Here is a 57,671-nt window from a genome sequence, read left to right on the forward strand (position 1 = left end):
TTCTCTAATGAAACCTTATTGCTGTTGCAAGAAGGGGATTGGCTGAAGGCGATTTTGAATGTGGTGTTGAACCTAAGTTTATGTTTGTTTATGGTTTATTTAGGTCAGCAACTGGTTTTTTCTCGCATTTAACTATTAAGAATATATCACATGTTAGATCCTAAATTTTTGCGCAACGAATTAGCAGTTACCGCGGAGCGATTGGCCACTCGTGGTTTTATTTTAGATGTCGCTCATCTTACTCAATTAGAAGAAAAACGTAAGTCGCTGCAAGTGGCTACTGAAGAGCTGCAAGCGTCGCGTAATGCCATCTCCAAATCTATCGGCCAAGCCAAAGCCCGTGGTGAAGATGTGGAAGCAATCATGGCACAGGTGGGTGATTTAGGCTCACAATTAGATGCTAAAAAATTGGAACTGGCAGCCGTATTAGAAGAAGTTAATACAATAGCCATGTCTATGCCAAACTTGCCAGATCAATCTGCCCCCATTGGTGCCGATGAGACTGAAAACGTCGAAGTTCGCCGTTGGGGCACCCCACGTAGTTTTGATTTCCCTATCAAAGATCATATTGACTTGGGTGAAGGCTTAAACGGTTTAGATTTTAAAAGCGCGGTTAAGATCACAGGCTCTCGTTTTATTGTTATGAAAGGTCAAATCGCCCGATTAAACCGTGCCCTAGGCCAGTTTATGTTGGATCTGCATACCACTGAGCATGGTTATACCGAAGCTTATGTGCCGTTACTGGTGAATGAGGCCAGTTTACTCGGCACTGGCCAATTGCCGAAATTTGGTGAAGATTTATTCCACACTAAACCAGCAACCGAAGAAGGCCAAGGGTTAAGTTTGATCCCAACAGCAGAAGTGCCGCTGACTAACTTAGTGCGTGATAGCATAGTCGATGAAGACGAGCTACCGATTAAGTTAACGGCTCACACTGCCTGTTTCCGTAGTGAAGCAGGATCCTACGGTAAAGATACCCGAGGTCTTATTCGTCAGCACCAATTCGATAAAGTTGAGCTAGTTCAATTGGTCAAACCGGAAGACTCAATGGCAGCGCTCGAAACGCTGACAAACCATGCAGAAACCGTACTGCAACGTTTAGGCCTGCCATATCGTACTGTGGTGTTATGCACAGGTGATATGGGGTTTGGCTCGAGCAAGACCTATGACATTGAAGTTTGGTTACCAGCACAAAATACTTACCGTGAGATTTCTTCTTGCTCGAACATGAAGGATTTCCAAGCCCGCCGTATGCAGGCGCGTTACCGTGTGAAAGCTGATAATAAACCCGCTTTATTACACACATTGAACGGTTCAGGTTTGGCTGTTGGCCGTACCTTAGTGGCGATTTTAGAAAACTATCAAAATGCAAATGGCAGCGTCACTATACCGGAAGCACTACGTCCTTATATGGGTGGTTTAACTCAAATCGGTTAAGGAATATCGCCCAACGCTATGGATAAAAGTCAACGTTATCTTCGTTGGCTTTCCTATACAGCAATTATCGCTGTATTTTGTGCAGTGATGTTGGCGACTATAGGTAAGGCCATCTGGGTTATATTGGAAAACGTCAAATAACCCTACCAACTTTTTTCAAGTAAAAAGAAAGGCATGTTTCCAAGGGAACATGCCTTTTTGTTTGCACCTTTGCTACGTTGAGTCTCAGATACTTGATACCAATGGCACTAAATACATTTAGCCGGTTTAGGCAAACCTGCGATCTTAGTCGCTTGCTTAGCTGGCCCAATCGGAAACAGGGTATACAAGTACTTTGAATTGCCTTTGTCTGGTCCCAAGGCTTGACCTATGGCTTTAACTAACACCCTAATTGCAGGGCTCGTTTTATACTCTAAATAAAAATCTCGAACGAAGTTAATCACTTCCCAATGTGCTGGAGTCAACTCGAGTTGCTCTTCTTTAGCCAGCAGCAAAGCCAACTCAGGTTGCCAATCGTTAAGATCATTTAAATAACCTTGATGGTCACGGGCGATTTCTGCGCCATTAAATTGCAATGGATTTACCACGTTATCACCTTGTCATGCAGTAATGCTTGAGCAACAAACTCGTTATAATCAATAAGACACACATTGCTTAGACGCTCCGTTAGCCCACGTGCGATGACATCGTCTTTTAACACCATAAGCTTAAAGGGTGATAATGCCATTGCCCATTGACGTAATAGCAGGGCGTTAACGCCATCACTAGACAGTAAGATAGCGTCTTCCTTACAGGCATAACGCAAGCAAAGTTTGAGGGCATTATCTCGGTTAGGGGATGTTTGAATATGATGTAAAATCATTAGAATACTAAGACCTCATCTACCGATTTTAAGTGGGCCGAAATAGCTTCATCGTTAACAACAGTGACTGGGATCGACAGTAATCCATGACTTAATCCATATTCAGCTAAGGATTGCTTACACACAAAAACCGATTCGATATCGTAAAGCGGTAATGCCTTAAAGGTCGAAATATAATCTTTACCACCAATGAGTTCTGGTTGCTGATCCTTCAATAGATGCAAAACGCCTTCATCGACAAAGACTAAACTGACCTCTTGTTCAAAACTGGCACTGAGCAGCGCAAGATCTAATCCTTCGCGGCCTTTTACCGTTCCCTGAGGGGCGCTTCGGAATAGAATACATAATTTTTTCATAGGATTTCCGAGGGTTAAAAGCTAATCAAGCGGTCAGCAGATTCAATACTGGTAATGAGCTCGCCTAAGCCCCCCATGATAAAGGATTGACTGACATTCCAATGGTTAAGCGCATTCTCATTAGCATCTTGCTCACTAACAATACCGCGACGAAGTGCAGCAGACACACAATTAACTAAAGGCACTCGATGTTGCACCGCCAGTTGTTGCCAATGTTCTACGACATCATACTCATCGGATGCTGGCAAACTAAAATCTGTGGAGTTATAAACTCCATCTTGATAAAAAAACACACAAACTACTTGATGGCCGCCCATTAATGCGGCTTGGGTAAAGCGTAGGGCATTCACACTTGCCGATGTGCCATAGGCAGGCCCGTTCACTTGGATAATAAATTTGCTCATTAATAATAAAAATGGCCCTAAAAGTAGGGCCATTCTAACGTAAGTTAATCCAAAAGGGGATCAGTCATCGTTGCCTATGCCCATCAGGTGCAAAATAGCAATAAAGAGGTTTAAAAAATCCAAATATAAGGAGATAGTTGCACGAATATAGTTGGTTTCGCCACCATTAACGATACGGCTAGTATCAAACAGGATGAATCCGGTCATTAACAAAGCGAGGCCCGCATTAATCGCCATAAAGGCAACGCTGTTACCCACGAAAATATTGATCACCGCTGCAGCAATCACAACAATCAAACCTGCAAACAGAAAACCTCGTAGGAATGAAAAATCTTTCTTAGTGGTTAACGCATAAGCTGATAAAGCAACAAAAATGACTGAGGTTAAACCTAGTGCTTGCATGATCAACTGTGGACCATTTGCCATACCTGCATAGTGGTTAAGCATATAACCAAGAGATGCGCCTTCCATGCCCGTAAAAGCAAACACCCAGAAGATACCCGCAGCAGATTCGGCTTTACGTAATGTCACAAAAAGCAGCACTAGGCCACCAACTGATAAGCCAATGGACATTAATGGGCTGATATTGAGCGCCATGGCCAATCCTGCACATAGTGCTGAAAAGGCGAGTGTCATCGATAACAGCATATAAGTGTTTCTAAGAAGTTTGTTCACTTCCAGTGTTGACGTACTCGCTGAGTACAGAGTTTCTTGAGTCATATTGGTCTCCGTTGACACATTTCCAAACTGATCACTTTGATTTTTGACGGAAGCTTTAGTTCCCGTAAAACACCTACACTAATGGAGCTTGTACAATAATACCCTACTTAAGGTACAGGTAAAAGCACACTCGGCTGAATAACAAATTGTTAATATTCATTTTATTTTAAAAACTAATATTCAAGGCCTAGTGATTCGAAATGAATGACAGCGCATCGCTGAGTAAACCAAGTTAAAACTAGGTTAATGCTTTATAAAACTAGGCCAACCACTCTCGATGGAGCTTGTCTGTATCCCCTAAATAATCAAGCACCCAAGTAAGGGCAGGTGACATTTTGTCTGCATTCCATGCAAGACAGCAAGGACTTGTAAGTTTTGGGTTTTCTAACTGCTTCTCGACTAAAGCCCCCGCTTTAATAAACACACTGGCTAAATGTACTGGCATATAACCCACACCTAAACCTTCTCGGAAACAATTGATTGCTCGAATCCAATCGGGTACAACAAGCCTACGTTGATTATCAAGCAGCCAGGTCATGCGTTTGGGTATTTCTCGCGAGGTATCCTCCAGACAAATCGAAGGAAAAGGGCGTAACTCATCATCCGTTAATGGGCGTTCAATATGCGCCAATGGATGGTTTTTACTCACTAAAAATGCCCATTTAATATCACCCATATCTTTATATTGGTACACTCCGCCAACGGGAATTGCTGTTGTGGCGCCAATAGCAATATCACTGCGACCAGTGGCGAGCGCTTCCCATACGCCATTAAAGACTTCAATACGAATAATCAATTCAATATCATGAAAATGACGATAGAAATCAGCGATAAGCACACTGATCCTGTCTGCACGAACGATATTATCTAAAGCGATAGATAGAGTAGGTTGCCAGCCATTAGCAACCCGTTGGGTACCACGTTTCATTTCATCCATTTGTGTGAGTATATATCTAGCTTGCTTCACAAAATGTTCACCCGCGGGGGTTAAGGTGACACTTCGATGATGACGCTCAAATAAAATAACACCCAACTCTTCTTCAATCTGTTTGATCGCATAGCTCACCGCTGAAGGAACTTTGTGTAGCCGGTGAGCCGCTGCGGTGAAACTCCCAACACGAGCAACTATATCAATGAGTTCTAACGCTTGTTCCGAGAGCATAGTTGATATCCATTCCAATGAAAATAATTGATGACATATTTCAAAAATAAACGTTTCCAATGAATTTAACAAGTCTTTAGACTGCGCGCCTTAGTCTATTTGACATGATTATTTTATGAAAACGTCTAGTAACACCCTTGTAAATCTGAAGTTATTTGTATTCTTAAGCTACTTAGCACTCTTGAGTATGCTTGGTTTTATTGCAACTGACATGTACCTCCCTGCATTCAAAGCAATTGAAAGCTCCTTAAATAGCACCCCATCACAGGTCGCAATGTCACTTACCTGTTTCCTTGCGGGTCTTGCTCTTGGTCAATTGCTCTACGGCCCATTGGTCAACAAAATCGGTAAACGTTATGCGCTGGTATTTGGATTAGTTATTTTTGCTATTGCGAGTTTATTTATTGCCAATAGCGATTCAATCTTAATGCTCAATATTGCTCGATTCTTCCAAGCCATTGGTGCTTGCAGTGCAGGGGTGATCTGGCAAGCCATTGTTGTTGAAAAATATGATGCTAAAAAGGCGCAAGGCATATTTAGCAATATTATGCCTCTGGTTGCGCTTTCTCCTGCATTAGCTCCAATCCTTGGCGCTTATCTTCTGAATGAATTAGGCTGGCGTGCAATATTTATCTCATTGTGCATTATCGCTTTTCTACTGATATTGATGACATTCTACTTTGTTCCGGGAAAGTCACAGCATAAGCACACTGAGCATATTGCTGTATCTTATTGGCAAATGTTGAAAAATACCCGCTATTTAGGCAATGTTGTGATCTTCGGCGCTTGTTCAGCGGCATTTTTTGCTTACTTAACCGTGTGGCCGATAGTAATGGAGCAACATGGCTATCAAGCAACTGAAATTGGTTTAAGCTTTATTCCTCAAACGATTATGTTCATCGTAGGGGGCTACGCAAGTAAGTTACTGATAAAATGCATAGGCTCCAATAATACATTGAATGTTCTATTATCTATTTTTGCTGCTTGTGTTGTTTCGATTGCGATGTTTACCCTAGTTTTCCCTGCTATGACAATTTTTCCATTGTTGGCATCATTTTCGATTTTAGCGGCCGCAAACGGCGCAATCTATCCGATAGTCGTTAATAATGCGCTACAGCAATTTAAACAAAATGTCGCAAAAGCCGCAGGGCTACAAAATTTTTTGCAGATCACTATTGCATTTGGGGCATCGAGTTTAGTGGCTATATGGGCAAACTTAGGGGAAATTGCAATAGGTTGGGGCATTCTTACTTGCGCAGTTGTGGTTGTTTTGGGTTACGTACTTAAGAGCAAGCAGCAGTGGGGTGATTTTGCCGTTGATTTTACAACTCCCGACCCTGCACGTATTGGAATCAACCACAGAAATGGAGGAAAATAAAACAGATTGATTGTTATACAAACATTTAGCACGTCATTATCAGTAAGTACTTTACAGACAATAAACTAACTTATATTATGCGCCTCGTTCGGAGGGGTGGCAGAGTGGTTTAATGCACCGGTCTTGAAAACCGGCGTGGGTTTATAGCCCACCCAGGGTTCAAATCCCTGCTCCTCCGCCATATTAAAAACAAAAAAGCCGTTGATAATCAACGGCTTTTTTGTTTTTGGCGTTTAAGAAGCTCTCCATTAAGATTGACTCAGACAACGTATCCTTACCGAGCCCCAATAACGTGTATTTCACACGTATCTGTTCGACCAAATCATTACGTGAATTGGCTATCCATTTGATATCAAAATTGCAGTGCGTGCTAGGATAAATGAGCGTTTGCATCGATTGCCACTGACGTTGTATAAGAAACAATTACCTAGCAAAAGCAAATTCCTATCGCATAAACATACCGAATAACAGGGAAGTGGCAGTGACTAAATCCAACACACAATATCGGTAGCTAATAAATTAGCTGTACTTAATAGCACGCGTTGTGCTCTAGATATTCAGGTTGATTCGAATCAGGAATTGTCAGAATACGCCCAGAACCATTCCAGCCATTTTCTTTGGCTTGCGCAGCAAGAAACTCAAGGTCGAGAAAAACATCGTCAAAACTAAACTCTTGGTCCTCAATGTGGCAAGTAAAGCGTGACTCTTTAATATCCCATGACACTCGACAAACTGGCTTTGGTGCAACTGATAAACTAAGCCCTTCAAATGGAGCAAAAGGTAGCTGAATGTCTTTATAAAAAGAGACCAAATTAAATAATGCAAATGTCGACGAAGCGAGAATTCACATTGCCCATAGACATCGTTAAGCATGCCTTAATGCCGATAAGTGACGTTATCGGCATCTCCAAGCCCTTCCACACAAAACTGCGCACAATGTATATTATGTTAAATCCAATAAATAAGGATTAGGCTGTCTATTAAAAATTTGTTTTAAAAGGTGTTTTGCTAACCTAACCTACTATCTCAAAACTTTACTTTATCTGCCAAAATGATCGAATTTTAGGGTCGAGTAATACTGGCTATGGTTTCTATCAATAGCGTTTTATGTGTCCTATTCGGCAATTACACTTAAAAATGTCAGATTGATTTGGTGTTAATGCGATTCTCAACTTGAGCACAATCCAGATTTACACATTGATCGCAAACAATTCTTTTTTTGCAACAAATAAGGCAAAGTTGCCATACTTTCTGCTTAGATTGATTATCTAGGCATGAAAAGTCTGCAGCACACACGTAGCCATCACGGATCAGTTGCGCAAGTTTTCTCTCAGAGATTGATAAATTGATACGTTCAGCCATTTGCTCTTTTCCGTTCTGTGTTTCCATTAACTGAATAGAATACACAAATGAGAATAGTTATCAACTTCATACTCTCATCTTGTCATGTAACCCACTTTCTGCATTATTTTTATCTCGACTTTAAAGGCTTCTACTACACTCTTACTGTGTGTTGTATTTTCATATGATAGAGGTGTCAAATGCTGATTGATCTTGCAAAGAAAAACCCTCTTTTTTCCGGTAAAAAATCGGTAGAAACCGCAGAATGTGGTCCTCCGTGGAAGGTACTTGTCGTCGATGATGAGCCAGATGTTCATACTGTGACTAAACTCGCTCTATCTCGCTTTAGACTCGATGGCCGTGCACTCGCTTTTATCAATGCGTACAGCGGAGAACAAGCTAAGGAGTTACTCAAACAAGAACAAGATGTTGCAATAGCTTTTATCGATGTAGTAATGGAAAGTGATCATGCAGGATTAGAGCTCATAAAATGGATCCGTGAGGAATTATGCAATAAAACTATTCGTTTAGTCTTACGAACAGGACAACCAGGGCAAGCTCCGGAAGAAGATGTGATAGTCAATTATGATATCAATGATTATAAAGCGAAATCGGAACTTGACTCCCGTAAGCTTATGACCAGTGTATACTCTGCCCTGCGTTCTTATCGCGATATTATGGAGATTGAACAAGCAAGGCGTGCTCAGTTAAATCATCGTATGGGATTAGAGCGTGTACTTGAAGCCACTGCGGGGTTATTTGAATTAAGAACATTACATAGGTTTGCTGATGGCCTGCTGACTCAAGTCGCCACACTTCTCAACTTAGATAATGAAACCTTACTTTTGACCTGCAATTCGATGGATGCAATTAGTGGTCATGTGGATAGTGCTGAAATTGAAATTCTGGCGGGTACGGGACAATTCGCCAATAGTTCATCTAAGACTGTACTCCCAGAACATATAGATAAACTCCTACGTAGCGCTCTGACACAGAAGCGCTGTCTCTATGAAGATAACTATTTTGTGGGTTATTTCCCCACAAAAAATGGCCTTATCAACCTCCTCTATATGGATGGTATTGACAAAATCGATGATCTTGATAAAAAGCTTATCGATATTTTTGCCATCAATGTTGGGGTCGCATTTGAAAATCTATTACTTAATCAAGAGGTTGAAGATACTCAATCTGAGCTGATCCTCCGCTTAGGGGATGTAGTAGAAAGTCGTTCTAAAGAAGCGGCAAATCATGTTAAACGTATGGCCGAATATTGTTCTCAACTGGCTTTACTGGCGGGATTAAGTGAATACGATGCAGATTTATTACGCAGGGCATCACCGATGCATGATATAGGTAAAATCGCTATTCCAGATGCCGTATTACTTAAACCTGGTAAGTTAAACGACGATGAATGGCAAATCATGCGTCAACACCCCAGTATTGGCCATCAAATCCTTGCTAATTCTGAACGTCCCATACTCAATGCAGCTTCCATTATCGCACTTCAACACCATGAAAAATATGATGGTTCAGGCTATCCATCTAACCTTAAGCAAGATGAAATTCATATTTTTGCGCGCATCGTTGCCATTGCTGATGTGTTTGATGCACTATCCCATACCCGTTGCTATAAATCAGCATGGCCATTAGAAGAAGTATTAACTGAAATGCGTAAAGGTGCGGGTAAGCATTTTGACCCTAATCTACTCGAACTTTTTATCCAGAATATTGAGATTTTTATTCAAGTGAAAGAAAACTGGAAGGATCTTTAAGATCGAACATTTCTACAGTTTGCATTAAGGGCAAACATTATTCTTTTTCTATGATTAGTTCATTTATTCAATGTTGTTATCTGCGAGAAAATCAAAGATCACGGTTTGAGGTTTTCCATTGAGAGTAAAGCTTACAAATCCACGCCAGACCATATAGCCACTACTGCAAGAACCGTAGACCATTTGACCTATATAATTCATTTCATCCACTTGACGCACATTAACAGGAATAATCCCCATAAACATATCTCTTCCCTCTAAGCGCATTTGTACATTACTTATTGGCGATGAAGATAATAGCTTCAATATCAATGGTTTTTCACTCGGGGCATGACTCGGAGTCATGGTGAAGCGCAGTTCAATCTCAGCAACAGTTTTTACACATTCACCTTGAGAAAATACACATAGTGATGGATCGGGACGTTGTTTTCCTTCGACTTGCTCGACATTTTCTTCACAAGCAGTGAGATTGAGCAAGAATGCCATGACTAAAAATAGTAGGAAGTGACGCATAAGCACAAAAATTAACCTTATGATGCAATGTGTTAACATTCTATGGCGTAGGTTGATCTAGATCAACTTTCAGCCGCCCTTCTTTGGTATCTTTTTTGACATTGCTCAAGTATCATTGCGAAACCTCGTATTTGAGCACAAATATGAAGGATAACGCATTGACATAACTTGATTACCCTAATAGGGAGTCGAATTTGTGTCAATTTATAACAGGTAAAGCTCGTCTTTACTAAAAGTAAAAGTAATAAGCAGTGGAAGCATTATGATGAACCATTCCCAGCCAACAGGCGCTGATTACAATTACACCATTGTTCGCCAATTTGCCTTAACCACAGTTTTGTGGGGTATTGTTGGTATGACAGTCGGTGTATTAATTGCGGCTCAGTTAATCTGGCCTCAGCTGAACTTTGACACACCTTGGTTAACGTACAGTCGCTTGCGACCATTACATACCAATGCGGTGATCTTCGCGTTCGGTACATCAGCCCTCTTTGCAACATCCTATTATGTCGTACAACGCACCTGTCAAACCCGACTATTTGCACCTAAATTAGCTGCATTTACGTTTTGGGGATGGCAAGCCATCATTCTGTCAGCAGCCATTTCTTTACCTATGGGCTTTACCCAAGGCAAAGAATATGCTGAATTGGAATGGCCAATTGATATCGCTATCACTATTGTGTGGGTTTCCTATGCCATAGTGTTTTTTGGCACTATCGTCAAACGTACTACCTCGCATATCTATGTTGCGAACTGGTTCTTTGGCGCCTTCATTATTACCGTAGCAGTACTCCACATAGTTAACTCTATGGCAGTACCTGTGAGTCTATTCAAGTCGTACTCTATGTATAGCGGAGCAGTCGACGCTATGGTGCAATGGTGGTATGGCCATAACGCGGTAGGCTTCCTATTAACAGCAGGCTTCTTAGGGATGATGTACTATTTCGTACCTAAGCAAGCAGGTCGTCCAGTATATTCCTATCGCCTTTCAATTGTTCACTTCTGGGCTTTGATTGCATTGTACATTTGGGCTGGCCCTCACCACTTACATTACACTGCTTTGCCAGACTGGACTCAGTCTTTAGGTATGGTGATGTCACTGATCCTATTCGCACCTTCTTGGGGCGGTATGATCAACGGTATCATGACCCTATCAGGTGCTTGGCATAAACTGCGTACTGACCCAATATTGCGTTTCCTCGTTGTTTCTCTGTCTTTCTACGGTATGTCTACCTTCGAAGGCCCGATGATGGCGATCAAAACGGTTAACGCTTTATCTCACTACACAGATTGGACTGTAGGACACGTTCACTCCGGCGCGCTAGGCTGGGTTGCAATGGTCTCTATTGGCTCGTTGTATCATTTGATCCCTGTATTATTCGGTCATGGCCGTATGTATAGCATCAAACTTATTAACGTCCATTTCTGGTTAGCGACAATTGGTACTGTGCTTTACATCGTGTCTATGTGGATTTCAGGTGTGATGCAAGGTCTAATGTGGCGTGCAGTTAACGCTGATGGAACTTTGACTTACAGCTTTGTTGAAAGTCTTGAAGCTTCATATCCTTTCTACTTCGTACGTTTCATCGGTGGTTGTTTCTTCTTAACCGGTATGCTCATCATGGCATATAACGTTGTTCGTACTGTGAAAGCCTCAAAAGATTCGTTGCCAGCACTGGCTGAACCGACGGCGGCTTAAGGAGCAAACTGATGAAATTTAATCATGAGATAGTTGAAAAAAACATCGGTTTGTTAGCGATTTTTACCGTTATCGCTATCAGCTTTGGTAGTCTTGTTGAAATTACTCCGCTGATTTTCCAAAAAGACACGACTGAGCCTGTTGAAGGATTAAAACCCTACACTGCCCTGCAAATTGAAGGCCGTGACATTTATGTTCGTGAAGGTTGCTACAACTGCCACAGCCAAATGATCCGTCCTTTACGCGCAGAGACTGAGCGTTATGGCCACTACTCTGTCGCAGGTGAGTCGGTATGGGATCATCCTTTCCAATGGGGTTCTAAGCGGACAGGTCCTGATCTTGCTCGTGTGGGTGGTCGTTATAGTGATAAATGGCATGAAGTTCACTTAATCGATCCACGTGCTGTAGTTCCTCAATCGAATATGCCCGCCTTTCCTTGGTTAGCCGAAAATAAGTTAGACGGCAAACTGACAGGCGACAAGATGACTATTCTTCGTAACATGCATAAAGGCGGTTACAAAGGTAATGATCTTTATACCGATGAAGAAATTGCAGGGGCACAAAAGGCTGTTGAAGGTAAGACAGAAATGGAAGCCTTGATTGCATATCTTCAGTCTTTGGGTCACGCACTCAAATAAGGAGGCAAATATGGATTACGGCACATTGCAAGGCATTTTAACGATCATTGTGATGCTGACCTTCGTCGGTATATTTGCTTGGGCATATAGCTCGCGTCGTCAAAAATCCTTTGATGAAGCAGCTAACCTTGTGTTTTCTGACGAAGAAATCACCAAGGAATCGAAGGACTCAGGAGAGCATAAGTGATGAGTAGCTTCTGGAGTATTTGGATTACCGTACTCTCGTTAGTGGTGATCGCAGGTTGTTTTATTTTACTTAAAGTGTGTTCTAAGAACACCTCTGACGTAAAAGAAGGCGAATCTATGGGTCATAGCTTCGACGGTATTGAAGAGTTGAACAATCCACTACCAAAATGGTGGAGTTACATGTTCTATATCACTATCGTATTTGGGTTAATTTACCTTGCCTTATATCCTGGCTTAGGTAATTACAAAGGCCTTTTAGGCTGGACTAGTGCAAACCTGAGTATTGGTACTGAAAAGGGCATAAAAGCCGACTCTGCCGCTGCGGTTGAACTCGCTGTCAAAGAGGGCCGTTGGGTACAGTATGATCAAGAAGTAAAGCAAGCGGATGATAAATATGGTCCTATTTTTGCTGCTTATTTGGCAACACCACTAGAAGAACTAGTTAAAAACCAAGAAGCATTGAAAGTTGGCGGTCGTTTGTTTTTACAAAACTGTGCACAATGCCATGGTAGTGATGCCCGTGGTAGCAAAGGATTCCCTAACCTTACTGATGGCGATTGGCTGTACGGTGGTGATTTAGCAACGATCAAAACAACGATTATGAGTGGCCGTCATGGCATGATGCCACCCAAAGGCGGTTTGCCAATCGACGATAGCGAGATTGCGGGCTTAGCCGAATACGTTGCTAAACTATCTGGTCGCGAACACGATGCTACCCTTGCAGCTCAAGGGCAAGGTTCATTCATGAAAGGTTGCTTTGCGTGTCATGGTATGGATGCAAAAGGCAATAAATTCATGGGCGCACCTAATCTAACCGATGATATTTGGTTATATGGCGGTAGCCGTGGCGTGATTGAAGAAAGTATCAAGCATGGTCGTTCAGGCGTCATGCCTGCGTGGAAAGACGTTCTCGGAGAAGAGAAAGTTCACGTGATCACAGCTTATGTTTATAGCTTATCAAACAAGTAATTAGATATAAGTGATACTAAGGCCTCGAGTATATCGAGGCCTTTTTTTTAAAGTGCTAAACCTGCCTTTTAACGGTAAAATGGCACAAATTTTTAGAATGGGTATTAACATGAATGAACAACAAGCTTGGTATAAACAATTCTGGCCTTGGTTTTTAATTATTCTTCCTTTATGTGCTGTCGTTGCAAGTTTTACCACGCTAAAAATTGCCCTTTCCAACTCAGACTCACTCGTTGCCGAAGATTATTATAAAGACGGCAAAGCTATTAACATGGATTTGAGTAAAGTGAAATATGCCAAGCAAATAGGCATGAATTTCTCACTCGAACAAGCCAATAATGAGATTTTGTTGGCACAACAAGGTGGCCCGGCTTATCAAGCCGCCTTGAAAGTCGAATTCTATCATCCAACGATTGCCGACAGAGATATGAAACTCACTGCAACGGCCGACGCCAGTAATGTGTATCGCATTAGCATTCCCGCCACACTCACAGGCCCTTGGGAAGTGCGCCTAGAAAGTTATGATGGTAAGTGGCGTATTCACCAACGTGTTGAATTAAAAAATGATATTCAGTTGTGGTTGAATTAGTTGTGGTTGAATAAGAATTGCTATGACACATCTAAGTTGTTTTCACTGCCAAGAGCCCGTACTCACGGGCCAACAGTTTGTTACCCGCATAAATGATCGTGATGAGCCAATGTGTTGTCCCGGCTGTCAGGCGGTTTCACAAGCGATTGTTGATGCTGGATTACTCAGCTACTACAAGTTCCGAACTGAACCTGGAAATAAACAAACTGCCCTCGTTCCTGATCTATTAAACCAATTTAGTGCCTACGATTTACCCGAAGTACAGCAAGATTTTGTGCATTCTGAAGATGATATTGAATCTGTATCGCTCTCAATTGATGGCATTACCTGCGCTGCCTGTGCTTGGTTAATTGAACACAAAGTCAAACAACTCTCTGGTGTAACACAAGTGTTAGTCAATTCGACGACTCAAAGAGCAATGATCAGTTGGGATAAACGCTCCGCTAAACTCAGCGATATTTTGGGACAAATTAGCCATATTGGTTATCAAGCCGCGCCCTATCAAGTCGATGAGCAAGAACGCAGCAGCAAACAAAATAGCCGTAAATTCTTACTGCGCCTAGGGTTAGCCGGCTTTGCTACAATGCAGGTAATGATGTTTGCCCTCGCCCTGTATACAGGTTATTTCACTGATTTAGATGTGCAATATCGCGATTATTTCCGCTGGGTTAGTATGATTTTTGCTACACCAGTCGTGCTCTATTCTGCTCAGCCTTTCTATTTTAGCGCCATTCGCACCCTACTTAGTGGCAAACTGAATATGGATGTGTCTGTCTCCATAGCAATAGGTGGAGCTTACATAGCGAGCTGTTTCGCAACCATCAATGGGACGGGAGAAGTATATTTTGAATCCGTATCTATGTTTACCTTCTTTTTGTTATTGGGACGCTATTTTGAGCAACAAGCCAGACAAAAGGCTTCGGTTAGCTCGAGTAATTTGCATAAGCTTGTACCGCTGACGGCCCATTTAGTGACTGAAAATGATCAAGAGCAGATCCCCGCGAAAAAATTGCGTTTAGGGGATGTTATTCTCGTTAAACCCGGTGAAATGGTTGCCGCAGATGGTGTGGTGATCGACGGCCATACAAGTATCAATGAAGCTATGCTCACTGGCGAGCAAATGCCTATTGAAAAACAGCTTGATAATCAAGTTTATGCGGGAACCATTAACATAGATCAGCCCATAAAAGTAAAGGTCACTGCACTTGGGCAAGATCAGTTGGTCGCTGAGATCATCCGCCTGCAGGAACTGGCTTCTAATACTAAACCTGCGGTTGCATTACTTGCTGATAAATTATCCCGCTATTTCTCGGGCACCATCCTCTCAATAGCCACTATTACCTACTTAGTTTGGCATCAGATCTCCCCAGATGATGCTTTCTGGATCACGCTATCTGTGCTAGTCGCCACTTGCCCTTGTGCTTTGGCGCTGGCAACACCGACGGCGGTCACCTGTGCAACCGCTATTTTTACCCGTCTTGGGATCATTACCCGAAAAGCCGGTGTATTTGAAAAACTCCCGTTGATAGAACATGTTGTCTTTGATAAAACCGGTACCCTCACCTGCGGTACTTTATCTATCGGTCGAGTTGAATGTCTTGCAGATAGTGATCAAAACAGCGTTCTTGCCATCGCCGCCGCACTCGAGGCTGGCTCTCGTCACCCGATCGCGGCAGCGTTTGCCGTATTTGCAGAGCAAAACCTTGTTGCCGAACAAGTGCACCACAAGGTGGGGTTTGGTATACAAGGTATGATTGATGGTATTGAATATCGTATCGGCAACGCTATGTTTACTGGCACTCATATCGATAGCACTATTCCAATACAACAAATTTGGCTTGCACGATTGAACGATGGAAAGTATGAGTTAATTGCCAGTTTTGAAATTAAAGACAATATCCGCGTGGACAGTAAAGCGACCGTTCAACAGCTAATGCGACAGGGTTGTCGCGTTAGTATTGCCAGCGGTGATAATTCGGGCCATGTGCATCAGTTGGCAAAAGAATTAGGTATTGAAGACGTTCACAGCGGGTTAACCCCAGCAGATAAGCTTGCCTTAGTAACTGAACTACAAAAAACATCGACTGTGGCTATGTTTGGGGATGGAATTAACGATGCCCCAGTGCTAGCTGGGGCAGATTTATCCGTTGCGATGGGCAGTGGCAGTGCAATCGCTAAAAACAGTGCAGATTTAATTTTGCTTGGGGATCATCTTTCTCGCTTCACCCAAGCTGTATCTGTCGCTAAACTGACGACTCAAATCATTAAACAGAATCTCGCTTGGGCTCTGGGTTATAATGCCCTAATCCTACCGTTAGCGGTTACAGGTCATGTAGCACCTTATATTGCAGCTATTGGCATGTCTGCGAGTTCTTTGATTGTAGTCGGTAACAGCCTGAGACTATTGCGCATAAAAGTGTGATCATAATAGAAAGTTTAACCAGAATAGTAAGAGGTCATTATGGAAATTATTTATGTGCTTATCCCCATTGCCATGATCTTTGTCGCCATCGCCGTAATGGTATTTTTTTGGGCGGTAAAATCAGAACAGTTTGACGATTTAGACCGCCAAAGTGTCTCAATTCTATTTGACGAAGATACTCGTAAGCCAAGTCAAAGCGGCATGATATCAACGCAGAAGGTTGAGTCAGAAGATAAAGGCCTCCCCTTGTGATTGAGTACAATGTGACAGGAGCGTTTCTTGTCGGACTGATGGGAGCTGCCCATTGTTTTGGTATGTGTGGTGGGCTTGTTGGCGCTTTTTCTTCCCAATTACCCATCAATAAGGCGGGTAATCAACTCGCCCATCAACTTACCTATCTATTGAGTTATAACCTAGGACGCATTTTTAGTTATACCCTTGCGGGGGCATTCGTTGGTGCGTCATCCGCAGCACTCGGGCATCTGTTTGAGTTAGATATCTACTTACTAGTGTTACGTATCCTTGCCGGCTTGATGATGATAGCAACAGGCTTATATATCGCTAAAATTTGGGTGGGGATAGTACAAATTGAGCGGTTCGGGCAGTGGTTTTGGCAATTTTTAAAACCGATTGCCCAGCGTCTAATCCCTATCCGAACACCAACTCAAGCTGCTATCGCTGGGTTGATTTGGGGATGGCTTCCTTGTGGACTAGTCTACAGTACGCTAACTTGGTCAGTCGCTTCAGGATCGCCTAGCCAAGGCGCCTTGATTATGTTTGCCTTTGGTTTAGGTACGTTACCTGCTTTGCTCAGCGCTGGGATAGCCGCAAAACGCCTTGCTAATTGGGTACAGCAAAAAACTGTTAGACTATTGAGTGGTTTACTTTTAATTGCCTTTGGTGGCCAAACTTTATATATCGCACTGTCGCAGCTAAACTAGCCCAAGTGAGTGAATTGGTTTAACATGGCTCTAGTGGATAAACTTGAGAACTGACATGACAATAGAACAAAATAAAAATCGTCGTCCTGCTGCCAGCGGGTGCGCAATCCATTGTCACGATTGCAGTATGGGAACCCTTTGTATTCCTTTTACCCTCAACGCAGATGAACTTGATCAACTTGATGATATTATTGAGCGTAAAAAACCCATTCAAAAAGGCGAGCAAATATTTAAATCGGGAGATCCCTTAAAATCTCTCTTTGCCATCCGCTCTGGTACCATAAAAAGCTACACCATTACCGAACAAGGGGATGAGCAAATCACAGGTTTTCACTTAGCCGGTGATGTGATTGGTTTTGACGGGATCCACGCTCAATTACACCAAAGTTTTGCACAAGCCTTAGAAACATCAATGGTTTGTGAAATCCCATTTAATATCCTTGATGAACTTTCCGGCACTATGCCTAAATTACGTCAACAAATTATGCGGTTAATGAGTAATGAGATCATGAGCGATCAAGAAATGATCCTCCTACTCAGCAAAAAGAATGCCGAAGAGCGCCTCGCCGCTTTTATCAGTAATTTAGCTAATCGCTTTGGTAATCGCGGATTTTCACCGAAAGAATTCCGTCTCACTATGACACGAGGTGATATTGGTAACTACCTTGGTTTAACCGTCGAAACGATTAGCCGTTTATTAGGCCGTTTTCAAAAATCGGGATTAATTGAAGTTAAAGGAAAATACATCACTATTGTTGATCATCAAGAACTAAATCTATTAGCCGGAAACTCCCGCATCGCGAGATAGTTAATTAATCGCAAGAATAGAAGTTGATAGCCTGTGAATGGCAAGATTGTCATATACTGCTACTCGATAGTATCAATCTAAGTGTGGTATTTATTGCTTAGACGCTGTTTTTTAAATGAGTTTTGATCTAGAACAATACAGCTAACTGCCAAAGGCTCATGATTAATTTGAGCCTATGACTAAAGGAACATGTTATGAAGGATTATCAAAAAATACTGGTTGTAGTAGACCCGACTACCGAAAATCAAGTTGCTCTCGCCCGCGCGGTGACCTTAGCCAGTAAAAGTAACGCCCATGTGACTGTGTTTCTATCTATTTTTGATTTCTCCTACGAAATGACATCGATTTTATCGAGTCAAGAACGTGAGGCTATGCGTCAAGGGGTTATCGATCAACGCTTGGCGTGGATCCAAGATCTACTTGCCGCATACAGTCATTTACAGCTCAGTATTGATACCCAAGTTATCTGGCACAATCGTCCCTTCGAAAGCATTATTAACCATGCCATAGCTGGCCAGTACGATTTGATTGTTAAGGGGACCCATGCCCATGACAAACTCAAAGCCGTTATTTTTACACCAACAGATTGGCATTTAATGCGTAAAGCACCGGTTCCTGTGCTCATGGTTAAAGAACATGACTGGCCCGCTGCAGGCAAAATTCTTTGTGCTGTGAATGTGGCAACTGAAGATACCGATCATCAAATGCTCAATGGCAAAATTATTGAACATGCAAAGGATCTTGCGCTTAAGTTTGCTGCAGAGGTGCATTTAGTTAATGGTTATCCAGGCACGCCCGTCAATTTAGCCATTGAGTTACCAGACTTTGATGCACAGACCTATAACAATACCATCCGCATTCAACACGAAGATCGCGTCAATTATCTCGCTAGTGCCTATGGTATCGACACCAACCACTGCCATGTAAAGGAAGGGCTACCGGAGGATGTCATCCCTGATCTTGCGGCTCAGTTAGATGCCGAGTTAGTTATCTTAGGGACAGTAGGTCGCACTGGTTTTTCGGCGGCACTAATTGGTAATACCGCCGAACATGTTATCGATAGCATCAATTGCGATTTACTCGCTATTAAACCAGACGGTTATAAATCACCATTAGAAGAGGCCTAAGCAACACGGCTCTTTACCCCGCATTAGATAGCTGGAATAATACGCGCCCTGAAACTCAGTTACTGGGCGCTTTTTTATGTTGGAAGCTATGTCTGAAGAATTATCGAAAAAACACACCACCCGTCTTAATAAATTACAAAAGCGTCTGCGTCGTGAAGTAGGCAGCGCCATCGCTGATTACAATATGATTGAGGATGGCGACCGTGTGATGTGCTGCCTCAGTGGCGGCAAAGATAGCTATGCTATGCTCGATATTCTGATGAATCTACAGCAACGCGCGCCTATTCAGTTTGAAATTATTGCGGTCAATTTAGACCAAAAGCAACCTGGCTTCCCAGAGGATATCCTGCCTGCTTACCTCGATAAACTCAATGTGCCTTATCATATCCTCGAAAAAGACACTTACTCTATCGTGAAGGATAAGATCCCTGAAGGTAAAACCACCTGCTCACTGTGCTCTCGCCTACGCCGTGGTACGCTTTACGGCTTTGCACAACGTATTGGTGCGACAAAAATCGCTCTTGGTCACCACAGAGATGACATTATTGAAACCCTGTTCCTAAATATGTTCTTTGGCGGCAAAATGAAAGCTATGCCACCCAAATTACTTTCTGATGATGGCGCCAATATTGTGATCCGCCCCCTAGCCTATTGTCGCGAGAAAGACATAGAGGAATATGCACAGCTCAAACAGTTTCCAATCATCCCCTGCAATCTGTGTGGTTCGCAGGAAAACTTAAAGCGTGCCGCAGTTAAAGACATGCTTAACCAATGGGATCGACAATATCCAGGCCGTATTGAAACCATTTTTACCGCTATGCAAAACACCGCGCCATCACAGGGAGTTGACCGAGAGCTGTTTGATTTTATTTCCTTAGAGCGCAATCCAAACGCTCCAATGAAGGGCGATGTTGCCGAGGCTGATTTACCCGCCTTCGATTTTCTGGATATCGCCAACAGTGGTCATATCGATTTAGATGCAACGCAACGTATTGATATCGTTAGTTTTTACGAAGCTTAACACCATATAACACTAAAATGGCTAGCGCTTTACATCAAAAAGCCCACATGACGTGGGCTTTTTGGCAGTGGTTTTCGTAAAAATAACGTTATTTTACCCAAGGACTGACAACGTTTGGCTGCTGGCTAAACCTTAATAGACTGAGCTTTTCTAACTCGGATGTTGTCAGTTTAAAACTACCTTTTATCGTTTGCTCTCGGCCATCAAGCACTGCATAAACTTCCTGTTCTGATGCAAATTCAAAGTTTAGTCCTGCTATTGGTTCCTTAAAATAACGCATAGGAAAACCTTGCATTGCCCCAAGCAAACGGTCCATTTCAGTGGTAATTTGCTGTAAACGCGCATTATCATATTCAGTTAATGCCTGTTTAGCCCTAACCTGCATGGTAATACCACACTCTTGAGCTGAGCCAGCAAAGACCAAGTTAACCAAAGCACGTTGATCTTTTAAATCATCATCTAAGGGAATAAATAGCCGCTGCTGTTTAGTGTAAGTTAAAGGTGTTGAGCTTTTTTCACTGGAAATCGTACCACTTTGAATGAGGCAATTTTGCTGCATAGGTACACTAAATGCTATTTCAACCAACTGAAAGTTACCTTTAGCCACTTGCTTTAATCTGTCATAAAACCCTTTATATTCAAGGGATATTGTTTCAGCACTTGCAGTGCCCGCCCAAAAGCATAGCCCAATAAACAAGCATTTTTTAAACATCAGCATTTACCAAAAATTTTTCATTATGACGTAACATATCGAGTAACTCATCGATATAAGCTTCTTGCCTTTCAGAATAATTCACTAATCCGTAGATGAGTTGATCTGCTGTAGGCTCTAGTTCCTGTGAACGTAAATCTGCGCGGATTGAGCGAAATAAAGCATAAGCAGGATTTGAATTTAAATTACGCATATAGGATGATACAGAGGCATCAACGGATGGAAATACTTTTACCTCATGTATTTTTCCTGAACCACGTGAAGATGGAACTATGCCGCAGCCTGTTGAAAAACACCATTCCCCAAAAAAGTTAAATCCTTCCCGGGCAAAACGTGAACTTCCCCACCCTGATTCATTGGCGGCTTGGATAAGCACCATGGATTCTGGAACAATATCTACACGTTTTAATAAACTATTTAATGACTTAACATCAATATTGCGTGCTGCATATTGATACTTATCAAACAGCGTATTTAATTGGGCTAGCTGTTGTGGTGGAAGAGTCTTGCCATTCTCAAGTTCAGTTAATGCATCACTGATAAAATCTCGCTCCTCTTCGATTATGGCATTTTGCTGTTGAATAATGGGGCGTAAGAAGTCGAAAAAAGCTCTCTTCTTTTCCGTTATATCATTTATCCCAGAAAAGTCAGGCACTTGAGTAACAGGAATAACAGCGCTTTCCAATTGACGGGTAATCGACTCTGGTTTATTCACCGCAGGAATGAGCATAACCCTTAACGAAAATATCGCTAATATCACTATGGCCAACGCCAATGTAAATGAACCAACTCTACCTGTTTTCAATAAGTCACCTTCGAGATCGCTACCTGTAATGGTAAAATAAACGCCAGATTATATGTCATATATGGAATTAAATAAAATTTGCTCTCTTAGCTACCTTATATGGCAACATAATGTTGACATCAGATGTAACCATTTAGCATTTTTCTATATTTTTAGTGCATGCTTTTGACTGAGCTTTTATACTAAGGTTCCCCATTGGCCTCAAGGTCGTACTTGAGTAATAGCCTCTCCCTCACCTTAGTATTAACTTACTGTGAAATGGGAGTAACCCAATGACAGAACAGGATTTATTCGGGTATTCAGGAAGGAACAACCCATATGCAACATCAGATCTTAAATCAATTTAATCATGTCGTTGCCATCGGCGGAGGCCATGGTTTGGGCAGAGTACTCTCCTCACTCGATTTTCTAGGTAAGCGCCTTACGGGTATTGTCGCAACCACAGATAATGGGGGATCAACAGGCCGACTCAGAGCAGAACAAAATTGTATTGCATGGGGTGACCTTCGCAATTGCCTCTCCCATCTTGCCAATCGCCCTTCCCTTGGTTCACAATTATTTGAATATCGCTTTCAAGGTGAAACTGAGCTGAGCGGCCATAACTTAGGCAATCTTATTCTGCTGGCACTCGATCAACTCTGTGTTCGACCGCTTGAAGCCGTCAATCTTATTCGTAGCTTATTGAACATTGAAACTCAACTCATCCCTATGTCCGAACAACCGACACACTTAGTCGCTATCCAAGCCTGCGGTAGTAAGGTTTTTGGCGAAACTAATGTAGATAGTATGATGGAGGCACCTATCGCGTTGTGTCTTGAACCCCAGGTTGATGCAACGTTTGAAGCCTGTCAGGCAGTACTTAATGCCGATTTGATTATCATAGGGCCAGGCAGTTTTTTAACCAGCATAATGCCACCGCTCCTACTACCACGTTTCGCTAAAAGTTTGGCCGCAAGTAAAGCGCAGGTGATCTTTATCGATAATCTTTATCAAGAGTTATCTCCCGCAGGGCAATTTAGCCTTGAACAACGGATCTCTTGGTGCCATCAGATTATTGGTCGACCAATTATAAATAAAGTGCTACGCCACGGTGACCAAGTACGCTTAGGTTCGTTTATTAATCACTTCCCATTGAAAAATAAACACAATCCAAATCTTCACGATCATGCAGGCCTAAGGGATGCTCTTAGTGCATTACTGCGGATAAAATCTGCTCTGAACTTACAACCCCTAACCTCTTTATCAATCACAAAGTAACAAGGACAGCAGTTGCTGTCCTTGTTTTTATCACTATCACTTAAACGTTTATGCCTAATTTATAACTTGAGCAATTGCCTTGCAAATCACAGGCATATTTGTTTCTGTCATCCCGGCAACACTGATACGACCAGATCCAACAATATACACACCAAATTCATCTTTGAGTCGTGCAACTTGTGCTTTATTTAAACCGGAGAAACTAAACATACCGCTTTGGCGGGAAATAAAGCTAAAGTCTTGCGTCACACCTTCGGCCTTTAAACTATCAACAAACAGCGTGCGCATTTTCGCAATACGTTCACGCATTTCAGTGACTTCTTGTACCCACTGTGCTTTTAAGGAAGCATCGCCTAAAATTGTGCTTACAATCAAGGCACCGTGTGCAGGAGGGTTAGAGTAATTTGCACGAATAGTACGTTTAACTTGACTGAACGCGCGCACAGCCGCATCGGCATCTTCGGCAACCACTGTCACAGCGCCAATACGTTCGTTATACAAACCAAAGTTTTTAGAAAACGAATTAGCAATCAGCAATTCAGGCACTTTAGATGCCACTAAACGTAAGCCTGCCGCATCTTCTTCTATACCTACACCAAAACCTTGGTATGCAAAGTCGAACAAGGGAACCAGTTTCTTATCGGCACATAATTGTGCAACTAAGTCCCACTGAGCCAAGGTTAAATCAATACCCGTCGGATTATGACAGCAACCGTGTAGTAGAATGATATCGCCTGCGTTTGCAGTAGATAGATCCGTCATCATGGCATCAAAATCAATATCGTGAGCGTTCGCGTTGTAGTAACCGTATTCTTTAACGGTCAAACCCGCCGTTTCGAAAATGTTTTGATGATTAGCCCAGGTAGGGTTACTCACCCACACAGTGCGTGATGGGGTATTACGCAGTAAGAACTCCGCGGCTATACGCAATGCACCAGTACCTCCTGGAGCCTGTGCTGTAACGGCACGGCCAGAGGTGACTAATTCACTCGCTTCTCCAAACAGCAATTCCTGTACAACACGGTTATAGGCTAGAACACCTTCAATTCCTAAATAGTTTTTTGTCTTTTCCTGTTCAAGCAGTAATGTCTCGGCCTTTTTAACAGACGCTAATACAGGAGTCTGTCCAGCTTCATCCTTGTAAATGCCAACACCAAGGTTGACTTTATTCTGACGGGGATCAGCCTTAAAGGTATCCGTTAAACCAAGGATAGGATCTGCAGGTGCGAGTACTACTTGAGAGAAAATCATGACTATTGTCCTAAATGTTCGCGTGTAGGGGAAATTTTGGCTTATTTATATCACTGTCTTAAGGAGGGTAATAGCTCCTTAGGTAGCATCTTTTAGAAATTCTTGCACTATTCTTGTACTAAATAGTGATTTATGAAAAAAAGTACGATTGGATTAACCATTTCTAATCACTACGGATAAATTACTGGAGTAATAACATTTATCACGGTTAGATCACACTATATACATGGGATCCACTGTAGCGATGGAATGGATGCTAAAAGCCACAATTTACAGTGGCTTTTAGCCGTAAGACTATAGTTCCTGGACCTTAAACTCGGCAATCGACTCGCCGCGAAACTGTTTTTTCAGTTCCGCTTTAGACAATTCGTTAATTTTGCCGTTGGCTGCAATAGTGAAATGCTCGGTCTGATCAAGCTTACGAGCTTGATAAAGCATAACGACTTGCAGTGTTGATTCCCGCTGAGCGTCACTCAATACCGTACCATCTTCCCACTTGCCTAACTCAGCTGCGCTACGCAATCTTTCGTAGACTTCTACGGGCATTTGCTCAATCACTTGATTAATGTCAGTCATACACTTTTCCGCTTATGTAACACGATTCTTATTCGAGTAACGAGGTAGCCTACAAAACCGAATACAAAACAGATACCGGCGATGTTTGCGCGCAAACCTTCCGCAGGCTCACCACCCCAAAACCAGATCACAACTCCAGCAATAAATAATGTCATCGCAATAAAGCTCTGGTTCATTAAACTGCTGGATTTCTGAATATGGCTAATCCGCGATAAAGACTCATTATCTCCATTGGTTTTTGCTTGGCAATGGGGACAAGCACTCGCTTTACTCGACATACGTTTACGACATACAGGACATTCAATTAATGCCATATTCGCCTCATTTATCTCAACTTATCAACAACAGCCAGCATGGCGATTAACGAGGCATCACCTAGATAAATGCTACGCTCTGGCGACCAACCCACAAAAGGATCTGGTAAGTTATTATTGTCTTTAAATGGCATTTCAAGTGTATTGGATAAACATTCAAAGGTTTGCGCGACCCAATTTGATGCGACCGTTAAGTTAGCCTGATCCGGTTCATCTTTGGCATAACCAAACTGAGTTTGAAAATCAGCACTGGCTAAGGTCAATGCTTGACTAAAATCCGCCTGCAATTGTGCCAATCTGTCGTTATATGCAGGTACGCCTTCACAACCAGCAAGAAACACGTAGGGTAAACCTTCATCACCATGTACATCGTAAAATAAGTCGACGCCGATTTGCTTCATCTTATTTACAACATGATAAACCTCAGGGCTCTTATCTAAGCTTGGGCTTTGCCATTCACGGTTAAGATTAACACCTATTGCGTTTGTGCGAAGATGCCCTCTTACACTACCATCGGGATTCATATTGGGCACAATGTAAAAGTTTGCTTTATCAAGTAGAGATTTTGCTGTTGGGCAGTCATTATCAAGTAAACGATTAATTAAGCCTTCAACTAGCCATTCTGCCATGGTTTCGCCGGGATGCTGCCTGGCTGTAATCCAAATATTACGCTTGGAAGGATGGCCATTACCCACTTTCACAAGAGTGATATCACGGCCATCTAAGGTTAAGCCTAAATGTTCTAAATTCACATCAGGGTGTAATTGAGCATTGCTCAGTAAATCTAAGTGGCGCTCGTAACTATAGGGTGCAAAATAGGCAAGTTGAATGGCATCGCAATCTAACTCGAGTTGAATACTCAATGTGCCATCTTGATACTCTGTAGGCACACGGAACCAGTGCTGGCGATCATAACTCGCAACAGCTTGATAATTTTCCCAACCTTTTGGATAAGAAGCAGTCCCAGCATTGATAATATTTAAGGTGTATTGATTGCCAATATCACCTTCAAATCGAAAATTAAACCACTGATAAAACTCGCCACCCGCATCTGGGCGGATCGCAAGTTGAATATCATCTTTGTTATCAAGATTGACGACTTGGATATTTCCACCATCAAAATTGGCACTGATCCGCATAATGATTCCTACTAGTTTATTCACGTGAGGGCTATTAATGACACATGGTGCATCTTATTTTATGCCCGATAGAATAAACCAAAACCGCATCAGGTGAAAACGAAAGCCAACAATTTCAGCCATTGTAAAATCAGTCGTCTTTTTATTGACCGATTATACTTGCAGCAGACGTAGGTAGGACAAGAACTTAAACAGTAAAACTGTAGCCCTGCCCACGCACAGTGTTAATTAAATTACGCGGTAAACTGGTTTTTGCAAGTTTACGTCTTGTATTACTGATATGCATATCTAAGTTTCGGTCAAAGCGTCCAAGATCCTTTTGTAAAACAGAACGTTGTAGTTCTTGTTTTGTGATGACTTCACCCTTACGATCGAATAAATACTTAAATAATCTAAATTCCGTCTGGGTTAGATCAACACCACGATTACCAATAGTGATACGGTAACTCGTTTCATCAAAATTAACCGATTTGATTTGGGTTTGTTCTATCCTAGATTGCGTGGTGCAATTTGAATGTAGACGGCGCTCTAAAGCATGCAACCTAACAATCAATTCCTTAATACTAAATGGCTTACTTAAAAAATCATCGGCACCTAACTGATAACCCATGATTCGATCATCCTCATTATCACAGGCTGAAAACATCATGACAGGTGTTGAGCATTCACGGGCCTTTAATACCTCAAATCCATCCATTTGTGGCATAACTAAATCGAGCATGATCACATCTGGTGAACCAGCACGAATACGAGCCAGTCCATCAAAGCCATTAACTGCACATTCCACTTCATGTCCATGGGCAATGAGCGCATCGGCTAACCAAGTTCTAAACAAGGGATCATCATCGACCAATAATATTTTACTCATCCTTAATACCCAAACGAGAATCGATATCATTTATATTACCATAGCTATACAGGTGTCTCTAGTCCTAAAACACCTGTAAAGATAGGTTACTATTAAAATGTGATCCCAGTTGTAACGTGAAGATGCGTAAAAAACTAATTTTCCCCATTGATCCAATAAAAAAGCGCCCGAAGGCGCTTTTAAAAACTAAGAGTTTTAGCTTAGAACTTAACAGTTACACCACCATAAATGGTACGACCGATAGTATCGTACACTTCTGGTACCGTGCCACCATCGCTACCGTTAGAGACAGTAACAGGTTCTTCATCGGTGAAGTTTTTAACACCTAAACTAACCGTTGTCATATCAGTAAGGTGATAAGTACCAGAGATGTTGTGATAAATGATATCACCGACCTTATTGCCTTCTGCAAGATCGCGCATATCTCCAATGTAGCGGTTAAAGTACATTACACTCCAATCGTCTTGGCCTGCTGAGATGCTGAAGTTGTTACGCACACGAGCATAAGCACCAAAGTTACCATCGATAGTACCAGTATAGTCTTCACCATCCTGCTCAAACTTAACTAAGTAAGTGGTGTCATTACTGACTTTCCAATCTAAACCTAAACCTTCAAAGCTATACGCTAAGTTAAAGTCAATACCGCTGGTATCCTGACTACCTACGTTAGTTAACACGTTAGTTAAGTTGGACAGGTCACCTTGACCATTGACGACAACAATATTAAAGGTTTCACAAGCTGTTGTATCGCCATCGAAACATGCGTCCAGACCAGCTTGAGTGTCCATACGCGCAATAGCGTCATCCAGTTTAAAACGCCAGTAGTCAAGAGTTACAGACATGCCATCAACATAGCTTGGTGAATACACTAAACCTACAGTAAATGATTCTGACTCTTCAGGTTGTAAATCTGAATCTGATGTACGGTTTACTAGGATTTGTGCATCTTTAATGTTGCCCCATGGATCCTTTAAATAATCGAATGAACCAGAGTTACCACCATACAGCTCACTAACACTTGGTGCACGGAAACCAGTTGCTGCCACAGAACGAACCATTAAGTCATCAGTTGCAGCGTATGTTAAACCAATTTTCCACGTCGTAGCTTTACCAAAAGTTGAATAATCGTCTAAACGCAGTGCAAATTCACCAGTCAATTTTTCAGTGAATGGTACACTTACTTCTTGGAAAATAGAGACAACGTTATAGTTACCATCAGTTGGATCTTGTTGTGCTGCAGTACTTTCACCTGCAACTACAATTGGATCGGGATTATAGAAACCACTTTCACGGCGGTATTCAGCACCAATGGCAAAACCTACTGCCCCAGCTTTCAGATCAAACAACTCACCATTTAAGCCAGCAGATAGCGTTTGCTGCTCATTACCGCCATTTGCTTCTTCTGTGTAACCAATAGCATCTTTCATCGTCTCTGTCAGTGGGGCACCACTTAACCAAGTCTCAGGATTAGCATAGATAGAAGTAGCCATATTTGATGCATTGATAGAATTTTCTACAGCTGTTTCCGCTTTGTTTTTACCAAAAGTGTAAGTGACATCCCAGTTCATACCGGTATGAACATCTAAAGTTCCCGCTAAACCACTCGATAAACGCCAAGTATCGGTATCCTGAGTATAAATACGAGGACCCACTTCATTGGTACGACGGCGATAGTTTACTAAGCCTTTATCGTTTGCCTTGATACCAGCTGTAGTCATAGCACTGTCTAATGTCAGGCATGGCTCACCAGTTGGAACATTAGCGTTACCACAGACATTCAGCTCAATATTTGCTGGCTGAGCAGCCATTTGCTGATGAGAACGGCGGTTTGTATAGATTGCATCTGCAGTTAATACCACATCATTACCCAGCTCTTGCGTCATATTCGCAAATAAACTGCGACGTTCACTCGGTGTTTGATAATAGCTGTCTTGTGTATAATCGTATACTTCTTCTTGGTCTACCCAGTTACCGCTCGCATCTTGGACCATATAATTTAGTGCGCCAGTCGGTATGCTCCAACTTTCGCCTGCAGCAGTCCAATCACGATCAGCTTGGATCACACCACGACGGTCAGAAAACGCTGCACCAAAAGTATAGTTACCGCCATCGGTGTTAAAACCGTATAGCGCACTGACATCACCGTTTTCACCGTCACCTTTGTCGGTACCGCTGGCGTTAAAGTCTAACTGGAAACCTTCAAAGTCTTTCTTGGTAATAATGTTCACTACACCGGCAATCGCATCTGAACCGTAAACAGCAGAAGCACCGTCTTTCAGGATTTCAACACGCGCGATCATTGCAACTGGAATGGAGTTCAAATCCACAGAGCTATCCGCACCAGAACCTGAATTCACCATACGGCGGCCATTTAACAGTACTAATGTACGTTGTGAACCCATACCACGTAAATCAACCTGGGCAACACCGTCAGCACCATTGTTTGTGGTCGAACCAATGGCAGCCCCTGCCATTGAAGTTTGCACTTGCAACATTTGGTCAACAGAGGTGAAACCTTCAGCTTTAATGGCTGCAGCATCAATAACGGTCACAGGTGAAGCTGTTTCCATATCTTGGCGTTGAATACGTGAACCCGTTACTTCAATCCGTTCTACTTTCGCAGTTTCTTCGGCAGCGAATGTGTTTGACGCAACAAATGTACCCGCAGAGATAGAGGTAACGATTGCTAAGTTAATAGCTGACGCTACTTTAGTTCTTTTGATCATGTTTGAATGCTCCCTAGATCTTACTATTATTTTTATGCTTACAGCTTGTACAACTATTGCTGTACTACTGTTGCGCTTGATACTGATGATTCACTTTAATTCAGTCAATGCGCAATTTTTTAACTAAAAAAATATTATTGTTCTTATTTATAAGTAATGTTGTTAACTTTTTGTTTTTACAAAAACCTATATTCACAAAGGCTAATTATTTAAGTTTTTTACGCTATTAAAATAGCGAATAGCAGCGATAGTAACTGTTAACAAAATAACATTTAACACACATTGTAATTATCAAAAAGTGTGATGTAAATCACACTTTTTGCATGATAACAGATGGGATACACAACACTGTATATCGATTAATTATTGCCTAAATGTGCATAACTAAAATTTCAAACTCTAAGAATCCAAGGCAATACAAAGCAAAACTTCCATTTTAAAGGATACACAATGAATAAAGTGTAATTTTTATGGATAACCCTTTAGCTTAAAACAAATATTTAACAATATACTATCAATGTAAACAAAGTTAGCGGACATTTAAATTTTCTTTATTCTTAACTTAGACTAATGGCAAATGTTTAACGCTCTTTGTACTTACTTTAGTATTCAAACTGCAGTTTATTTATCAGTTTTGTTTATTATTTAAACGGTAAATAAAAAAACTGTCTTCCACATCCAATATTGATACAACTGTTAACAATTTGAAGCATTGAATAAATTAACAAATTTTAATTTCAACCATCCTTATATCTTTGGTTGAAATAACTATTGAAAGCTTAAAAAACAATCTATTTTGAAGTTTCTGTACTAACATTATATTTAGTAAACAGAGTTAAGAATGTATAAAGTAGAATGGCTGAGCGGACGAGAATAAAAACTGTCCATAGATAATGGAACACTCTTTAAAGGGTTATTCGAGTGCTCGATGAGCGGAAAAAACAATAAACTATTGCAACACTCGTCCTAAAAAGAGCATGAATACTACGAATTGATGTGATTAGAGGCGACCGAAGGCCGCCTTAAGATAGGTTACTCAGGTTTTATCAACTGAAAATGCTGATACGCGCGTGCCGTAGCAATGCGCCCCCGTGGGGTTCTTTGAATAAACCCTTGTTGGATCAAAAAGGGCTCCAACACATCTTCGATAGTTTCTCGTTCTTCACCTATTGCTGCAGCTAAGTTATCGAGACCCACGGGTCCACCCATAAACTTATCGATAATCGCTAACATCAACTTACGATCCATATAGTCGAACCCTTCATTATCGACATCAAGTAGATCCAGTGCATGGTCGGCAACAAATTGAGTGACAGCGCCATCATGTTTGACCTCGGCATAATCACGAACACGGCGAAGTAAGCGGTTAGCTATCCGTGGCGTTCCTCGAGACCGTCGTGCAATCTCGAATGCACCTTCTGCATCGATCTCCAATCCCATCACTTGTGCTGAGCGCGTTACAATCGTGCTTAGATCTTTAATGTTATAAAATTCGAGTCGAAGTGGAATACCAAAGCGTGCACGCAAAGGAGATGTTAAAGCCCCCGCACGTGTGGTCGCTCCGACTAAGGTAAAGGGGGGTAAATCGAGTTTGATAGACCGTGCTGCAGGCCCCTCACCTATCATGATATCCAGTTGGTAGTCTTCCATTGCTGGATACAAGATCTCTTCCACTACGGGGCTTAAACGATGAATTTCATCGATAAATAACACATCACCGGATTCTAAATTAGTGAGTAATGCCGCCAAATCGCCGGCTTTTTCAAGTACAGGACCTGAGGTGGATTTAATATTCACCCCCATCTCATTGGCAACAATCATCGCTAATGTCGTTTTGCCTAGCCCTGGCGGGCCGTAGATCAACATATGATCTAAAGCCTCATTACGATTTTTTGCCGCCTGAATAAAAACCTTAAGCTGAGCACGGGTGTCATCTTGCCCTGTATATTCATCAAGTAATTTAGGCCGCATTGCCCTATCAACAACATCATCTTGTCCTTGAAGTTGCGGCTGGATGAGTCTGTCTGCCTCAATCATTATTATTCCTTATCGCAGCTTTCATCTTAATTATCATCACTCTTCAATCAAAGCATCGATTTTAGGGCGGCTTTGATCAGCGTTTCTGAATCCATACCCTCTTTATAGGCAGCGGAAACCGATTTACTCGCCTGTGGTGGTTTGTAACCCAAAGAGATCAAAGCAGAAATGGCATCCTCCTCGGCGCTATTAACCGTAGGAGCGGGTGAATAATTAGATTGCAGTACAAATTCGCGTTCTGAGCCTGCCGAGGCTTCCATCAGACTCTTCAACTTATCGCGCATTTCGACCAATAAACGCTCGGCGGTTTTCTTACCGACGCCGGGTAATTTCACTAAGGTCACAATATCATCACGCTCTACGCAACCCACAAATTCTCCAGCTGTCATGCCAGATAAAATGGTTAGCGCTAATTTAGGACCAACGCCATTGGTCCTGATCAGTAAGCGAAATAACGCCCTTTCCTGCTTAGTGATAAAACCATAGAGTAACTGCGCATCTTCACGTACCACAAAGTGGGTGTAGACCATAGTTTCATGATTGATCTCAGGCAACTCATAAAAACTGGTGAGTGGCATTTGTAACTCATAACCTACACCATTGACATCAATCAGTATTTCGGGTGCTTGTTTTTCAACGAGCACACCACGTAAACGACCTATCATCTGTACCGTCCGTATGTTCTTGCCGTTGCCCGGCCGCTCAATGCAATTAAACTCTGGCTGGTGTGATAATGACACACAGCAACACCGAGTGCATCTGCGGCATCTGCCTGAGGTGCAGCAGGCAATTTCAGCAGTTGCTGGATCATATGCTGTATTTGTTCCTTTTTTGCTCGCCCAGTGCCCACTACTGCACTTTTAATCTGTGTTGCACTGTACTCGGCTACAGGTAAATTTGCCACTGTCGCCGCTACAATTGCCGCCCCTCTTGCTTGCCCAAGTTTTAGGGCTGAGTCAGCATTCTTGGCCATAAATACCCTTTCAATTGCAAATTCATCTGGTTGATACTGACGAATAATCTCAGTGATCCCATCAAAAATTTGCTTAAGCCTGCCAGGAAGCTCTTCAGACGAAGTACGAATGCAGCCACTGCCGAGGTAAATTTGGTGTCGCCCCTGACACTGGATAACGCCGTAGCCTGTGATCCGTGAACCTGGGTCAACACCGAGAATAATTGCCATTGTGTACCTTATGTGATCCAGAGAACATGCAAAATTGCACAGTTAACGATGCAACTGGAGAAATTAACTTAAGCTTTCCATCACTTCATCGGAAATCTCAGCGTTGTGATACACCTCTTGCACATCATCATGCTCTTCTAGGGTATCGATAAGACGCATAAATTTTTCGGCTGTCTCTAGATCAAGCTCAGCTTTGGTAGAAGCTATCATTGCAATTTCGGCATTATCAGCCACAAAACCTGCGGCATCGAGAGCATCTTTTACCGCGTAGAAATCAGTGGGATCGGTGAACACATCAATTGCTGCGTCATCATAACTCACGACATCCTCGGCGCCCGCTTCAAGCGCCGCTTCCATCAATGCATCTTCATCGATCCCAGGCGCGTAGGATAACACCCCACGCTTAGTGAACAGATAAGAAACCGAACCATCAGTGCCTAAGTTACCACCTGATTTACTAAAGGCATTACGTACACCGCTAACCGTACGATTACGATTATCGGTCATAGTTTCAACCATCACTGCCGTGCCACCCGGACCATAACCTTCATAGAGAATGGTTTCGAGTTGCTGGCCTTCTAATTCACCGGCGCCGCGTTTAATCGCACGCTCAACCGTATCGCGGGTCATATTGCCACCGAGGGCTTTATCAATGGCGACACGTAATCGTGGATTGGAGTCGGGATCAGAGCCTCCCTCACGGGCTGCAACGGTTAATTCGCGAATGAATTTAGTAAAGAGTTTACCGCGTTTAGCATCCTGTGCCGCTTTGCGGTGCTTAATGTTGGCCCATTTACTGTGACCTGCCATGTGAAGTCTCCTCTAGTTAGGTATCATCTAGGTGTCGTCGCATAGCTTATCAATAGCCGAATGTGTAATAAGTCAGATTTAACGGCTTTTAGCAAAAGAATGAAACTCACTACACAGATATTGACACGGGCATTGATAAGAAATGAGATGACGAGTTGATAAAAACAGACCGAGGCTTGCGCCTCGGTTTTCGATATTACTTAGGAAAATTACTCTTCCGTTTTAGTGGCTTTCTCAACCACAGCAATGCCAAGCTCGGCTAGCTGCTGCGGATTGGCAAATCCTGGTGCATTGGTCAGCGGACAAGCGGCAGTGGTTGTTTTAGGGAACGCCATCACATCACGGATGGAGCTTGCGCCCGTCATCAACATGATGATGCGATCTAAACCAAACGCCAAACCTGCATGTGGTGGTGTGCCGTAACGCAGCGCTTCTAACAGGAAGCCGAACTTCTCTTTAGCTTCATCGTCAGTAATGCCGAGTATACGGAATACCGCAGACTGCATTTCTTGGTTGTGAATACGCACTGAACCACCGCCTAATTCGCAGCCGTTTAAGACCATATCGTAGGCATCGGAAACGCGATTAGCTGGATTGGCTTCAAGTTCTGCCGCCGTTACGCCGCGCGGCGCGGTAAACGGATGGTGAACCGCGTGGAAGTTGCCGTTGATTTTCTCAAACATTGGGAAGTCAACTACCCACAGTGGACGCCATTCGCCTTGCAATAAGCTGAAATCTTCGCCGGCTTTAAGACGCAGTGCGCCCATAGATTCAGCAACCACTGTCGCTTGGTCGGCACCAAATAGAATGATGTCGCCGGTTTGCGCTGCCGTGCGGCTCACGATTTCATTGACTATGCTTTCGTTTAAGAACTTCAGCACAGGTGATTGAATGCCCTCTAAGCCAAGGCTTAGGTCATTAATCTTCATCCACGCTAAGCCTTTAGCACCATAGATGCCAACAAACTTAGTATAATCATCGATTTGCTTACGAGACAGTGCTGCGCCGCCTGGAATACGCAGTGCAGCAACACGGCCTTCTTCATCGTTGGCAGGACCAGAGAATACCGCAAATTCGACTTCTTTGAGCAAATCAGCAATGTCCACCAGCTCTAATGGGTTACGTAAATCTGGCTTATCTGAACCGAAACGACGCATGGCTTCGTTGTAGGTCATGCGCGGAAACTCGCCGAGATCGACATTCAGCATTTCAAGGAACAAACCGCGCATCATTTCTTCGGTCTTCGCCATCACTTGCTCAGAGCTCATGAAAGACGTTTCGATATCGATTTGGGTGAATTCAGGTTGGCGGTCGGCACGTAAATCTTCATCACGGAAGCATTTTACGATTTGATAGTAACGATCAAAGCCTGACATCATCAGCAACTGTTTAAACAGCTGTGGCGATTGTGGCAAAGCAAAGAACTGACCTTTATAAGTACGGCTTGGTACTAAATAATCGCGGGCACCCTCTGGGGTTGCCTTAGTCAGGATCGGGGTTTCTATGTCTAAGAAACCGTTTGAGTCGAGGAAACGACGTACAGAACTGGTCACTTTAGCGCGGAACATTAAACGCTGCGCCATCTCTGGGCGACGTAAATCTAAGTAACGATACTTAAGGCGTTGTTCTTCGCTGTTGTTCTGGTAGTTATCCATGCTTAATGGCAGAGGATCGGCAGCGTTGATAATGGTCAAGGCTTTACCTAATACTTCAATTTCACCCGTCTTCATTTGACCATTAACTTGGCTATCTGGACGAGCGCGAACGACACCTTTTACCTGAACACAGAACTCGGCGCGCAGTGTGCTGGCCACAGCAAACACCTCTGGCAAGTCTGGATCATAAACCACTTGGACGAGACCTTCTCTGTCTCTTAAATCTAAAAAGACAACGCCACCCAAATCACGGCTACGATTAACCCAACCTACCAAGGTAACTTCTTGTCCAACGTGAGACTTATTGACGTCTCCACAATAATGACTGCGCATCTAACTCTATCCTTTATCCGGAAACCGGTGCTTTGGAAATAATCAAAACGAGATAAAAGCGGCATTATAGTCAAATAATACCGATTACCAAAGTACTTCACTCTTAGGCGGTGAAGTATCAAACAGTTTTACGCCCTTGACTAGAGGCGAACACATTATCTGTGCATAAGCGTTCAAAAAAACGTCAAGAGATACGGTAGCAGCGTCCCCCATAGCTCTTTGCCAAATACATTAACTGATCGGCCTTTTTCAATAATCCTATCGCTGTATCACCATCTCGGGGGTAAAGCACTACACCCATGCTCACGGCAACCATCACATTTTCATCTTCTATCGCAAGTGGCGTGGAGAGGGACTGCAAAATGTTATCAGCAACTTGGGTAGCAGCATCGAGATCTTGCACACGATTTAATAGGATCACGAACTCATCGCCACCAAATCGTGCAACTGTATCTGAATTACGCACCGTTTTGACCAAGATTTGCGCAAATTGTACGAGTAACGCATCTCCAATCGGGTGACCATACCGATCATTAATTTGCTTAAATTCATCTAAGTCAATAAATAACAGAGCAAAGTATGCTTGATCTCGCTGGTGTGATAATAGCGCCTGAGCTAAGCGGTCATCTAGCAAAGCACGATTAGGTAATTGGGTCAGTGCATCATGGCTTGCAACGTATTGCAGCCGTTTCTCCGCTGAAATACGCCGTGTGATCTCAAGATTTAAACGTCGATTAGCGGCTAACACAGCAACCATAACAATTGATAAAATAGCAGCACTGAATAGTAGATAGCGGATCCATTGCAGGTAATGACCATTATCCGTTGAAACAGCAAATGAGACCCAGTGGGAATATATCTGCTGCTGACGTTGGCTATCGATGAGAGCTAACGCTTTATTGATAAGTGGCACTAGGGCCTCATATTTAGGATAAACCCCAATATGACTATGTTGATCGGCTAAATCACTCAGCAGTGACATTTTGAGAGAGGGAAATTCCCCGCCCTTAAGCTCAGAGGCAAGTGTTATCACTTTATCAATAAACACTTCCGCATGACCATTGGCCACCGCAGCAAGCCCTGCTTCGGTATCCGTCACTAGCACTAATTTAAGTGATGGCTGTAATGCCATCAATTGCGCAACCAAATGGTAACCTTCAACCACGGCGACCCTTTGTCCGGCTAACTGAGCAATATTAAACACTGAAACCTGTTCTAGTTGAGAGACGAGCCCCCAAGGGGACGGCCAGTATGCGTCGCTAAATGTTAAGCGTTGCCGCCGCTCCGCAGTTTGGGCAACACTGCCTGCAAGGGCTATTTCTCCTTTTTGCAGGGCTTGAATTAAACCATGCCAGTCATCGAAGGCAACGGGGGTGAGATTAAGGTGTAATTCCTCTTTGAGCAGCCGCGCAATATCGCTATTAATACCCGCAAACTCTCCCTGATCATCCATAAACTCCATTGGTGCCCAATGTTTGAGGTAACCCATTCGCACTTCGCCTAAACTCTCGATATAAGTTTGCTCTGCGGCAGTTAAATTAACGCGATTGCGCTCCGTTTGATTAAAGATATGATCCTGAGGATTTAGCATCCATTTGTGCTCAACATCTGCAAACTCTTTGGGGCTGATACTGTTAAAACCATTTTCAATCCGCTGCGTAAGCCCAGGATCATCACTGCGAGTGAGCACATAGATGTCGGTCGAAAACGCTAGATCGGGGTATTGATTAAAGTCAGACCACCCATTATTGAGCAATAGGTAATGGGATGCCCAGGCCCCTGCGGCAACAAACCCAACAATTTCACCTGCTCTTGCCCCTGCGACCATAGCATCCATAGTGTCATAATAGCGTAGAGACACGTCAGGCAAAGCCTGTCGAAGTGACACTAGATAAGGTGCTGTAGGTACAACACCGATCCGTTTGCCCTTTAATTGGGACACATCTTGTAATTGCTGCTGATAGATAAACAGTCGGCTCTTTACCGTATAGAGGTGCCAAGCTCGGGTAAGTCCGGTTTTTAAGTCATCACTCTCTGGATAACCAATATGTGCATCCGCTAAACCACGGCGTACATCATCGACACTGGCATTCATATCTCCGGAAATAAAATCAATATCGATGCCCGTTTTTTCTGACCACAATTGCCACATATCCACATACAAACCATGGGGTAAGCCATCAACACCGAGGTCAACAAAGGGTTCAACGCCCAGTTGCATGGAAATCACCAGCCCAGACTTTTGTCTATGGATCCCCAACCAACGCCGTTCAGTCTGTTGTATAAACTTAGGATCGAGTGCCATAAAACCGCGATTAATCCTATCAAGCAACGCTTGATTGCCTTTAACTGTCGCGGGGACAAACTGCATTGTTTTAATTTTTATACGAGCTGTATTTGGAAAATTAGCCGAAATATCTTGGGATGATGCGGGATCTTTCAAATAACCTTCTAGTCCGGCAAATACCACTATCTCTGCGGATGCCACCCCAGCCAGTAATTTTTCACGACTCTCATAGCGTTTGAAAACTAATTTAGACTCAATATGTTGTAACTGCGCTTCATGGGATGAACCCGCTACAACACCGATTTGATAAGGCACTAATTCGTTAATTGATTTTTTATTACGTAACGACTTGTGTAAATAAAGATAAGTGTCAACGTCGGCAATGGGAGTAGCAAAATCAAATAACTGTTCTCTTTGAGCTGTGATCCCCATACCAAGATGAGCTTGTGCCTTGCCTTCTTGCAACTGAGTGAGAGATTCGTTCCAGTGGCGAGCCACAAACACAACTTCTGTATGGGTTTGTTTAGCCCACTCTTTCCACAGATCAACCAGCAATCCCGTGGGTTCTCCATCGTTATCCACATATTGATAGGGAAAGCTATCTTCCCCCATCACAACCACAAGTGGCTCAGTAGATGTATGACTGGCCTGTGATGTTATGCTCCAAAACCAGCAAAACAAGATCACCATTAAGTGGATCACTAACTTCAAGTTGGGTCCCTAGTACTTGATGTACGTGTAACAATTTTGTTATTTGTTGCTTATTAGACAAAAATTTATCGCAAATTACTAGCCTAAGACTTGCTGCTAATCAATCTGATTCGTTAAAATGCTGGGTTGAATTTCCGAGATAATCCCAGATGAACACTTCTCAAGACACTATCTACGCTCAACCAAACGAACACATTAGCGATTTCCAGTTTGATCAGCGCGTCGCTGGCGTATTCAGTGATATGATCCGCCGCTCTGTGCCTGGATATACGCAAATTATCAATACCCTAGGTGATTTTGCGGATCGTTTCGTCAAACCCAATACACAAGTCTATGATTTGGGTTGTTCTTTAGGTGCTGCAACCTTAAGTATTCGCCGTCAAATCCAAGGCCGTCAATGCCGTATTATCGCCGTAGATAACAGCGAATCTATGCTATCACGTTGCCAAGAAAATCTAAGCGCGTACGTGAGTAATACCGACGTAGATCTTATCTGCGGTGATATTCGCGATATTGAGATTCAAAATGCTTCGATGGTGGTGCTTAACTTTACTTTGCAATTTTTACCGCCAGAAGATAGAGATGCCCTCATTGCCAAGATTTATCAAGGCCTCAATTCAGGTGGTATTTTAGTGTTATCTGAAAAAATTCGCTTCGAGGATGCACCAATCCAAGCCCTGCTCGAAGAGCAGCATTTAGATTTCAAACGAGCCAATGGCTACAGCGAACTTGAGATCAGCCAGAAACGCAGTGCACTGGAAAATGTGATGAAGCCTGACACCTTGAACATGCATCAACAACGACTCACCAGCCAAGGCTTTAGTCACTTTAGTCTTTGGTTCCAATGTTTTAATTTTGCTTCTATGGTGGCCATCAAGTGATTAGTTTTAGCTCGTTTTACCAACAAATCGCCGATTCAAATTTACAACACTGGCTCGAGACCCTGCCAAGCATTTTAGGTAACTGGCAACGGGAGCATAAACACGGTAATTTGCCCAAGTGGGAAAAGGTGCTCAACAAGCTGCACTATCCGGCACCAGACCAAGTGGATTTTGTCGATAGCGTGACCGTTGGCAGCGGCGAGCAACTCAGTTCTGGCGAGAAAGAGAAGCTAGAGAATCTACTGCGCCTGTTTATGCCTTGGCGCAAAGGGCCCTTCCACATTCACGGCATTCATATCGATACCGAATGGCGCAGCGATTGGAAATGGGATCGCGTTAAGCAGCATATTTCCCCATTGAAAAACCGTACAGTGCTCGATGTAGGTTGTGGCAGTGGTTACCATATGTGGCGCATGTTGGGCGCAGGGGCTAAACGCGTAGTGGGCATCGACCCTTCTCCGTTGTTTTTATGTCAGTTTGAAGCGGTAAAACGTTTAGCGGGCGCCCATCATCCCGTGCACCTTTTGCCATTGGGTATTGAAGAATTACCACCGCTGGATGCATTCGACACGGTTTTCTCTATGGGCGTCTTGTATCACAGACGTTCGCCTATCGATCATTTACTGCAATTGCGTGATCAGTTACGTACTGGCGGTGAACTCGTGCTAGAAACCTTGGTCATAGATGGCGACGAAAATGCCGTACTCGTGCCCCAAGATAGATATGGCAAAATGAATAATGTATGGTTTATTCCGTCCGTTGCCGCACTCATGTTGTGGTTAAAAAAGTGCGACTTTACCGAGATACACTGTGTCGACACCGATGTCACTGCTTTGGCAGAGCAACGCCGTACCAACTGGATGCCAAATGAGTCACTGGTTGAATATCTCGATCCCACTGATCTCACTAAAACAATTGAGGGTTATCCAGCGCCTAAGCGTGCCACTATCATTGCGGTAAAAAACCAGCCTAACCAAGAAACTGTTAATGGTTAAACTCACATTACTTACACTGGGATTATTGTCTAGCGGATTCATTTATGCCGCGCCAAGCCCTGTACCATTACTCGTTGAGCAATGTCTACGCTTACCTAGGATTGATTTAGCCGTTGCATTTACCGAGGAAAAGCCGCCATTAACAATTGCGCAGCAGGCATTGATCTTAGAGCAGCAAACTATTGGGCTTAATAATATCAATGATAGAGTGAATTATTACCGCGGTTTTAAGCTCTCCGCTGACGAGCGCGAGGGGTTATTACAATGCCAATTACGCCTTGCCGACACATTGTCGGAACTCGTTAATCAAACTGAATTCCATCAGCTAACCAATGCATTAACACAAGGCAATCGGGAGCAGATGCTGCTAAGCGGTAAGTTGCAATCACTAATAGACACTCAGTTATCAATAACCGAAAAAGCAAAACTACATACGGCTCAAGCGACGATAAGCCAAGGGTTAGCGAGTCAACAGTTTAGTCTCGATATCCATGACGCAAAATGCGAGCTGATAACTGAAAATCAAACAGACGCAATGCTTGCACTACATGAGGAAGACGCTGTAGATACACAACAGCGTCATTTCTCAGGTACGGTAGCCAGCTATTTACTCAAACAAGAAAATCCTCAATGCCGTCAGCAAGTCTGGCAAGCCTATCAAGGTCGTGCAAGTCAGCGTAATCGTGATGCATTAAGCCAGATCGCGAAGCTACGCCAACAAACAGCAAGGGCCGCAGGCTTTCCCGATCACGCTAGTTTCAGTCTCAGCACACAATTATTGTCATCACCTGCACTTGTTAAGGCATTTCTCGATACTCAAACTCACGCAGTAGAGATAGCCCCTTGGGATCTTGGGCAAATATTGCCCCAAAAGGCATTTGCACAAGGTCCAGAATTACAAACAGCACACACATTGACCCAAAGCTTTGCCTATCTACAACAATGGGGGCTCAATTTTGAGCCTATTGAAACGATAAACATCCAAGAACCCTCACACCAAATCTTTAGGGTTTACCACCAGCGCAGATTATTGGGTGAACTCTATATTTCCTATAATGTTGCACGCCAAAGTCATCAGCAGCAAACTCTGCGTCAAAGCGTTATAGGGCAACAATTTGGTCAACAAGCCTTAGAACTCAAACCACAACTCAGTACCCACAAAGATATTGAACAATTTACCCATGCTTTAGCTCAAGCGGTAACATCACTGGCAAAAGGCAGCCACTTTTACCTAAACAATACGCAAGATTCAAGTCAGGATAGTCATCATATTGCCAGCCTCTGGTTAACTGAAATGCTACGAAGCGAACTGTTTCCACACTATGAGCAAACCTATTTAAATGAACGCGAAATTCTCATAAAAGCCTATACAAAGCAGCTCAAGGTATTTCGTGCTAAAGTTGCTCTGAGCTTTTATCAAGCTCAACCTCAGCAAAGCTATGGGGATCTTGCCACCGAGTTTACATACAGTTTTGGACAAGAGTGGTCACAAGTGAACGACTATCAATATAGTTTTAATGCAATTGCCAACGAAGGACCGCTTTACTATCAATCCCTTTGGCAAGAAGCGTTAGCAAAGTTCATCTACCAAATAACAGCCAATCGATCCGATAAACTCAATTTATTTAATCTTCTTGTTGTAAATGAAGACTCTCTGAGCTTAAGCGATCAATTAAGCGCATTTATCGATGGCCCTACCGACCCAACCCACCTTATTCAATATATTGCTGATATGGCGCGACAAGCACCCCACTTAGCACAATAACCTTCAATCTAACACCTCAATTTAATTGAAAAATAGATAAGAAATCGACACTATAGGCTAAATCTATCGCTTTTTTGGGACTATTATGACTCGAGCTAAATCCACACTTGAACAATGGCGTATTTTACAGGCGGTCGTCGATTTTGGTGGCTATGCCCAAGCAGCAGAAAAGCTGAGTAAGAGTCAATCTTCCCTCAATCATGCGGTTGCCAAATTACAGCATCAGTTGGGTATTGAACTACTCGAAGTCAAAGGGCGTAAAGCCTATCTCACACAGCAAGGTGAAGTACTGCTGCGTCGTTCTCGACATGTGACCCAAGCCGTTAACGAGTTAGAGCAACTGGCCAGTAATCTCGAACAAGGCTGGGAGCCCACACTCACTATTGCCCGTGAAATCATTTATCCGATGGAAAGCTTAGTGTGTGCCCTCAATGCATTTCTACCCCACAGCCGTGGCACTCGCATTATCATGTTGGACTCAGTGATTACTGGCACCCAAGAACTTATCGCGCAAAATAAAGTCGATATTGCTATCTGTGCGGGTATTGCACCTAAGAGATATTTAGCAGAACCTCTGTGTGAAGAAGAATTGTATCTGGTATGCCACCCAACGCATCCTTTGGCGGATTTAGGTATAATTGAAGACGATAAACTACTAGCACAACACTTACAGCTAGTGATTAAAGATACAGGCGTACAGTCCAATATTGATATCGGCTGGTTAAAAGCAGAGCAACGTTGGACTGTTTCTAATTTCCACGAAGCAAAAGTGATCTTAAATCGTGGTATTGGGTTTTGCTGGATCCCATCGTTTTTAGTACTTGAGGAATTATCATCGGGTAATTTAGTCCGCTTACATCTCGAAGGTAGTCAAAAACGCCGAATTATGTTGAGTCTTGTGATCCCAAATCGTGATAATCAAGGCCCTGCGTCTAAACTGCTTGCTTCGCTCATTTTACAACATCATGGGATAGGGGTAACGAACACCGGTCAATAGTAAATGGGAAAATTAGCTGTGTAGTAATATTACACGAGAAGCATTGAGATGAAGATACCGTGAAAAATGCTATTTGAGTACAGACTCTGGTGTTTGGCTTACCTTGTCTTATGCAACTAGGGTATTACACATCTGCAGCCAATTCTGCCGCGAATATTGAACTCCACTACAAAGAAGCTAGACGCTTGAAAATGGCTGATTCAATTGTGCAACTGCGGCGTAATAACGGGTTGCAACGCTTTCAACCTTAATATTTGATGAGTCAAAACGGTTCATTGGTGCAGAGTTTGACATCATACTTGCAATATCTGCCGTAGCAGAGTCTGCCGCTAAAGTTGCAGTAGGTAGTTCAATAGGCTCGGTTGTGGTCTCTTTTGTCGCTGATTGAGCTTGTTCATCTACAGAAGTAACAGTGCTAGACGGGGCCTGTGTCTGAGTACTCTGTTTTTGCTCAATGCCTTGCTTTATTCTATCGATAAGCTCTGATATCGGCGTTGTGCTGTCCTGTGGTTGAACAATATTTCCAGAGGCATCAACGTCCCCCTTGACACTAACCGTGTGCGGTTTAATAGGTGGCAACTCCTCAATCTGTGGCTCGGCTTCGATCAAGGTTTGAGTAGTTTCTACATCGATGATCTGTTTCTGACGTTCTTCTGCAAGTAATGCCTTGGCTTCATTCATCTTTTTTAGCGCTTCTGCAGCAACTCGAATATCAGCACTCGATGGATCAACGGGTGCCATAGCTGCCGCATATACTTGCTTCATTTTATTGATTGTTGCCAGAGGATCGCCAGCTACAACGGATACGTCGATTTGAACTTCACCATCAGTAGCATAACGCTGTCCATCAACACCCTTTTCATATTTGAAACTTGGAGTTTGGGCATGCTGTCCTCCCACCGTTGCATGGGCATGTTCATGGGCTTTAACTTCCGCGTCTCGGGCTTTAAGCTCTGCTACTTGAGCACGTTGTTGCTCTGCAATCTCTTTTTGAACCTCTTGGGTTTGATCTTGTATTTGTTTTGCTGCTTGTTCATCCGCTTGTTGTTTTGAAGCTTCAGTTTGTTTCGTTTGCTCTTTATCACTGCCATTCGTAAAAATTGCGGCTAGAGCTTGTTGCCTATTCTCCTCAGTCTTAGCATCATTGTCTGGGTTAGGAGCTGTTTCTGAAACGGCTGGTTTGCCAAAAATCTCAATGAATTGAACCTCAGGGATGCTTTGTTTTGAGACATTCTGTGCTTGGCCATCAATTTGCTCAACCTGGGTGTAAAAACCAGTACTATCAGCATTATCCGTAGTAACTGTATTTGTTGTGGTAGCTGAAGTTGTCACCTGTCTACTTGAATATTCAGCATCACTGGCGTTAGGTACTTTAGAGTTAAATGGCATCCCCTCCATACCGGAATAAACATGCGAGCCAGTTATTTCTGGAGAAGAATTCTGCCCATTAGTTGGTTCCAGCGGTAAAGCGCGGGTGGTACTGCCACCTAAACTAAAAGGTGTCAGACTTGGGTCGAATGAAGGAGCCGTACTAGATAATCCACTTTGTGTAGCAAAGGATGAAAAATCGTTGGTAGAGACTGTTGCTATTTGCCCTTCTCGAACACCACTTATTGAGCGTGGCCCTGTCAATAAACTAAAGCTGGTGGCATCGGCATGCAGGACAGCAAAACTCTGAGAAGAAACAATATCAGTATCTAAAGTCTGATTTACGGTAACTGAAGCATCATTGGTAGTGCCTGAGAAGGGTTTGCTTGATAGCGGAATATTTGCAGCTGTTGTAGTTACAGTAGAACCGCCATGCGCTAGCGCACTAGAAAATGTCGGTTCAAATACTCCACTCGCTTCTATTTTTGAAGAGCTAAGCTTAACAGACTCACTACTTTGTCCATTTGTCCCTTGATAAGTGCGGCTCTGTCCAAACGACTTATCATGCTCCAAAAAAGAAGTGGGTGACGCTCCAACCTTGGATGATAGCGCCACAGCAGACATAGTGTTTACACCTTAATATTGATGATGGTTCCTATCGTCTCTGAATCAGTTTCTATCACTTCAGTAGCGGCCTCTGCTTGCCTTAAAGATTGATTGGCAGAGAGTAACGCCGAGGTTTTATCGGTTTGCGCTACATCTTTAGTCGATTCAGAAGGCGCTGCACTTTGAGCAGGCGTAGGTTTAGCCACATCGATCGTTGCTTGAGTTAACCCAGACTGCGCACTTTGCAAACCTTGTACACCAGATGAATAGGCAGATTGTATTTGCATAACGGTAATCCTGCGGTGGTAATGACTAGAACAATTATTGACCAATAGCCTGCTAAAGTACAGCGTTTATCGGTCTTAGAACCATTTATTCCCCCGCAAAAACTAGCTATTTATCCAAGCCGATTCCCAATCTTTAAATACAGGATTAAAACCCTGCAGTTGCATCTGTTTTATGATTTGTTCAACACTGCGCTCATCACTTATCTCAAACTGATCGAGTTGACTGCCTGGCGCTTGATAGCCGCCCGGCTGCGTCGAACTGCCAGCACTTAACTGAGTTATCCCAAGTGGCAAGAGATTATCCCTCAACTCAGGACTTTCCCTCGTCGACATACTGATATCAAGCTGCTGATTAAAAAGCCTAAACGCACAAATCATTTGCACTAAGCCTAAATCCGATAAAATGACTCTTGGGGTGATCCCGCCAGTACAAGGCCTTAACCTTGGCAGCGAGATACTAAAGCGGGTGCGCCAATATCGCCGTTCTAGATAGTCGAGATGATATCCCATCATTAACGCATCTAAACGCCAATCATCTAGCCCCAGTAATACCCCAAGACCAATTTTATCGACGCCTGCCACCGCAATTCTGTCCGGCGTTTCTAAACGATAGGCAAAGTCCTGTTTTTTACCTCGAGTATGGTGGCTCGCGTAAGTTTCTGGCTGATAGGTTTCTTGATAAATCATGACCGCATCTAAACCTAGCGCGACTAACTGGCGATAATGCTCCTCACTCATTGGCTGAACCTCCATCGCCACATGGCTAAATTGCTGTTTTATCAGTGGCAGCATTTGCTTGAAATAGTCTATGCCGACCTTAGTTTCATGCTCGCCTGATACGAGCAAAATAGAATCAAAACCTCTGCCTTTGATAATGGCTATTTCGGCCATCAACTCCTGTTTATTCAATGTCTTGCGTTTGAGTTTGTTACCTATGCTAAAACCACAGTAATCACATTCATTGGCACACAGGTTTGACAGGTACAAAGGCAAATACAAGCCCAGATTCGCGCCAAATCGCTGCCGTGTCAGCGCCGCTGAACGTTGTGCCATGATTTCGATATAAGGCTCTGCCGCAGGTGATAACAAGGTCAGTAAGCTGCGTAAATCCCCTGCTGGATTCACTAGCGCCCGTTCGACATCTTGGGCTGTGCAAGAATACAAATCGAGTAACAGTTTATCCCGTGGGATGTTGGCAAATTTCGCTACAAAACTCATTGGTTTAAAAATCCTGTCAGTGGACTGGAATGTACGGCGCCCGTTTGCACTCGGCTAAGCCCTGCTTCAAAGGCGCGTTTTCCGCATTGCACAGCTTCTTTAAAACATTCGGCCATCACTATGGGCGAAGCGCTGCTGGCAATAGCGGTGTTCACCAGTACCGCATCGGCGCCCAGTTCCATTGCCCGCGCCGCCTGTGAAGGTGCACCAATGCCGGCGTCGATCACCACAGGCACCCGCGCCTGCTCTATGATGATTTTTAAAAAGCTTTCAGTGACTAAACCTTGATTACTGCCAATCGGGCTCGCCAGAGGCATGACTGCAGCACAGCCCACTTCTTCTAAGCGGTGGCAAAGTACGGGATCGGCATGCACATAGGGTAATACGATAAAACCCTTGTCACAGAGGATTTTGGCCGCTTCTAAGGTTTCAATCGCATCGGGCATCAGATACTTAGGGTCGGGGTGGATTTCGAGCTTGATCCAATGAGTTCCCAGCATTTCATGGGCAAGCTCAGCCGCAAAGACCGCCTCCTTGGCATTTCTCGCCCCCGAAGTGTTAGGCAATAGCCGTACACCCGCTTGCCGTAATGGGCTGAGCAAATCATCTAGCCCCATTTTGAGATCAACTCTTTTCATCGCAACTGTGACTAACTGCGACTTTGAAGCCATTATCGCATCGATCATCACTTGGCTATTACTGAACTTTCCCGTTCCGGTAAATAAACGCGATTCAAACTCCATATCGGCAATCTTTAACATATTAGCCTCCTGCCACTGCGGAAAAAAGTTCTAGTTTATCTTCATGTTGACAGAGAATAGATTGCCAGCGATTGCGTGGAACGACCTCAGCATTCAACACGATAGCGACCGAGTCGAGGGCAATATTTTGCCCGAGTATCACTGCCGCAAGTGAAGTCGGTTCTGTTAGCGACTGCGGGATATTATTTATGTGAATTAAAATCATATCAAATCTCCATACTGTGTAGCTTGCTGTGCATATTGAATGAGGGATGAAGCTCTTTTGAACCACACACATTACAGTGAGGATCCCGCGTTAATGCAGCCGATGTCCATACAAGTGATTTAGCGTCGAACCGCCAAAAATGCCCCAGCAAGGAGTTTTGTGCTTTATCACAATCGCTATCCATACTCAGCAAGAGTTGCATCGCCACCAAGGATTGCATTGATGCCATCACGCCCACGCTCGATCCGAGTACGCCTTGGGTACCGCAACTCTGCGACACTCTTGTCTGTGCGGGGAAAATACACTGATAGCAACCGCCAGAGGGGAGCTGCATTTGATCGACTGCAAACAATTGGCCGCTAAATGCCGCGATCGACGCACTGACTAAGGGCAAAGCAGCTTCGATACAGCAGCGATTAATGGATTGGCGAGTCGCAAAATTATCTGTGCAGTCAAGCACTAGCACTCTTTTGCCCTGTTGTTTTGCCAGTAAAACATCCGCTAATTGATCAGCATGTGTTTCAGCATTAAATGCAGTTTCATGGGCAGTAACAGTGCAATGCGGCGCTAAGTTATTGAGTTTTCGCTTGGCAACTCGCGCCTTATTGAGTCCAATATCGCCATCGTTAAATAACAATTGCCTAGGCAGATTTGATACTTCAACCTTATCCATATCGATTAAGATTAAGTTGCCAACACCTGCACAGGCCAAATATTGCGCCGCCAATTGCCCTAAGCCGCCAAGACCGATAATCGCGACACAGGCATCGGCCAATTGCAATTGCCCTGCCTCACCCACTTCTGGCAATAAGACTTGTCGAGAATAACGCATGAAATCGGCATCGCTGAGTGTTTTGCCACTGACAGTCTCACCATTATAAAGCTGTTTATTTGTGCTCATATTTGGCATGCACTTAGCTCCCAAGCTTGGCTCAACTCTGCAAACGCAGTGGTCGGTTCCGGAGCCTCGGTTATTGCACGCACCACAGCAATATTGTCAACCCCAGTGGTTTTCACCTTTGCGAGATTATCTAAGTCGATGCCGCCAATAGCGACTAAGGGATAATGGTCTTGGAGTAACGCCACATAATGTTTAAGTTTTGCTAATCCTTGAGGCGTAGAAGGCATTTGCTTAGTCGTGGTTGGGAATATATGCCCAAGGGCGATATAGGATGGCGAGTATTGATGCGCCAATAGCAACTCGAAATAACTGTGGCTCGATATCCCAAGTGCAAGTCCCGCCACTTGAATGGCAGCTAAGTCGGTAACTGCGAGATCTTCTTGGCCTAGATGTACGCCAAAGGCATGATGCTTTATCGCTAACTGCCAGTGATCATTAATAAAAAGCTGAGCATTAAAATGCTTACCTAAGGCAATTGCGGTTTGAATTTGTGCCTCTAATTCAGCTTTAACTAATTCCGAGTCAACTAGCTCAGATCCAACTTGCTTTGCATCAGCTAACTCAGTGATGTCGGTTTTTATTCTTAGCTGCACGGTTTTAACGCCCGCAGCTAACAAGTTTTCAAGCATGGCTAGGCTATTCACCACAGGATAAACACCGAGATCGGCATGGAGCACTTTAAAACCGCGCGATGGAGTAACGAATGGCTGTGTCGAGGCCGTATTCACCAGAACCGTTTCAGGTAAGCCACGACCAGCATGGCTGACTTGGTCGATGTTATTGCGATTACACAGACTTATCTTGGCATAGCGAGACACATCATTAGGCCAACCTGTGCGAGCCAGTGGCCCAGGACCTTGCCCTAGGCCAATAGCTGCGCTTAGGCCTTGACTCACATAGGCTTTCGCGACAACCACCGCATCTTGCAACACAAAACCCTGCGCTAAAACGGCGGCAATTGCCGATGATAAAGTGCAACCACTGCCATGGTTATGATAAGTATTGACCCGCGGGCTTGATAACCAGAAGCGTCCATTTTGATGCAGCTCAGAGCTCGCGTGCACTTGTCGGCAAACCAGATAATCCTCAGCAAGCTCAAGATCCCAGCCCCAGCCGTTGCCATCATGAGCATTAGCATGAGTGTTATCGCGAGTTTTAGCATAAGTGCCATCAAGAATATCAGTGCAACCAAAGCTCACATCGCCCCCTTTGGCGAGCACACTGCAATCAATACTCTGGGATAAAGCCTGTGCCGCAGTAGCGAACTGCGCTTTAGTTGAAACATCACTTTTAGTTAACCGCTCAAGTTCGAGCACGTTAGGCGTGATAAGCTCAATCAGGCCCTTGAAAGGCGTGAAATCTAAAGCCAGTTTGGCAGTGCTTTTATCGGCTAACGCATCACCACAACTGGCGACCATCACAGGATCGACAATCACAGGCACAAATGGATATAGGGTTTTAAAACTCGCGATCCAATCTGCCAGCAATACCACCTGATTCTGATTAGCCAGTAAACCGATTTTGATCGCCTGTGGTGGCAAATCTGAGAGTAAAGTTCTTAACTGAGCCAGTAACATGGCCTCACTTACGGATTCAACTAAGGTGACCGCCACTGAGCTTTGCGCCGTCACTGTAGTGATCGCGCTGCAACCATAACAACCCAAATCCTGAATTGTCGCTAAGTCCGCCTGAATACCGGCACCGCCGCCGCTGTCTGAACCCGCTATGGTCCAAACAAACGCGGGACGCTCGGTATTTATGGCCGATTTATCCCCATGAATACCCAGCATAATTAGGCTTCCTCAGCTTCAGCGACAAGCTTGTCTTTCACCTGATAGATCTCGGCGCCCGAGGCGGCAAATTGCGCCGATTTTAGCGCCATTGCCGCTTCCAACTCATGTTGCGTCTTAATCGTAACTTGCATTGTTACTGGTATTGTAGCTTGCATCGCTTGGGCAGCTGCTTCAACTAGCTCCGACTTCGTATCAGCCGCCTCTAAACCTGCAGCATAGGCGCGCACATCTTGGGTGATTTTCATCGAGCAGAATTTAGGACCGCACATAGAGCAAAAATGAGCGACCTTGGCCGATTCCTGCGGTAAGGACTCATCGTGGTAAGCCCGTGCAGTGTCAGGATCGAGCCCTAAGTTATATTGATCTTCCCAGCGGAATTCAAACCGCGCCTTTGCCAGCGCATTATCGCGAATTTGCGCACTCGGATGACCTTTTGCCACATCAGCGGCATGGGCGGCAATCTTGTAAGCAATCAAACCTTGCTTAACATCTTGTTTATTCGGTAATCCTAAGTGTTCCTTTGGCGTGACGTAACACAACATGGCACAGCCGTACCATGCGATCATGGTCGCACCTATGCCGGAGGTGAAATGATCATACCCCGGTGCGATATCGGTAATTTGTGGGCCAAGCGTATAAAACGGCGCCTCGTCGCAGTGAGCTAACTGCTTGTCCATATTCTCTTTAATGAGCTGCATCGGAATATGTCCCGGCCCTTCGATAATGGTTTGTACGTCGTATTCCCACGCGATTTTAACTAGCTCACCTAAGGTTTCAAGCTCTGCAAACTGGGCGGCATCATTGGCGTCGGCAATCGATCCAGGACGCATACCGTCACCTAAAGACAGGGATACATCGTAGGCGACGCAAAGCTCACAGATCTCACGGAAATGGCTGTAGAGGAAGTTTTCCTTGTGGTGACTCAAGCACCATTTCGCCATGATCGAACCGCCGCGGGAGACAATCCCGGTGACGCGTTTAGCCGTCATCGGCACATAACGCAGTAATACGCCAGCATGAATGGTAAAGTAATCAACCCCTTGCTCAGCTTGTTCTATCAAAGTATCGCGGAACACTTCCCAGGTTAAATCCTCTGCCACGCCGTTCACTTTCTCCAGTGCTTGATAAATCGGCACAGTGCCGATGGGCACTGGTGAATTGCGGATGATCCATTCGCGGGTTTCGTGGATATAACGACCCGTGGATAAATCCATTACCGTATCGGCGCCCCAACGGGTTGACCAGACGAGCTTTTCCACTTCTTCTTCGATGGAAGACGTCACCGCAGAGTTACCAATATTGGCGTTCACTTTCACCAGAAAGTTACGGCCGATAATCATAGGCTCAGCTTCGGGATGATTGATATTCAATGGAATAATTGCGCGGCCACGGGCGACTTCGGAGCGGACAAATTCAGCGGTAATCGGTTCGCCGACTACAGCGCCAAAGGCCTCGCCCTTAGCTTTACGGTTGAGGATCTCATCCTGCACCTGCGCGAGAGCCATATTCTCGCGGATCGCCACATATTCCATTTCGGGAGTGATAATTCCTTGACGGGCATAGTGTAATTGGCTGACACGTTTGCCCTGCAATGCTCTGCGTGGGCGAACAATTGCACTCGAACCCGCCTCGAAACGTTGATGATCCAAACCGTCGTCTGCGAGTCTTTGTTGGGTAAAATCGGAGGTCGCGCAGTGTAATTGCTCTGTGTCGTTGCGGGCTAGAATCCAGTTTTGTCTTAATTTACCAAGGCCTAGACGCACATTGATGTCAGCCTCAGGATCGGAATAAGGTCCAGCGCAATCGTACACGCGGATTGGCGGATTTTTTTCCATGATAGGCGTACCACCGACAAGCGTGTCAGTCTGCAGAATTTGCCGCATACCAACGCGTATATCGGCACTGGAACCTTCAAGATAAATCTTTTGTGAATTAGGATGTTGCAGCGGCGCTAACGTATCGATAAAGGCTTGAGCCTGCGCGCGAGTTTCGCGGCGACTTGGCGCCTTAGGCACGGTTGATTGACTAGACTCAGTCGATTTATTAGGGATTGTCGATTCTGGCGCTGTGATTTCTATCGCATTGGCAGCTACAGCTGGGTTTGGGTTTGAACTGGACATAAGCAATCTCACGTTAAAAAATGGAGTTACTTGTCTGGAGAATTGAGTTGTTGATAGCAGAGCATGGCATTCAATTTTTGTGGCCAAAGCTGGCTTTAAAAATTGAGTTACCCTGCTCAATAACAATTAAATCTAAACATTTAGGCTTGAAGCACTGCTGAGTAAACAGGTGTTAAAGCCGTCCATTTTCACGATTTAATGTGTGTTATTACGCTTGTTTCCTTCGCAGGTATTAACCTGATCAGGTTCAACGGATCCCGAATAAACGGTCTCAGCCAAGAGGCACTCCGACAAGATGAGTGCGCAGTATAGACAGAAGCGGCAGCAACAAACAAGGGAAAAAGCAATTTAAAAATCAGGATACAGTCAAAACAAAAGAACTATAACAATTTGTTTTTAAATGATTTAATTAGTAAATATAATATACATCTTACTTTGTGTGAAAATAAATCATTTCAAAAGATCGCTATTTATAGGGCTTTAGCATCATTTTATTTAATCGAGATTGGATGGCATCATCAATAGCTTGATTGATTTTTTTGCCACTGCAGTCAAATGGGAAGCCTAAATTTTCGGCGTAAGGATTAACTTGAGTGCCGACTTGTACCACTCGATAACAAGTATCACCCTTACGAACAATACGATTTGGATCTATGGGTAAATCTAAACTCGTTGGGCCACTAAAATCATCGGCGTTAGGGACAAATAACACTTCCATCTCTGGGCTCATTTCGCTCATATTCGATTTCCGTGTGAATTTATCCGCCTGTTCAATCACGAGATCATCGAGCGCTTGTTCTCGCTGACGTTCAAAATATTGCTGGGTGAATAAACTCATGCTTGAGCTTGTCGCCATTGTGCTTTCACCTTTTTCTACAGGCGAACTTTTAGCGCCAAGCTGCGGCTTAATTTCTGTGGCATCAAACGTATTCGTAGGCTTTTTTGCAGTCGCTCCAGCGGGTTCTACTTCACTAATGGCACTCGACTGAGTGATGTCCGGTTTAACAGTATCTGGCTTCACTTTTTCCGGCACTACTTTTTCAGAGACGGCGTTTTCAGGCATGATTTTTTCAAGCATTGGTTGAGGCTTAACTGGAATTTGAGGTGTGGGAACAGGTATAGGCGCAACAGAACTTGTCGCCTCGGCCTTTATCTCAGTTTCAGGTGCAGCGGTTTCGGCCTTCTCTACTGCGGGAGCATAAATAAAATAAGCTTTGAGCGCAGTCACTTTAGGGCCACGACTGTCTGTTGTCGTAAATCCAAACGGATTTAACTGTGGCCGCCACAATAAGTAGATCAGTGAAAATAAACACACATGCACTATGAGTACAAAAAACAGCAGGCTAAAACCTTTATAATGAAACGCTTGGCGAGCACGCAAAAATCCCCAGATCCCCAGCCCGAGAGCACTAGACTGTTCAGCTTTTGATCTCTGTTGAGTTTGAATGTCAGATTGAGCTTGGGTCGGGTTGTAAAGCTGAACCGATAAAGGGCTAGCGTCACAGTTCAATACTGACAGCTCCACATCGGCAGCTAATGCTGGCTCCAAGGGATAGTCAAGGTTACTAAGATGATGGTCGAACGCGATAACGGCTTCATCTTCCGATAACGTTGCTGAAATAAAAAAAGCACTATCAGCATCTCCAATACCTGCCGAGGTAGGACAAGTTGCAAATAAAGGCATATTTTCGGGCTGAGGTTGAAAAGGCAAAATCCATCCTTAGGTTTTATGTAATATAAATCGATATTGAGATGACGCTGATCAACTTGAATCGATTGCTCTTTATGTTGATATTAGTGACTTGCGAGTGTTCAACGCAAATTAGAGGAGACAAACAGGGCAAAGTTCAACACTTATGCAACAAAGCTCAATGCTTACTTCAGCGCAAAGTGCCACAACAAATTTCAAGCTGATTTTGCCTCGCAGCCAAATCAATACTCTGTAAGATACAAGTTATAGAGATAAACAAGACTGGGAATTTAGATACTATTTAGAGCGAAGTTAAACGGTTTCTAAATCTATAAGTGGCTCAAGCGGATAAAAGATGAATGTACAAGCTAACTTAGATTAAAAGTCCGCGTAAAAATCTAAAAGGTCAGCGTGAAAAAATCTTCACTATATTTAAGCTTACAATTGTACGCTGAAATATGGTGATTTATTTTCCTAACTGATAGACTCAGTCATTATCGTTTGCGGGTGTATATCTACCATGTCGAGTCAAAGTGTTATCAAACAACAAAATACAGCACAAAACGAGGCTAAATATGGGCTGTACAGTGTCAAAGAAGAGATTGCTAACAGTGTATCCCATGGCCTAGGCGTCATCGCAGGAATTGTGGCATTAGTACTGATGTTACTAAAAGGGCAAGATCACCTAACGCTGATCCAACTTACGGGTGTTGCCATTTATGGTGCAAGTATCATAGTGCTTTTTCTATGCTCTACCTTATACCATAGTGTCACCCATTCAGGCTGGAAGCATAAACTTAAGATCGCCGATCACTGTGCGATTTACTGTTTGATTGCAGGCACTTATACGCCTTTGATGTTGATCAGCTTGCAGGGCACACAATCGACGGTAATTTTGACGGCAATCTGGTCATTGGCTCTCGGCGGTATTTTATTTAAAACTCTGTTTATTCATAAGTTCAAAAAGCTAAGTCTAGTGCTGTATCTTGCAATGGGTTGGCTATGCGTGACTATCATAGGTGATTTAACCTCATCTATGTCAGAGCTTGGATTTAACTTATTGATCTTAGGCGGACTATTCTACACCTTAGGCGTAATTTTCTATGTGGGTAAATGGATTCCCTTTAACCATGCGATTTGGCATCTGTTTGTATTGGGAGGCGCAATGAGCCATTTTTTTTGCATTTACTTAACTGTTATTTAAATACGGATGTTCAAGCAGATAAATCTTATCCTCTAAGGAGTCCAAACGCTTTGCTGAGTGCTCAATTACGGATATTGAGCGCTGTAAATAATGATGTTAATTCTGTTGCTTGATTTTCATAGCCCGCCTGTTGCCAAAGGGCAATAATACACTCCGCAGTGCAAAGCCCTCCCTCCAGCTGATTGCGCCTTAATACAAAGGCGGAGCCACTTTCCCTATACGGACCAGCGGGGGCATTTGAACGAAAACCTACGGTTTTGAATCCTGTGGCACCCTCGTAACCGTAGGTTTTCGTTTGATAGCCGTTAATCCCTGTATTTGAGGTTCGGCTGCATTCGGCCGGTAAAAGCGTTGAATTTAGCCACAAAACCTATAACACATTGATAATATGTAGGAATATCAATATTCTTTTTCCACCTGACGTTGGTCGAATCGATGCTTCTCCTTGGCCTGCAGGGTCTTGTGGAAGAACCGACAAATTTGCCAAGTTTGCTCGTTTAGGGGCTGGCAACGATTTCTGCATTTGCAGCCAGACGATCAAAACACATCCATTAAATCGTTATAGCGAACTTTGAAGCTGTTTAAACTGCCCTTGGATCACTGCTTTTTCCTGAAGAATCACCTTATTCTCATCGGTCAGAAATGCCACTTTATCCTGGGCGGTTTTCAGTTCGGCTTTGGTGGTCTCCAGTGCGTGGGATAACACGGCCACTTGCTTATCGACATCTGCTTTCTGAGTGGTGAGCGCGGCCATGTTTTCCGACAATTGCTCATTTTTATGCTGGTATTCCCGGCACCTTGTCACGGCTTCTTCATACTCGTGTTCCAGGTTCTGGATATCTTCCATCTTTGCGTTCAAGTCGCTATTTAGCGCCGCATTGGCCCGTTTTAATTCATCGGCATTTCGTTGTAACTGCGCGTTGATGTCGAATAGCTCGGACGCTCTCGACTCAGTCTGTGCGAGCCGGTGTTGCAGATCCTGAATCTGATCATTTAACCCCTGGTTAACTATACGGAACTGTTCGCGCTCCTGCTGGCGGTCTTCGGCAGTGCGCTGCTGGTAATGTTCGAAATGATCGCGAATATCCCGGTTTTCTTGCCTGAGTTCACTGACACTCTCCTTCAAGTCGTTGGCTCGCGTAAGAGCTTCGTCCCGCTGAGACTCGGCCTTTGCCAGCCTGACGCGTGCGTCTTCCAGGGACTTGTCTTGCAGGCTTTTTTCCTCGGTAATTCGTGCTATCTGGTTCTCAAGGTCCCGTTGTCGGGCAGTAAGTTGCGCGATGGTGTTGTTGGCATAGGTCAACTCTGTGCGGAGTTCTTCCTTTAAAGTCTCGAATTCCTGGCGAGCTTGTTCGATACGGTGGTCGGCCATCTGCTGTACCCGCTCATGCAGGGACTTTACCACCTCGATGAGGTCGTTCGGCAGTCCACTGACATCGGCCGCCTCCCCATTGTCTGACCGCCAACGCTTGAGCAATGGCGCGATGGTGCTTTTGCTGCCGGTGCCCAGATGCTCGCGCACCCTATCCACCGTGGGTTCCTGGCCATGTGTTTTAATGACTTCAGCTGCTTTAGCGATATCGTGATAAGTGACTCCGGCACGGGCCATGGTGATTCCTCTCGGATTATTTAGTAACATATTACATAACACGTAATATAACATTGTATATGTGTTTTTCAAGATCGCTTGAATTCAAGATACTAACCACCGATAATCTACCTTATCGTAGGTTAATGGATCTTGACGTAAATTTTCGACTTGTAACGCCGGTACATAGCCGCCTTTTGAGCGACATCGAAGGAAATCCTATTCATGAACAACAAACCGCCAAAACCGGCTAGCAACTTGCCATTACGTAATGAGGAATCGA

Annotated in this window: 55 protein-coding genes, 1 tRNA gene, 1 pseudogene and 1 riboswitch (2 of these 58 cut by a window edge); of the genes and pseudogenes, 23 read left to right on the forward strand and 34 right to left on the reverse strand. The window is 43.7% G+C overall.

Annotation, left to right across the window (positions count from 1 at the left end; all coding sequences use genetic code 11):
• Positions 1 to 132, forward strand: the 3' end of a protein-coding gene (gene crcB, locus L2744_RS04280) for a fluoride efflux transporter CrcB (protein ID WP_248990758.1). It extends 243 nt beyond the left edge of the window; the window shows 132 of its 375 coding nt (coding positions 244-375); its start codon lies beyond the left edge, outside the window; the stop codon is at positions 130 to 132.
• Between the two features lie 18 nt (positions 133 to 150).
• Complete coding sequence (gene serS, locus L2744_RS04285; protein WP_248990759.1) at positions 151 to 1,437, forward strand: serine--tRNA ligase; 1,287 nt, start codon at positions 151 to 153, stop codon at positions 1,435 to 1,437.
• A 248-nt stretch (positions 1,438 to 1,685) separates the two neighbouring features.
• Here serS and L2744_RS04290 read toward each other — a convergent pair whose 3' ends face one another.
• The 6 genes from L2744_RS04290 to punR form a co-directional block, all read right to left on the reverse strand.
• The gene (locus tag L2744_RS04290; RefSeq protein WP_248990760.1) at positions 1,686 to 2,024 is read right to left on the reverse strand and encodes a TusE/DsrC/DsvC family sulfur relay protein; all 339 of its coding nucleotides are present in this window, start codon (positions 2,022 to 2,024) and stop codon (positions 1,686 to 1,688) included.
• Entirely contained in the window at positions 2,018 to 2,299 is a 282-nt protein-coding gene (gene tusB, locus L2744_RS04295) for a sulfurtransferase complex subunit TusB (RefSeq protein WP_248990761.1), read from the reverse strand. The genes L2744_RS04290 and tusB overlap by 7 nt, the downstream gene beginning before the upstream one ends.
• Entirely contained in the window at positions 2,299 to 2,655 is a 357-nt protein-coding gene (tusC, locus tag L2744_RS04300; RefSeq protein ID WP_248990762.1) for a sulfurtransferase complex subunit TusC, read from the reverse strand. Before tusC ends, tusB begins: the two co-directional genes overlap by 1 nt.
• A 14-nt stretch (positions 2,656 to 2,669) precedes the next feature.
• Positions 2,670 to 3,059 (reverse strand): sulfurtransferase complex subunit TusD, encoded by a 390-nt coding sequence (tusD, locus tag L2744_RS04305; RefSeq protein WP_248990763.1) that lies wholly within the window; start codon positions 3,057 to 3,059, stop codon positions 2,670 to 2,672.
• 60 nt (positions 3,060 to 3,119) lie between these two features.
• Positions 3,120 to 3,779, reverse strand: a complete 660-nt coding sequence (locus tag L2744_RS04310; protein WP_248990764.1) for a Bax inhibitor-1/YccA family protein — start codon at positions 3,777 to 3,779, stop codon at positions 3,120 to 3,122.
• Positions 3,780 to 4,038: 259 nt separating this feature from the next.
• Positions 4,039 to 4,941: a DNA-binding transcriptional activator PunR gene (gene punR, locus L2744_RS04315; RefSeq protein WP_248990765.1), complete on the reverse strand. Its 903-nt coding sequence runs from the start codon at positions 4,939 to 4,941 to the stop codon at positions 4,039 to 4,041.
• Positions 4,942 to 5,056: 115 nt separating this feature from the next.
• Here punR and punC point away from each other — a divergent pair, with 115 nt between their 5' ends.
• Both punC and L2744_RS04325 read left to right on the forward strand, forming a co-directional pair.
• The gene (gene punC, locus L2744_RS04320; protein ID WP_248990766.1) at positions 5,057 to 6,319 is read left to right on the forward strand and encodes a purine nucleoside transporter PunC; all 1,263 of its coding nucleotides are present in this window, start codon (positions 5,057 to 5,059) and stop codon (positions 6,317 to 6,319) included.
• 90 nt (positions 6,320 to 6,409) lie between these two features.
• Positions 6,410 to 6,500 (forward strand) — tRNA-Ser (locus L2744_RS04325).
• Between the two features lie 348 nt (positions 6,501 to 6,848).
• Here L2744_RS04325 and L2744_RS04330 read toward each other — a convergent pair.
• Both L2744_RS04330 and L2744_RS04335 read right to left on the reverse strand, forming a co-directional pair.
• Positions 6,849 to 7,130: a hypothetical protein gene (locus L2744_RS04330; protein WP_248990767.1), complete on the reverse strand. Its 282-nt coding sequence runs from the start codon at positions 7,128 to 7,130 to the stop codon at positions 6,849 to 6,851.
• Positions 7,131 to 7,459: 329 nt separating this feature from the next.
• Positions 7,460 to 7,681: a hypothetical protein gene (locus L2744_RS04335; RefSeq protein ID WP_248990768.1), complete on the reverse strand. Its 222-nt coding sequence runs from the start codon at positions 7,679 to 7,681 to the stop codon at positions 7,460 to 7,462.
• A gap of 179 nt (positions 7,682 to 7,860) precedes the next feature.
• Here L2744_RS04335 and L2744_RS04340 point away from each other — a divergent pair, with 179 nt between their 5' ends.
• Positions 7,861 to 9,432, forward strand: a complete 1,572-nt coding sequence (locus tag L2744_RS04340) for a DUF3369 domain-containing protein (protein ID WP_248990769.1) — start codon at positions 7,861 to 7,863, stop codon at positions 9,430 to 9,432.
• Positions 9,433 to 9,495: 63 nt separating this feature from the next.
• Here the strand turns inward: L2744_RS04340 and L2744_RS04345 are convergent, their stop codons facing one another.
• Positions 9,496 to 9,984 carry a hypothetical protein gene (locus tag L2744_RS04345; RefSeq protein WP_376711933.1) on the reverse strand — a complete coding sequence of 163 codons (489 nt, stop codon included), beginning with the start codon at positions 9,982 to 9,984 and terminating at the stop codon, positions 9,496 to 9,498.
• A gap of 223 nt (positions 9,985 to 10,207) precedes the next feature.
• Between L2744_RS04345 and ccoN the strand changes: the two genes are divergently transcribed.
• The 11 genes from ccoN to ttcA all read left to right on the forward strand — a co-directional run bounded on the left by ccoN (position 10,208) and on the right by ttcA (position 20,345).
• A complete protein-coding gene (gene ccoN, locus L2744_RS04350) occupies positions 10,208 to 11,644 on the forward strand; it encodes a cytochrome-c oxidase, cbb3-type subunit I (RefSeq protein WP_248990770.1) in 1,437 nt (478 codons plus the stop codon).
• An 11-nt stretch (positions 11,645 to 11,655) separates the two neighbouring features.
• Positions 11,656 to 12,282: a cytochrome-c oxidase, cbb3-type subunit II gene (ccoO, locus tag L2744_RS04355; RefSeq protein WP_011789348.1), complete on the forward strand. Its 627-nt coding sequence runs from the start codon at positions 11,656 to 11,658 to the stop codon at positions 12,280 to 12,282.
• Positions 12,283 to 12,292: 10 nt separating this feature from the next.
• A complete protein-coding gene (locus L2744_RS04360) occupies positions 12,293 to 12,469 on the forward strand; it encodes a cbb3-type cytochrome oxidase subunit 3 (protein ID WP_248990771.1) in 177 nt (58 codons plus the stop codon).
• Complete coding sequence (ccoP, locus tag L2744_RS04365) at positions 12,469 to 13,437, forward strand: cytochrome-c oxidase, cbb3-type subunit III (RefSeq protein WP_248990830.1); 969 nt, start codon at positions 12,469 to 12,471, stop codon at positions 13,435 to 13,437. Before L2744_RS04360 ends, ccoP begins: the two co-directional genes overlap by 1 nt.
• Positions 13,438 to 13,546: 109 nt before the next feature.
• Positions 13,547 to 14,026: a FixH family protein gene (locus tag L2744_RS04370; protein ID WP_248990772.1), complete on the forward strand. Its 480-nt coding sequence runs from the start codon at positions 13,547 to 13,549 to the stop codon at positions 14,024 to 14,026.
• Positions 14,027 to 14,048: 22 nt separating this feature from the next.
• Positions 14,049 to 16,448 carry a heavy metal translocating P-type ATPase gene (locus L2744_RS04375; protein WP_248990773.1) on the forward strand — a complete coding sequence of 800 codons (2,400 nt, stop codon included), beginning with the start codon at positions 14,049 to 14,051 and terminating at the stop codon, positions 16,446 to 16,448.
• A gap of 39 nt (positions 16,449 to 16,487) precedes the next feature.
• Positions 16,488 to 16,700 carry a cbb3-type cytochrome oxidase assembly protein CcoS gene (gene ccoS / locus L2744_RS04380; RefSeq protein WP_248990774.1) on the forward strand — a complete coding sequence of 71 codons (213 nt, stop codon included), beginning with the start codon at positions 16,488 to 16,490 and terminating at the stop codon, positions 16,698 to 16,700.
• Positions 16,697 to 17,389, forward strand: coding sequence for a sulfite exporter TauE/SafE family protein (locus L2744_RS04385; RefSeq protein ID WP_248990775.1), 693 nt, complete (start codon positions 16,697 to 16,699; stop codon positions 17,387 to 17,389). The genes ccoS and L2744_RS04385 overlap by 4 nt, the downstream gene beginning before the upstream one ends.
• Before the next feature lie 55 nt (positions 17,390 to 17,444).
• The gene (gene etrA, locus L2744_RS04390) at positions 17,445 to 18,197 is read left to right on the forward strand and encodes an electron transport transcriptional regulator EtrA (protein ID WP_011789355.1); all 753 of its coding nucleotides are present in this window, start codon (positions 17,445 to 17,447) and stop codon (positions 18,195 to 18,197) included.
• Positions 18,198 to 18,391: 194 nt separating this feature from the next.
• Positions 18,392 to 19,324 carry a universal stress protein UspE gene (gene uspE / locus L2744_RS04395; RefSeq protein ID WP_248990776.1) on the forward strand — a complete coding sequence of 311 codons (933 nt, stop codon included), beginning with the start codon at positions 18,392 to 18,394 and terminating at the stop codon, positions 19,322 to 19,324.
• Between the two features lie 88 nt (positions 19,325 to 19,412).
• Complete coding sequence (gene ttcA / locus L2744_RS04400; RefSeq protein ID WP_248990777.1) at positions 19,413 to 20,345, forward strand: tRNA 2-thiocytidine(32) synthetase TtcA; 933 nt, start codon at positions 19,413 to 19,415, stop codon at positions 20,343 to 20,345.
• Positions 20,346 to 20,433: 88 nt separating this feature from the next.
• On the opposite strand, the gene L2744_RS04405 is transcribed toward ttcA, so the two are convergent.
• Positions 20,434 to 21,057: a DUF2987 domain-containing protein gene (locus L2744_RS04405; protein ID WP_248990778.1), complete on the reverse strand. Its 624-nt coding sequence runs from the start codon at positions 21,055 to 21,057 to the stop codon at positions 20,434 to 20,436.
• Entirely contained in the window at positions 21,050 to 21,862 is an 813-nt protein-coding gene (locus L2744_RS04410) for a glucosaminidase domain-containing protein (RefSeq protein ID WP_248990779.1), read from the reverse strand. The genes L2744_RS04405 and L2744_RS04410 overlap by 8 nt, the downstream gene beginning before the upstream one ends.
• A 318-nt stretch (positions 21,863 to 22,180) precedes the next feature.
• On the opposite strand from L2744_RS04410, the gene yvcK reads away from it, so the two are divergent.
• Entirely contained in the window at positions 22,181 to 23,119 is a 939-nt protein-coding gene (gene yvcK / locus L2744_RS04415; protein ID WP_248990780.1) for a uridine diphosphate-N-acetylglucosamine-binding protein YvcK, read from the forward strand.
• 54 nt (positions 23,120 to 23,173) lie between these two features.
• Here the strand turns inward: yvcK and L2744_RS04420 are convergent, their stop codons facing one another.
• The 12 genes from L2744_RS04420 to L2744_RS04475 all read right to left on the reverse strand — a co-directional run bounded on the left by L2744_RS04420 (position 23,174) and on the right by L2744_RS04475 (position 39,009).
• On the reverse strand, positions 23,174 to 24,370 hold the full coding sequence (locus L2744_RS04420) for an amino acid aminotransferase (RefSeq protein ID WP_248990781.1): 1,197 nt from the start codon (positions 24,368 to 24,370) through the stop codon (positions 23,174 to 23,176).
• 294 nt (positions 24,371 to 24,664) lie between these two features.
• Positions 24,665 to 24,946, reverse strand: a complete 282-nt coding sequence (locus L2744_RS04425; protein ID WP_248990782.1) for a YeaC family protein — start codon at positions 24,944 to 24,946, stop codon at positions 24,665 to 24,667.
• Positions 24,943 to 25,260, reverse strand: coding sequence for a zinc ribbon domain-containing protein (locus tag L2744_RS04430; RefSeq protein WP_248990783.1), 318 nt, complete (start codon positions 25,258 to 25,260; stop codon positions 24,943 to 24,945). Before L2744_RS04430 ends, L2744_RS04425 begins: the two co-directional genes overlap by 4 nt.
• Before the next feature lie 11 nt (positions 25,261 to 25,271).
• Entirely contained in the window at positions 25,272 to 26,399 is a 1,128-nt protein-coding gene (locus L2744_RS04435; RefSeq protein ID WP_248990784.1) for a M14 family metallopeptidase, read from the reverse strand.
• Positions 26,400 to 26,586: 187 nt separating this feature from the next.
• The gene (ssoR, locus tag L2744_RS04440; protein WP_248990785.1) at positions 26,587 to 27,267 is read right to left on the reverse strand and encodes a response regulator transcription factor SsoR; all 681 of its coding nucleotides are present in this window, start codon (positions 27,265 to 27,267) and stop codon (positions 26,587 to 26,589) included.
• A 200-nt stretch (positions 27,268 to 27,467) separates the two neighbouring features.
• A complete protein-coding gene (locus L2744_RS04445; RefSeq protein WP_248990786.1) occupies positions 27,468 to 29,993 on the reverse strand; it encodes a TonB-dependent receptor plug domain-containing protein in 2,526 nt (841 codons plus the stop codon).
• A gap of 1,032 nt (positions 29,994 to 31,025) precedes the next feature.
• Complete coding sequence (gene ruvB / locus L2744_RS04450; protein ID WP_248990787.1) at positions 31,026 to 32,030, reverse strand: Holliday junction branch migration DNA helicase RuvB; 1,005 nt, start codon at positions 32,028 to 32,030, stop codon at positions 31,026 to 31,028.
• A gap of 47 nt (positions 32,031 to 32,077) precedes the next feature.
• The gene (ruvA, locus tag L2744_RS04455; RefSeq protein ID WP_248990788.1) at positions 32,078 to 32,695 is read right to left on the reverse strand and encodes a Holliday junction branch migration protein RuvA; all 618 of its coding nucleotides are present in this window, start codon (positions 32,693 to 32,695) and stop codon (positions 32,078 to 32,080) included.
• Positions 32,692 to 33,213 carry a crossover junction endodeoxyribonuclease RuvC gene (gene ruvC, locus L2744_RS04460; protein WP_248990789.1) on the reverse strand — a complete coding sequence of 174 codons (522 nt, stop codon included), beginning with the start codon at positions 33,211 to 33,213 and terminating at the stop codon, positions 32,692 to 32,694. The genes ruvA and ruvC overlap by 4 nt, the downstream gene beginning before the upstream one ends.
• Positions 33,214 to 33,276: 63 nt before the next feature.
• Positions 33,277 to 34,023, reverse strand: coding sequence for a YebC/PmpR family DNA-binding transcriptional regulator (locus tag L2744_RS04465; RefSeq protein WP_248990790.1), 747 nt, complete (start codon positions 34,021 to 34,023; stop codon positions 33,277 to 33,279).
• A 209-nt stretch (positions 34,024 to 34,232) separates the two neighbouring features.
• Positions 34,233 to 36,011 carry an aspartate--tRNA ligase gene (gene aspS / locus L2744_RS04470; RefSeq protein WP_248990791.1) on the reverse strand — a complete coding sequence of 593 codons (1,779 nt, stop codon included), beginning with the start codon at positions 36,009 to 36,011 and terminating at the stop codon, positions 34,233 to 34,235.
• A 184-nt stretch (positions 36,012 to 36,195) separates the two neighbouring features.
• A complete protein-coding gene (locus L2744_RS04475; RefSeq protein WP_248990792.1) occupies positions 36,196 to 39,009 on the reverse strand; it encodes a diguanylate cyclase domain-containing protein in 2,814 nt (937 codons plus the stop codon).
• A 149-nt stretch (positions 39,010 to 39,158) separates the two neighbouring features.
• Between L2744_RS04475 and cmoA the strand changes: the two genes are divergently transcribed.
• The 4 genes from cmoA (at position 39,159) to L2744_RS04495 (ending at position 43,647) form a co-directional block, all read left to right on the forward strand.
• Positions 39,159 to 39,890 (forward strand): carboxy-S-adenosyl-L-methionine synthase CmoA, encoded by a 732-nt coding sequence (cmoA, locus tag L2744_RS04480; RefSeq protein WP_248990793.1) that lies wholly within the window; start codon positions 39,159 to 39,161, stop codon positions 39,888 to 39,890.
• The gene (gene cmoB / locus L2744_RS04485; protein WP_248990794.1) at positions 39,887 to 40,885 is read left to right on the forward strand and encodes a tRNA 5-methoxyuridine(34)/uridine 5-oxyacetic acid(34) synthase CmoB; all 999 of its coding nucleotides are present in this window, start codon (positions 39,887 to 39,889) and stop codon (positions 40,883 to 40,885) included. The genes cmoA and cmoB overlap by 4 nt, the downstream gene beginning before the upstream one ends.
• On the forward strand, positions 40,878 to 42,650 hold the full coding sequence (locus tag L2744_RS04490; RefSeq protein ID WP_248990795.1) for a M3 family metallopeptidase: 1,773 nt from the start codon (positions 40,878 to 40,880) through the stop codon (positions 42,648 to 42,650). The genes cmoB and L2744_RS04490 overlap by 8 nt, the downstream gene beginning before the upstream one ends.
• An 85-nt stretch (positions 42,651 to 42,735) precedes the next feature.
• Complete coding sequence (locus L2744_RS04495; protein ID WP_248990796.1) at positions 42,736 to 43,647, forward strand: LysR family transcriptional regulator; 912 nt, start codon at positions 42,736 to 42,738, stop codon at positions 43,645 to 43,647.
• 177 nt (positions 43,648 to 43,824) lie between these two features.
• Here the strand turns inward: L2744_RS04495 and L2744_RS04500 are convergent, their stop codons facing one another.
• The 9 genes from L2744_RS04500 to L2744_RS04540 form a co-directional block, all read right to left on the reverse strand.
• On the reverse strand, positions 43,825 to 45,639 hold the full coding sequence (locus L2744_RS04500; protein ID WP_248990797.1) for a putative metalloprotease CJM1_0395 family protein: 1,815 nt from the start codon (positions 45,637 to 45,639) through the stop codon (positions 43,825 to 43,827).
• Between the two features lie 5 nt (positions 45,640 to 45,644).
• Positions 45,645 to 45,908 (reverse strand): chemotaxis protein, encoded by a 264-nt coding sequence (locus L2744_RS04505; protein WP_248990798.1) that lies wholly within the window; start codon positions 45,906 to 45,908, stop codon positions 45,645 to 45,647.
• Between the two features lie 102 nt (positions 45,909 to 46,010).
• On the reverse strand, positions 46,011 to 47,126 hold the full coding sequence (thiH, locus tag L2744_RS04510; protein ID WP_248990799.1) for a 2-iminoacetate synthase ThiH: 1,116 nt from the start codon (positions 47,124 to 47,126) through the stop codon (positions 46,011 to 46,013).
• Positions 47,123 to 47,887 (reverse strand): thiazole synthase, encoded by a 765-nt coding sequence (locus tag L2744_RS04515; RefSeq protein ID WP_248990800.1) that lies wholly within the window; start codon positions 47,885 to 47,887, stop codon positions 47,123 to 47,125. Before L2744_RS04515 ends, thiH begins: the two co-directional genes overlap by 4 nt.
• Position 47,888: 1 nt before the next feature.
• Positions 47,889 to 48,092, reverse strand: coding sequence for a sulfur carrier protein ThiS (thiS, locus tag L2744_RS04520; protein ID WP_248990801.1), 204 nt, complete (start codon positions 48,090 to 48,092; stop codon positions 47,889 to 47,891).
• Position 48,093: 1 nt separating this feature from the next.
• Complete coding sequence (locus L2744_RS04525) at positions 48,094 to 49,002, reverse strand: HesA/MoeB/ThiF family protein (RefSeq protein WP_248990802.1); 909 nt, start codon at positions 49,000 to 49,002, stop codon at positions 48,094 to 48,096.
• On the reverse strand, positions 48,990 to 50,783 hold the full coding sequence (gene thiE, locus L2744_RS04530; protein ID WP_248990803.1) for a thiamine phosphate synthase: 1,794 nt from the start codon (positions 50,781 to 50,783) through the stop codon (positions 48,990 to 48,992). The genes L2744_RS04525 and thiE overlap by 13 nt, the downstream gene beginning before the upstream one ends.
• Positions 50,784 to 50,785: 2 nt before the next feature.
• Positions 50,786 to 52,906 (reverse strand): phosphomethylpyrimidine synthase ThiC, encoded by a 2,121-nt coding sequence (thiC, locus tag L2744_RS04535; protein ID WP_248990804.1) that lies wholly within the window; start codon positions 52,904 to 52,906, stop codon positions 50,786 to 50,788.
• 201 nt (positions 52,907 to 53,107) lie between these two features.
• A riboswitch (TPP riboswitch) is annotated at positions 53,108 to 53,206 on the reverse strand.
• A 166-nt stretch (positions 53,207 to 53,372) separates the two neighbouring features.
• The gene (locus L2744_RS04540; protein ID WP_248990805.1) at positions 53,373 to 54,617 is read right to left on the reverse strand and encodes a hypothetical protein; all 1,245 of its coding nucleotides are present in this window, start codon (positions 54,615 to 54,617) and stop codon (positions 53,373 to 53,375) included.
• Positions 54,618 to 55,116: 499 nt separating this feature from the next.
• Between L2744_RS04540 and trhA the strand changes: the two genes are divergently transcribed.
• Entirely contained in the window at positions 55,117 to 55,800 is a 684-nt protein-coding gene (gene trhA / locus L2744_RS04545; protein ID WP_248990806.1) for a PAQR family membrane homeostasis protein TrhA, read from the forward strand.
• Between the two features lie 61 nt (positions 55,801 to 55,861).
• Here the strand turns inward: trhA and L2744_RS04550 are convergent.
• Positions 55,862 to 56,005, reverse strand: a pseudogene (locus L2744_RS04550) (DTW domain-containing protein); the annotation flags it as partial.
• Positions 56,006 to 56,359: 354 nt separating this feature from the next.
• Positions 56,360 to 57,409: a DNA-binding protein gene (locus L2744_RS04555; protein WP_101566853.1), complete on the reverse strand. Its 1,050-nt coding sequence runs from the start codon at positions 57,407 to 57,409 to the stop codon at positions 56,360 to 56,362.
• A 204-nt stretch (positions 57,410 to 57,613) separates the two neighbouring features.
• Here L2744_RS04555 and L2744_RS04560 point away from each other — a divergent pair, with 204 nt between their 5' ends.
• Positions 57,614 to 57,671 carry the 5' end (the start) of a tyrosine-type recombinase/integrase gene (locus L2744_RS04560; RefSeq protein ID WP_248990807.1) on the forward strand. It continues 956 nt past the right edge of the window, so the window shows 58 of its 1,014 coding nt (coding positions 1-58); it begins with the start codon at positions 57,614 to 57,616; the stop codon falls past the right edge of the window.

Origin of the sequence: Shewanella profunda (assembly GCF_023283765.1) — a bacterium.
Taxonomy (GTDB): domain Bacteria; phylum Pseudomonadota; class Gammaproteobacteria; order Enterobacterales; family Shewanellaceae; genus Shewanella; species Shewanella profunda.

Excerpts from the sequence above, each read along its gene's own strand:
- ruvC (WP_248990789.1), bottom strand. The coding sequence starts at position 33,213 with ATGGCAATTATTCTCGGTGTTGACCCAGGTTCACGGATCACAGGCTAC.
- L2744_RS04555 (WP_101566853.1), bottom strand. The coding sequence starts at position 57,409 with ATGGCCCGTGCCGGAGTCACTTATCACGATATCGCTAAAGCAGCTGAA.
- L2744_RS04310 (WP_248990764.1), bottom strand. The coding sequence starts at position 3,779 with ATGACTCAAGAAACTCTGTACTCAGCGAGTACGTCAACACTGGAAGTG.
- tusC (WP_248990762.1), bottom strand. The coding sequence starts at position 2,655 with ATGAAAAAATTATGTATTCTATTCCGAAGCGCCCCTCAGGGAACGGTA.
- L2744_RS04465 (WP_248990790.1), bottom strand. The coding sequence starts at position 34,023 with ATGGCAGGTCACAGTAAATGGGCCAACATTAAGCACCGCAAAGCGGCA.
- L2744_RS04435 (WP_248990784.1), bottom strand. The coding sequence starts at position 26,399 with ATGCGGATCAGTGCCAATTTTGATGGTGGAAATATCCAAGTCGTCAAT.
- ttcA (WP_248990777.1), top strand. The coding sequence starts at position 19,413 with ATGTCTGAAGAATTATCGAAAAAACACACCACCCGTCTTAATAAATTA.
- L2744_RS04360 (WP_248990771.1), top strand. The coding sequence starts at position 12,293 with ATGGATTACGGCACATTGCAAGGCATTTTAACGATCATTGTGATGCTG.
- tusD (WP_248990763.1), bottom strand. The coding sequence starts at position 3,059 with ATGAGCAAATTTATTATCCAAGTGAACGGGCCTGCCTATGGCACATCG.
- ccoO (WP_011789348.1), top strand. The coding sequence starts at position 11,656 with ATGAAATTTAATCATGAGATAGTTGAAAAAAACATCGGTTTGTTAGCG.
- L2744_RS04335 (WP_248990768.1), bottom strand. The coding sequence starts at position 7,681 with ATGGCTGAACGTATCAATTTATCAATCTCTGAGAGAAAACTTGCGCAA.
- L2744_RS04505 (WP_248990798.1), bottom strand. The coding sequence starts at position 45,908 with ATGCAAATACAATCTGCCTATTCATCTGGTGTACAAGGTTTGCAAAGT.
- ruvA (WP_248990788.1), bottom strand. The coding sequence starts at position 32,695 with ATGATAGGTCGTTTACGTGGTGTGCTCGTTGAAAAACAAGCACCCGAA.
- L2744_RS04345 (WP_376711933.1), bottom strand. The coding sequence starts at position 9,984 with ATGTTAACACATTGCATCATAAGGTTAATTTTTGTGCTTATGCGTCAC.
- thiC (WP_248990804.1), bottom strand. The coding sequence starts at position 52,906 with ATGTCCAGTTCAAACCCAAACCCAGCTGTAGCTGCCAATGCGATAGAA.
- ccoS (WP_248990774.1), top strand. The coding sequence starts at position 16,488 with ATGGAAATTATTTATGTGCTTATCCCCATTGCCATGATCTTTGTCGCC.
- etrA (WP_011789355.1), top strand. The coding sequence starts at position 17,445 with ATGACAATAGAACAAAATAAAAATCGTCGTCCTGCTGCCAGCGGGTGC.
- L2744_RS04420 (WP_248990781.1), bottom strand. The coding sequence starts at position 24,370 with ATGATTTTCTCTCAAGTAGTACTCGCACCTGCAGATCCTATCCTTGGT.
- thiE (WP_248990803.1), bottom strand. The coding sequence starts at position 50,783 with ATGCTGGGTATTCATGGGGATAAATCGGCCATAAATACCGAGCGTCCC.
- ccoP (WP_248990830.1), top strand. The coding sequence starts at position 12,469 with ATGAGTAGCTTCTGGAGTATTTGGATTACCGTACTCTCGTTAGTGGTG.
- ssoR (WP_248990785.1), bottom strand. The coding sequence starts at position 27,267 with ATGAGTAAAATATTATTGGTCGATGATGATCCCTTGTTTAGAACTTGG.
- cmoA (WP_248990793.1), top strand. The coding sequence starts at position 39,159 with ATGAACACTTCTCAAGACACTATCTACGCTCAACCAAACGAACACATT.
- punR (WP_248990765.1), bottom strand. The coding sequence starts at position 4,941 with ATGCTCTCGGAACAAGCGTTAGAACTCATTGATATAGTTGCTCGTGTT.
- ruvB (WP_248990787.1), bottom strand. The coding sequence starts at position 32,030 with ATGATTGAGGCAGACAGACTCATCCAGCCGCAACTTCAAGGACAAGAT.
- L2744_RS04375 (WP_248990773.1), top strand. The coding sequence starts at position 14,049 with ATGACACATCTAAGTTGTTTTCACTGCCAAGAGCCCGTACTCACGGGC.
- yvcK (WP_248990780.1), top strand. The coding sequence starts at position 22,181 with ATGCAACATCAGATCTTAAATCAATTTAATCATGTCGTTGCCATCGGC.
- punC (WP_248990766.1), top strand. The coding sequence starts at position 5,057 with ATGAAAACGTCTAGTAACACCCTTGTAAATCTGAAGTTATTTGTATTC.
- serS (WP_248990759.1), top strand. The coding sequence starts at position 151 with ATGTTAGATCCTAAATTTTTGCGCAACGAATTAGCAGTTACCGCGGAG.
- L2744_RS04500 (WP_248990797.1), bottom strand. The coding sequence starts at position 45,639 with ATGTCTGCTGTGGCGCTATCATCCAAGGTTGGAGCGTCACCCACTTCT.
- L2744_RS04425 (WP_248990782.1), bottom strand. The coding sequence starts at position 24,946 with ATGACTGACATTAATCAAGTGATTGAGCAAATGCCCGTAGAAGTCTAC.
- ccoN (WP_248990770.1), top strand. The coding sequence starts at position 10,208 with ATGATGAACCATTCCCAGCCAACAGGCGCTGATTACAATTACACCATT.
- tusB (WP_248990761.1), bottom strand. The coding sequence starts at position 2,299 with ATGATTTTACATCATATTCAAACATCCCCTAACCGAGATAATGCCCTC.
- uspE (WP_248990776.1), top strand. The coding sequence starts at position 18,392 with ATGAAGGATTATCAAAAAATACTGGTTGTAGTAGACCCGACTACCGAA.
- aspS (WP_248990791.1), bottom strand. The coding sequence starts at position 36,011 with ATGCGCAGTCATTATTGTGGAGACGTCAATAAGTCTCACGTTGGACAA.
- L2744_RS04495 (WP_248990796.1), top strand. The coding sequence starts at position 42,736 with ATGACTCGAGCTAAATCCACACTTGAACAATGGCGTATTTTACAGGCG.
- L2744_RS04430 (WP_248990783.1), bottom strand. The coding sequence starts at position 25,260 with ATGGCATTAATTGAATGTCCTGTATGTCGTAAACGTATGTCGAGTAAA.
- L2744_RS04370 (WP_248990772.1), top strand. The coding sequence starts at position 13,547 with ATGAATGAACAACAAGCTTGGTATAAACAATTCTGGCCTTGGTTTTTA.
- L2744_RS04515 (WP_248990800.1), bottom strand. The coding sequence starts at position 47,887 with ATGTTAAAGATTGCCGATATGGAGTTTGAATCGCGTTTATTTACCGGA.
- thiH (WP_248990799.1), bottom strand. The coding sequence starts at position 47,126 with ATGAGTTTTGTAGCGAAATTTGCCAACATCCCACGGGATAAACTGTTA.
- L2744_RS04490 (WP_248990795.1), top strand. The coding sequence starts at position 40,878 with ATGGTTAAACTCACATTACTTACACTGGGATTATTGTCTAGCGGATTC.
- thiS (WP_248990801.1), bottom strand. The coding sequence starts at position 48,092 with ATGATTTTAATTCACATAAATAATATCCCGCAGTCGCTAACAGAACCG.
- L2744_RS04445 (WP_248990786.1), bottom strand. The coding sequence starts at position 29,993 with ATGATCAAAAGAACTAAAGTAGCGTCAGCTATTAACTTAGCAATCGTT.
- trhA (WP_248990806.1), top strand. The coding sequence starts at position 55,117 with ATGTCGAGTCAAAGTGTTATCAAACAACAAAATACAGCACAAAACGAG.
- L2744_RS04405 (WP_248990778.1), bottom strand. The coding sequence starts at position 21,057 with ATGTTTAAAAAATGCTTGTTTATTGGGCTATGCTTTTGGGCGGGCACT.
- L2744_RS04525 (WP_248990802.1), bottom strand. The coding sequence starts at position 49,002 with ATGCCAAATATGAGCACAAATAAACAGCTTTATAATGGTGAGACTGTC.
- L2744_RS04340 (WP_248990769.1), top strand. The coding sequence starts at position 7,861 with ATGCTGATTGATCTTGCAAAGAAAAACCCTCTTTTTTCCGGTAAAAAA.